This is a genomic window from Halosimplex yunnanense, assembly GCF_054504345.1.
On record NZ_JBTJEL010000034.1, the window covers coordinates 164,623 to 220,028 of the forward strand.

The 55,406-nt window shown below is 69.1% G+C and carries 55 protein-coding genes and 1 pseudogene (2 of these 56 only partly in view); 24 read left to right on the forward strand and 32 right to left on the reverse strand.

Features of this window, described 5'->3' with window-relative positions:
• The 3 genes from AB2U09_RS12170 to AB2U09_RS12180 all read left to right on the forward strand — a co-directional run.
• Positions 1-226 carry the 3' end of an inositol monophosphatase family protein gene (locus AB2U09_RS12170; protein ID WP_459192992.1) on the forward strand. Its footprint begins 593 nt before the window's first position, so the window shows 226 of its 819 coding nt (coding positions 594-819); its start codon lies beyond the left edge, outside the window; it ends in the stop codon at positions 224-226.
• Positions 227-732: 506 nt separating this feature from the next.
• Positions 733-1,395, forward strand: coding sequence for a helix-turn-helix domain-containing protein (locus tag AB2U09_RS12175; RefSeq protein WP_459192993.1), 663 nt, complete (start codon positions 733-735; stop codon positions 1,393-1,395).
• Between the two features lie 61 nt (positions 1,396-1,456).
• Positions 1,457-1,777 carry a DUF7344 domain-containing protein gene (locus AB2U09_RS12180; RefSeq protein ID WP_459192994.1) on the forward strand — a complete coding sequence of 107 codons (321 nt, stop codon included), beginning with the start codon at positions 1,457-1,459 and terminating at the stop codon, positions 1,775-1,777.
• Positions 1,778-1,825: 48 nt separating this feature from the next.
• Here the strand turns inward: AB2U09_RS12180 and AB2U09_RS12185 are convergent, their stop codons facing one another.
• Entirely contained in the window at positions 1,826-2,314 is a 489-nt protein-coding gene (locus AB2U09_RS12185) for a metallophosphoesterase family protein (RefSeq protein ID WP_459192995.1), read from the reverse strand.
• A 142-nt stretch (positions 2,315-2,456) separates the two neighbouring features.
• Here AB2U09_RS12185 and AB2U09_RS12190 point away from each other — a divergent pair, with 142 nt between their 5' ends.
• Positions 2,457-3,824, forward strand: a complete 1,368-nt coding sequence (locus AB2U09_RS12190) for an eIF2B alpha/beta/delta subunit family protein (protein WP_459192996.1) — start codon at positions 2,457-2,459, stop codon at positions 3,822-3,824.
• A 6-nt stretch (positions 3,825-3,830) separates the two neighbouring features.
• Here AB2U09_RS12190 and AB2U09_RS12195 read toward each other — a convergent pair whose 3' ends face one another.
• On the reverse strand, positions 3,831-4,202 hold the full coding sequence (locus AB2U09_RS12195) for a hypothetical protein (protein ID WP_459192997.1): 372 nt from the start codon (positions 4,200-4,202) through the stop codon (positions 3,831-3,833).
• A 107-nt stretch (positions 4,203-4,309) separates the two neighbouring features.
• Here AB2U09_RS12195 and AB2U09_RS12200 point away from each other — a divergent pair, with 107 nt between their 5' ends.
• Positions 4,310-4,606, forward strand: coding sequence for a DUF7968 family protein (locus tag AB2U09_RS12200; RefSeq protein WP_459192998.1), 297 nt, complete (start codon positions 4,310-4,312; stop codon positions 4,604-4,606).
• A gap of 17 nt (positions 4,607-4,623) precedes the next feature.
• Here AB2U09_RS12200 and AB2U09_RS12205 read toward each other — a convergent pair whose 3' ends face one another.
• Together AB2U09_RS12205 and lacZ are read right to left on the reverse strand one after the other, a co-directional pair.
• Positions 4,624-5,370, reverse strand: a complete 747-nt coding sequence (locus AB2U09_RS12205; RefSeq protein WP_459192999.1) for an MBL fold metallo-hydrolase — start codon at positions 5,368-5,370, stop codon at positions 4,624-4,626.
• A 719-nt stretch (positions 5,371-6,089) separates the two neighbouring features.
• On the reverse strand, positions 6,090-9,239 hold the full coding sequence (gene lacZ / locus AB2U09_RS12210) for a beta-galactosidase, LacZ type (RefSeq protein ID WP_459193000.1): 3,150 nt from the start codon (positions 9,237-9,239) through the stop codon (positions 6,090-6,092).
• 713 nt (positions 9,240-9,952) lie between these two features.
• On the opposite strand from lacZ, the gene AB2U09_RS12215 reads away from it, so the two are divergent.
• Positions 9,953-10,822 (forward strand): ATP-binding cassette domain-containing protein, encoded by an 870-nt coding sequence (locus AB2U09_RS12215; RefSeq protein ID WP_459193001.1) that lies wholly within the window; start codon positions 9,953-9,955, stop codon positions 10,820-10,822.
• Between the two features lie 128 nt (positions 10,823-10,950).
• On the opposite strand, the gene AB2U09_RS12220 is transcribed toward AB2U09_RS12215, so the two are convergent.
• On the reverse strand, positions 10,951-12,225 hold the full coding sequence (locus AB2U09_RS12220; RefSeq protein WP_459193002.1) for a substrate-binding domain-containing protein: 1,275 nt from the start codon (positions 12,223-12,225) through the stop codon (positions 10,951-10,953).
• A gap of 167 nt (positions 12,226-12,392) precedes the next feature.
• On the opposite strand from AB2U09_RS12220, the gene AB2U09_RS12225 reads away from it, so the two are divergent.
• Positions 12,393-14,129, forward strand: a complete 1,737-nt coding sequence (locus AB2U09_RS12225) for an ABC transporter permease subunit (RefSeq protein ID WP_459193003.1) — start codon at positions 12,393-12,395, stop codon at positions 14,127-14,129.
• A gap of 158 nt (positions 14,130-14,287) precedes the next feature.
• Here AB2U09_RS12225 and AB2U09_RS12230 read toward each other — a convergent pair whose 3' ends face one another.
• The 7 genes from AB2U09_RS12230 to AB2U09_RS12260 form a co-directional block, all read right to left on the reverse strand.
• The gene (locus tag AB2U09_RS12230) at positions 14,288-15,052 is read right to left on the reverse strand and encodes an IclR family transcriptional regulator (RefSeq protein ID WP_459193004.1); all 765 of its coding nucleotides are present in this window, start codon (positions 15,050-15,052) and stop codon (positions 14,288-14,290) included.
• A gap of 750 nt (positions 15,053-15,802) precedes the next feature.
• Complete coding sequence (locus tag AB2U09_RS12235; protein WP_459193005.1) at positions 15,803-16,165, reverse strand: rhodanese-like domain-containing protein; 363 nt, start codon at positions 16,163-16,165, stop codon at positions 15,803-15,805.
• A 94-nt stretch (positions 16,166-16,259) separates the two neighbouring features.
• On the reverse strand, positions 16,260-16,859 hold the full coding sequence (locus AB2U09_RS12240; protein WP_459193006.1) for an NUDIX hydrolase: 600 nt from the start codon (positions 16,857-16,859) through the stop codon (positions 16,260-16,262).
• Positions 16,856-17,395, reverse strand: coding sequence for an NUDIX hydrolase (locus AB2U09_RS12245; RefSeq protein WP_459193275.1), 540 nt, complete (start codon positions 17,393-17,395; stop codon positions 16,856-16,858). The genes AB2U09_RS12240 and AB2U09_RS12245 overlap by 4 nt, the downstream gene beginning before the upstream one ends.
• 56 nt (positions 17,396-17,451) lie before the next feature.
• The gene (locus tag AB2U09_RS12250; RefSeq protein ID WP_459193007.1) at positions 17,452-17,883 is read right to left on the reverse strand and encodes a hypothetical protein; all 432 of its coding nucleotides are present in this window, start codon (positions 17,881-17,883) and stop codon (positions 17,452-17,454) included.
• Between the two features lie 72 nt (positions 17,884-17,955).
• Positions 17,956-18,411, reverse strand: coding sequence for a DUF5809 family protein (locus AB2U09_RS12255; protein ID WP_459193008.1), 456 nt, complete (start codon positions 18,409-18,411; stop codon positions 17,956-17,958).
• Positions 18,412-18,435: 24 nt separating this feature from the next.
• Complete coding sequence (locus AB2U09_RS12260) at positions 18,436-18,930, reverse strand: DUF5810 domain-containing protein (RefSeq protein ID WP_459193009.1); 495 nt, start codon at positions 18,928-18,930, stop codon at positions 18,436-18,438.
• A gap of 110 nt (positions 18,931-19,040) precedes the next feature.
• Between AB2U09_RS12260 and AB2U09_RS12265 the strand changes: the two genes are divergently transcribed.
• Both AB2U09_RS12265 and AB2U09_RS12270 read left to right on the forward strand, forming a co-directional pair.
• Positions 19,041-19,610, forward strand: coding sequence for a metal-dependent hydrolase (locus AB2U09_RS12265; protein ID WP_459193010.1), 570 nt, complete (start codon positions 19,041-19,043; stop codon positions 19,608-19,610).
• 19 nt (positions 19,611-19,629) lie between these two features.
• The gene (locus AB2U09_RS12270; protein ID WP_459193011.1) at positions 19,630-20,283 is read left to right on the forward strand and encodes a uracil-DNA glycosylase; all 654 of its coding nucleotides are present in this window, start codon (positions 19,630-19,632) and stop codon (positions 20,281-20,283) included.
• A gap of 9 nt (positions 20,284-20,292) precedes the next feature.
• On the opposite strand, the gene AB2U09_RS12275 is transcribed toward AB2U09_RS12270, so the two are convergent.
• The gene (locus AB2U09_RS12275) at positions 20,293-21,942 is read right to left on the reverse strand and encodes a sensor histidine kinase (RefSeq protein ID WP_459193012.1); all 1,650 of its coding nucleotides are present in this window, start codon (positions 21,940-21,942) and stop codon (positions 20,293-20,295) included.
• A 117-nt stretch (positions 21,943-22,059) separates the two neighbouring features.
• Between AB2U09_RS12275 and AB2U09_RS12280 the strand changes: the two genes are divergently transcribed.
• Entirely contained in the window at positions 22,060-22,581 is a 522-nt protein-coding gene (locus AB2U09_RS12280) for a DUF5817 domain-containing protein (protein ID WP_459193013.1), read from the forward strand.
• Positions 22,582-22,642: 61 nt separating this feature from the next.
• Complete coding sequence (locus AB2U09_RS12285) at positions 22,643-23,017, forward strand: hypothetical protein (protein WP_459193014.1); 375 nt, start codon at positions 22,643-22,645, stop codon at positions 23,015-23,017.
• A 3-nt stretch (positions 23,018-23,020) separates the two neighbouring features.
• On the opposite strand, the gene AB2U09_RS12290 is transcribed toward AB2U09_RS12285, so the two are convergent.
• The 4 genes from AB2U09_RS12290 to AB2U09_RS12305 form a co-directional block, all read right to left on the reverse strand.
• Positions 23,021-23,404, reverse strand: a complete 384-nt coding sequence (locus AB2U09_RS12290) for a hypothetical protein (protein ID WP_459193015.1) — start codon at positions 23,402-23,404, stop codon at positions 23,021-23,023.
• Between the two features lie 90 nt (positions 23,405-23,494).
• Positions 23,495-23,668, reverse strand: coding sequence for a hypothetical protein (locus AB2U09_RS12295; RefSeq protein WP_459193016.1), 174 nt, complete (start codon positions 23,666-23,668; stop codon positions 23,495-23,497).
• 153 nt (positions 23,669-23,821) lie between these two features.
• Positions 23,822-25,069 (reverse strand): hydroxymethylglutaryl-CoA reductase (NADPH), encoded by a 1,248-nt coding sequence (gene hmgA, locus AB2U09_RS12300; protein WP_459193017.1) that lies wholly within the window; start codon positions 25,067-25,069, stop codon positions 23,822-23,824.
• 67 nt (positions 25,070-25,136) lie between these two features.
• Complete coding sequence (locus AB2U09_RS12305; protein WP_459193018.1) at positions 25,137-25,679, reverse strand: GbsR/MarR family transcriptional regulator; 543 nt, start codon at positions 25,677-25,679, stop codon at positions 25,137-25,139.
• Between the two features lie 95 nt (positions 25,680-25,774).
• Between AB2U09_RS12305 and AB2U09_RS12310 the strand changes: the two genes are divergently transcribed.
• From AB2U09_RS12310 to AB2U09_RS12330, 5 genes are all read left to right on the forward strand, one after another.
• On the forward strand, positions 25,775-26,518 hold the full coding sequence (locus tag AB2U09_RS12310) for an ABC transporter ATP-binding protein (RefSeq protein WP_459193019.1): 744 nt from the start codon (positions 25,775-25,777) through the stop codon (positions 26,516-26,518).
• Complete coding sequence (locus tag AB2U09_RS12315) at positions 26,515-27,342, forward strand: ABC transporter permease (RefSeq protein WP_459193020.1); 828 nt, start codon at positions 26,515-26,517, stop codon at positions 27,340-27,342. The genes AB2U09_RS12310 and AB2U09_RS12315 overlap by 4 nt, the downstream gene beginning before the upstream one ends.
• On the forward strand, positions 27,339-28,124 hold the full coding sequence (locus AB2U09_RS12320; protein WP_459193021.1) for a hypothetical protein: 786 nt from the start codon (positions 27,339-27,341) through the stop codon (positions 28,122-28,124). Before AB2U09_RS12315 ends, AB2U09_RS12320 begins: the two co-directional genes overlap by 4 nt.
• 59 nt (positions 28,125-28,183) lie before the next feature.
• The gene (locus AB2U09_RS12325) at positions 28,184-29,776 is read left to right on the forward strand and encodes an amidohydrolase (protein WP_459193022.1); all 1,593 of its coding nucleotides are present in this window, start codon (positions 28,184-28,186) and stop codon (positions 29,774-29,776) included.
• Positions 29,777-29,985: 209 nt separating this feature from the next.
• Entirely contained in the window at positions 29,986-33,360 is a 3,375-nt protein-coding gene (locus AB2U09_RS12330) for a hypothetical protein (protein ID WP_459193023.1), read from the forward strand.
• 225 nt (positions 33,361-33,585) lie between these two features.
• Here the strand turns inward: AB2U09_RS12330 and AB2U09_RS12335 are convergent, their stop codons facing one another.
• The 3 genes from AB2U09_RS12335 to AB2U09_RS12345 form a co-directional block, all read right to left on the reverse strand.
• The gene (locus AB2U09_RS12335; protein ID WP_459193024.1) at positions 33,586-35,163 is read right to left on the reverse strand and encodes a hypothetical protein; all 1,578 of its coding nucleotides are present in this window, start codon (positions 35,161-35,163) and stop codon (positions 33,586-33,588) included.
• A 78-nt stretch (positions 35,164-35,241) separates the two neighbouring features.
• Positions 35,242-36,762: a hypothetical protein gene (locus AB2U09_RS12340; RefSeq protein ID WP_459193025.1), complete on the reverse strand. Its 1,521-nt coding sequence runs from the start codon at positions 36,760-36,762 to the stop codon at positions 35,242-35,244.
• Positions 36,763-37,017: 255 nt separating this feature from the next.
• Positions 37,018-38,517, reverse strand: coding sequence for a hypothetical protein (locus AB2U09_RS12345; protein ID WP_459193026.1), 1,500 nt, complete (start codon positions 38,515-38,517; stop codon positions 37,018-37,020).
• Positions 38,518-38,743: 226 nt separating this feature from the next.
• On the opposite strand from AB2U09_RS12345, the gene AB2U09_RS12350 reads away from it, so the two are divergent.
• On the forward strand, positions 38,744-39,529 hold the full coding sequence (locus AB2U09_RS12350) for a DUF7089 family protein (RefSeq protein ID WP_459193027.1): 786 nt from the start codon (positions 38,744-38,746) through the stop codon (positions 39,527-39,529).
• 373 nt (positions 39,530-39,902) lie between these two features.
• Here AB2U09_RS12350 and AB2U09_RS12355 read toward each other — a convergent pair whose 3' ends face one another.
• The 4 genes from AB2U09_RS12355 to AB2U09_RS12370 form a co-directional block, all read right to left on the reverse strand.
• Positions 39,903-40,967, reverse strand: a complete 1,065-nt coding sequence (locus AB2U09_RS12355) for an aldo/keto reductase (protein ID WP_459193028.1) — start codon at positions 40,965-40,967, stop codon at positions 39,903-39,905.
• 54 nt (positions 40,968-41,021) lie between these two features.
• A complete protein-coding gene (locus tag AB2U09_RS12360) occupies positions 41,022-41,276 on the reverse strand; it encodes a hypothetical protein (RefSeq protein WP_459193029.1) in 255 nt (84 codons plus the stop codon).
• 115 nt (positions 41,277-41,391) lie between these two features.
• Positions 41,392-43,686, reverse strand: coding sequence for a CocE/NonD family hydrolase (locus AB2U09_RS12365; protein WP_459193030.1), 2,295 nt, complete (start codon positions 43,684-43,686; stop codon positions 41,392-41,394).
• A gap of 110 nt (positions 43,687-43,796) precedes the next feature.
• Positions 43,797-44,849: a CPBP family intramembrane glutamic endopeptidase gene (locus tag AB2U09_RS12370; protein WP_459193031.1), complete on the reverse strand. Its 1,053-nt coding sequence runs from the start codon at positions 44,847-44,849 to the stop codon at positions 43,797-43,799.
• Positions 44,850-45,029: 180 nt separating this feature from the next.
• On the opposite strand from AB2U09_RS12370, the gene AB2U09_RS12375 reads away from it, so the two are divergent.
• Positions 45,030-45,941 carry an acyltransferase gene (locus AB2U09_RS12375; RefSeq protein WP_459193032.1) on the forward strand — a complete coding sequence of 304 codons (912 nt, stop codon included), beginning with the start codon at positions 45,030-45,032 and terminating at the stop codon, positions 45,939-45,941.
• 23 nt (positions 45,942-45,964) lie between these two features.
• On the opposite strand, the gene AB2U09_RS12380 is transcribed toward AB2U09_RS12375, so the two are convergent.
• Positions 45,965-46,951: a DUF4097 family beta strand repeat-containing protein gene (locus tag AB2U09_RS12380; protein ID WP_459193033.1), complete on the reverse strand. Its 987-nt coding sequence runs from the start codon at positions 46,949-46,951 to the stop codon at positions 45,965-45,967.
• 109 nt (positions 46,952-47,060) lie between these two features.
• On the opposite strand from AB2U09_RS12380, the gene AB2U09_RS12385 reads away from it, so the two are divergent.
• The 6 genes from AB2U09_RS12385 (at position 47,061) to AB2U09_RS12410 (ending at position 50,269) form a co-directional block, all read left to right on the forward strand.
• Positions 47,061-47,369: a DUF7577 domain-containing protein gene (locus AB2U09_RS12385; protein WP_459193034.1), complete on the forward strand. Its 309-nt coding sequence runs from the start codon at positions 47,061-47,063 to the stop codon at positions 47,367-47,369.
• Positions 47,370-47,475: 106 nt separating this feature from the next.
• Entirely contained in the window at positions 47,476-48,162 is a 687-nt protein-coding gene (locus AB2U09_RS12390; RefSeq protein ID WP_459193035.1) for an RAD55 family ATPase, read from the forward strand.
• A 3-nt stretch (positions 48,163-48,165) separates the two neighbouring features.
• On the forward strand, positions 48,166-48,576 hold the full coding sequence (locus AB2U09_RS12395) for a DUF8057 family protein (RefSeq protein ID WP_459193036.1): 411 nt from the start codon (positions 48,166-48,168) through the stop codon (positions 48,574-48,576).
• Positions 48,577-48,650: 74 nt separating this feature from the next.
• Positions 48,651-49,463 carry a PHP domain-containing protein gene (locus AB2U09_RS12400; RefSeq protein ID WP_459193037.1) on the forward strand — a complete coding sequence of 271 codons (813 nt, stop codon included), beginning with the start codon at positions 48,651-48,653 and terminating at the stop codon, positions 49,461-49,463.
• A gap of 109 nt (positions 49,464-49,572) precedes the next feature.
• The gene (locus AB2U09_RS12405; RefSeq protein ID WP_006882760.1) at positions 49,573-49,737 is read left to right on the forward strand and encodes a DUF6757 family protein; all 165 of its coding nucleotides are present in this window, start codon (positions 49,573-49,575) and stop codon (positions 49,735-49,737) included.
• 64 nt (positions 49,738-49,801) lie between these two features.
• Positions 49,802-50,269, forward strand: coding sequence for a cupin domain-containing protein (locus AB2U09_RS12410; RefSeq protein WP_459193038.1), 468 nt, complete (start codon positions 49,802-49,804; stop codon positions 50,267-50,269).
• 58 nt (positions 50,270-50,327) lie between these two features.
• Here AB2U09_RS12410 and AB2U09_RS12415 read toward each other — a convergent pair whose 3' ends face one another.
• The 7 genes and pseudogenes from AB2U09_RS12415 to AB2U09_RS12445 all read right to left on the reverse strand — a co-directional run.
• Positions 50,328-51,317, reverse strand: a complete 990-nt coding sequence (locus AB2U09_RS12415) for a phosphotransferase (protein WP_459193039.1) — start codon at positions 51,315-51,317, stop codon at positions 50,328-50,330.
• Positions 51,318-51,460: 143 nt separating this feature from the next.
• Positions 51,461-51,985, reverse strand: coding sequence for a hypothetical protein (locus tag AB2U09_RS12420; RefSeq protein ID WP_459193040.1), 525 nt, complete (start codon positions 51,983-51,985; stop codon positions 51,461-51,463).
• Between the two features lie 153 nt (positions 51,986-52,138).
• Positions 52,139-53,308 carry an acyl-CoA dehydrogenase family protein gene (locus AB2U09_RS12425; protein WP_459193041.1) on the reverse strand — a complete coding sequence of 390 codons (1,170 nt, stop codon included), beginning with the start codon at positions 53,306-53,308 and terminating at the stop codon, positions 52,139-52,141.
• A 73-nt stretch (positions 53,309-53,381) separates the two neighbouring features.
• Entirely contained in the window at positions 53,382-53,687 is a 306-nt protein-coding gene (locus tag AB2U09_RS12430; RefSeq protein ID WP_459193042.1) for a chorismate mutase, read from the reverse strand.
• Between the two features lie 87 nt (positions 53,688-53,774).
• Positions 53,775-54,518 (reverse strand): type 1 glutamine amidotransferase, encoded by a 744-nt coding sequence (locus AB2U09_RS12435; protein WP_459193043.1) that lies wholly within the window; start codon positions 54,516-54,518, stop codon positions 53,775-53,777.
• A 51-nt stretch (positions 54,519-54,569) separates the two neighbouring features.
• Positions 54,570-54,968: pseudogene (locus AB2U09_RS12440) on the reverse strand (DUF2085 domain-containing protein); the annotation flags it as partial.
• Between the two features lie 118 nt (positions 54,969-55,086).
• Positions 55,087-55,406, reverse strand: the 3' portion of a protein-coding gene (locus tag AB2U09_RS12445; RefSeq protein WP_459193044.1) for a TM2 domain-containing protein. It continues 130 nt past the right edge of the window; only the last 320 of its 450 coding nucleotides appear in the window; its start codon lies off the right edge, out of view; the stop codon is at positions 55,087-55,089.

Genomic DNA, 55,406 nt, shown 5'->3' on the forward strand with positions numbered 1-55,406 from the left:
ACGCGGCATCCAGACGTGGGCGCCCGTGGTCTACTGGGGCCTGCTCGCCCGCGGGCAGCTCGACGGCTTCGTCTGTTACTACCCCGCCGAGCGCGAGCAGGTCGCCGGCGAACTCCTCGCTCGCGAGGCCGGCGCCGTCGAACACGCCGACGGCCCGCTCACCGTTTTCGGCGCCAACGAGGAGACGTGTGACGTGCTCTGGGATGCGGCCACCGACGCGCTCTGAACCGGTTTACTGCCGTGGCGCGCGCTGTCGCGCGCTTTCATGCGCGCGGCGGAAGTCGTGCGAGGGATGAGGAGCGCAGGAGCGCAGCGACGAGTACCGGAATCGGCTGGGGAGGCGTGTGGCCGTCTGTGGTGCCGTGCGGGGCGGATGCTGTTGCGGTGGCAGTGCTGTCCTGGCGGACTGAAAGGGCGAGGCGGGCTCGCGTGCAGTTCAGTCGTCTGAGCAGGCACTATCTGCGCGGGCGGTGCGGAGAGCGCGGATATCCTGCTCAGCGACCGCGAGCGCGCAGAGGGCTTTCATCGCCTGCTGTCCGCTGCGATAGCGGTCACTACAACTCCTAGCGAGCGCGCCGAGGGCTTTCATCGCGTAGCGCATCCTGCGGTACTGTATCCCCTATGGGGCGGCTCGAAGCCGGTAAAATTCACGCACAGCCGACGATCCGGTCCAGTATCACCTCTCTCGATCCGGCCGAAAGACTCATCGCGCAGTTCGGTCTACCGGTTCCAATGAGTGTCGTGGGTGATTTCACTGTTTCCGCCGAGGCGTTCGCACTCGGCGATTCTCTCGAGGCTGCCCCTGCGGTCACCGTGGAGTTCGACCGGCTCGTCGCGCACAGCCGGGACTGGATCATGCCGTTTCTCTGGGCGTCGGCTGACGAGGACAGTTTCGAGGCGTTCGAGGAGGCGATGGCCGACGACCCGTCGGTCGCGTCGTTCGAGGTGACCGACGCGTTCGCGGGGGCGCGGCTGTACGAGATGACCTGGAGTCGCGCGGTCGCGCGGGTGGTCGACCTCGTGCTCGACCACGAGGGGGCGATCATCGACGCGACGGGTCGCTCGGGCGAATGGGAGCTGCGGGTCCGCTTCGGCGACCGCGAGCGGCTGGGCCAGTTCCACGCGCACTTCAAGAACAGCGGCGACGTGACGCTCCACCAGCTGTTCTCGCCGAACGAGCCCCACAGCGGGACGTTCAACCTGACGGCGAAACAACGCGACGCGCTCATCGCGGCCTTCGAGGCGGGCTATTTCGAGTCCCCGCGTGGCGCGACCGCGACGGAGCTGGCATCGTCGTTCGACATCTCCCAGCAGGCGTTCTCCCAGCGGCTGGACCGGGGGATCGCCCGTCTCGTGGAGAACGCGCTGCTCACCGGCGACGTCAGGGATACTTGAACGCCTTCGGTATCTCACCCGTCGGCTTACCCCCGGATATCTCCTACCGTGAGAGAACGAGATGGACTCCCAGCACACTTCTTCTGATCCGGACGCGCTGTTCGAACTCCTCGCGGACCCGCGCCGTCGTCGCCTGCTCGAAGTACTCGAGGAGACCGGGCGCGGCGAGCGGGCGCCGCTGGCCGACCTGAGCGAGCGCGTCGCCGTTGCCGAAGGGACCACTGAGGGCGAAGCACGCCACGGCGTCGCCGTTGCTCTCCACCACGTTCACCTCCCGAAACTCGACGAGGCAGGGCTCGTGGAATACGACCCGGAGACCCGAGTCGTCGAGACGACCGACCGGTCGGCTGCGGCCGCCGGACGGCTCGTCACCGAGGAGTGACGCCCGGGACTCGCTGTTGAATCGACTCGACCGGTCGAAATCCAGTCCTTAGCGCTCGTGGACGGTCACGTCGAGCCGACCGTCCGAGACGTCGGCGGTCATCATCGTCGCCCGGTCGGCGGGCGCAGCGCCGGTCGCGCTGCCGGGGTTCAGGATCCGAACGCCGTCGTGTTCGCGGTCGACGACCTCGTGGGTGTGACCAGCGACGCCGACACGGGGTTCGTCGGCTTCCTCGCGGACCGCTCGCGCGACCCGATCGATCCAGCCGCGCTTCGAACCGCTGCCGTGGGTCACGACGAGGGTGACGTCGCCGACTTCGACTGTCGCGCGCTGGGGGAGGCCGACGCGCGGGTCGGTGTTTCCGGCGACTGCGACGAGGTCGCCGGCCAGGTCCTGCATATCGGCGAGTGCGCTTTCGGAGTCGAAGTCGCCGGCGTGGACCACGCGGTCGGCCGAGCGGATCCGCTCGCGGAACTGGTCGGGGATCCGTCGCGCTCGGGAAGGGATGTGCGTGTCGCTGACGAGGGCGAGTTCCATGCGCGGGGGTTCGACTGGCTCCCCCAAGTCGGTTTGCCCCGCGGCACCGCTCGCGGGCGAACGCACTCGCGGCGCTCCGCCCAGACCCTCGTAGCGCCGGCCCCTGGACTCTTGCCGGCCGGCGACGAACTACCGGCTGACGATGACCGACGAGGCCGACGACCGGGACCCAGCCACCGACGGTCGGGATTCGGCCGCTGATCTCACGGAGACCCACGTCGTCACGGTCTTCCTGCGGAACGGGAGTGACGTACTCCTGCTCCGCCGTAGCGACGCGGTGGGATCCTACAGCGGTCGGTGGGGCGCGGTCGCGGGCCACGCCGAGGGCGACCCCGACGCGGCGGCCCGCCAGGAGATCCGCGAGGAGACGGGGATCGACCCGGAGACGGCGACCACGCTCGTCCGCCGGGGCGACCCGTTTGCAGTGACCGACACGGACCTGGGGACGCGGTGGGTCGTTCACCCCTACCTCTTCGACTGCGAGTCGCGAGCCGTCGATACCAACGAGGAGACGGCCGAGTTCGAGTGGGCACCGCCGACCGACGTCCTCCGTCGCGAGTCGGTCCCGGACCTGTGGACGTCCTACGACCGGGTGCGACCGACACCAGCGTCGATCGCCACGGACGCCGACCACGGCGCCGCCTACCTCTCGCTGCGGGCGCTCGAAGTCCTGCGCGACGAGGCCGCGCTCGCCGCCAGCGGAGGAGCCGAGCGCGGAACGGGCTGGACGGAACTCGCTACGACTGCGGAGGAACTCCTCGACGCTCGCCCGGCGATGGCCGTGGCCACCAACCGCGTGAACCGCGCGGTCTCCCGCGCCAGCGACGACCGTACTCCGGCCGCACTCGAAGCCGCTGCCCACGAAGGTATCGAGCGAGCCGACGCCGCAGACGCCGACGCAGCGGCACTCGCCGCAGATCGGCTTCCAGATCGGATCGCGACCCTCTCGCGGTCGGGGACGGTCGCCGCGGCGCTCGAACGCGCTGACCCGGACGCAGTGCTGGTCGCCGAGTCGCGGCCGGGCCGAGAGGGGGTCGGGACGGCCGAGCGACTGGCGACGGCGACCGACGCGGAAGTGACGCTGACGACGGACGCGGCGCTGGCCGACCGACTGGCCGCGACGGACATCGAAGCGGTGGTCGTCGGCGCCGACACGGTCCTGCCGGACGGCCGGGTTCTCAACAAGGTCGGCACGCGGGCAGCGGCGGTTGCTGCCGCGAGCGAGGGGATCGACTGCTTCGTCGTCGCCGCGAGCGACAAGATCGCACCGGCCGAACGCGACAGTCACGGCGACGGCGCTGTCGATGACGCTCCTGTACAACCCGACCGCGAGGAGCGCGATCCCGCCGAAGTGTACGACGGCGACGCCGACCTGCAAGTCGCGAACCCCACGTTCGACGTGACGCCGGCCGCTCTGGTTGACGTACTCGTGACCGAGCGGGGGATACTCGACACCGACGGAATCGCCGAGGTCACCGCCGAGCACAGCGAACTGGCGAACTGGCAGTAACTGGCGTCAGTTCTCGTCGGACACCGCGTCGGGGAACGCCTCGCGGACGGGTTCGGGCGCGCGATAGTCGCGGTACTCGGCGGCGGCAGTCACGCACAGCAGCCCGGCAAGCAACACGACGCCGGTGGCGTTGGAGTCGCCGACGTCGACCCGGTCGAGGACGTTGTGGAACCAGAAGAGGTTCGCCAACGGGGTGGCGTGGAACTCGTGTGCGTACTCGCCGGCGGTGACGGGGAGGAACCGCCATGCGTCCGGTATCATCGCCCAGATACCGCCGATGACGACGAGCGTCCGCTGGAAGGGGGCGTCCGGGAGGACGGTCAGGACGACTGCCGTACACGCTGCCCCGACGGCGAAGTGCGCGATGGCGAGCGACATTCCGATCTGCGAGGGTGTTCACCGGCCCGACATAATTCTCTGTCGACCCGGACGGGTATCTCTACCCGCCGCACGTCTTTTCACAGAGAACCCCGTTCGAGCGAACAGTGACAGCGAACGCAGACACCGACGCGGTCGCCGCACGGGTCGTCCTCCGCTACGACCCCGTGACCGACCGCGTCTCGGAGGAACTGTCGAAGCCGCGGTACAGCGCCTATCTCCGGACCGAGGAGGCCGGGCCGGTCGCCGCCGGCGATGCCTGGGAGCACTTCGTCAGCCGTGGCTGCGGCGCCACCCGTGACGTCACGCTCACCGTCGAAGCGGTCGAAGGCGGTCAGCGGGTCGGCGAGGAGACCGAGTTCACGTTCGTGCCGGCCGAGGAAAGTACGAGCGTCGACGAGTGAACTCGGGGCGGAAGCCGCTACGATTCGTCGAGAGCTACGGGGACGCCGGCAGCGGCCACGTCGGCGGCGAAGGCCCGCGAATCGGTTTCGAGCGTCGAGAACGTGTTGTAGTGGACGGGAACGACCAGCTCCGGTTCCATCACGGCGGCCAGCGCCGCGGCCTCGTGACGGTTCATCGTGAACCGCGGTCCGATCGGGGGGCAGAACACCGAGACGTCGACGTTCTGGTGCGGGCCGAGCGCGTCCGTGTCGCCGGGGTAGAGGACGCGCTTGCCCTCCACGTCGACGACGAACCCGCAGCCGAACCCCTCGGGGTGGAACGGGGTGCCGTCGGGGCGGGTATGCGGGCCGTTCTCCTCGTTGTAGGCCGGGACCGTCCAGACGGGTACGTCCTCGACGGTCAGGCTGTCCGTGTCGCCGACCGTCTCGACGTCGTAGGGCAGCGACGACAGCGGCGGTAACTCGCGGTCTTCGACGCCCTGCTCGATGCCCTCGAACGCCACGATGGTCGTATCCTCGCCGGCGACCCGCTCGACGCCGTCCGGGTCGTAGTGGTGAACGTGGGTGAGACAGACCACGTCGGCGTCCTCCGGTCGGTAATCTTTCGCGGGCGGGTGGCCGACGCCGTCGGTGTCGGGCTCCCACTCGCCGGTGAGGACGCCGTACCGTCCGGGATCGGTGTAGACGACGGTGTCCTCGCCGGCGAACCGCAGCGTGGCGTAGCCCAGCCACTCGACGGTTATCCCGTCGTGGCGTACGGTCATTGAAAGAGCTACGCTCCCCGGCCCACATAAGTCGGGTGCTTGTCGGTCGGCTACGTGCGTATTCGATCGATCCCAATGTATACGAACACGGGACCGGACGGGACGTCGAGCGACCCAGCCGACCGACTCCCGGCACGATCTGTGCCTATCATCGACCGGCTATCTGAATATAGAAAATCTGATTAAAACACGATCCAGTCATCAGAACAATGTATATCTAGCGTCCGAATTTTGGGCTTCCCGTCGGGTGGTCACTTTTAGTAACCCAGCCAAGAGATCAGTCGCAGTCATGATAAAGGCGGCTTAGAAACCGCTAGCAGGCTGTGAGGTCGTCGATGTATCCGTGGGTCGCTCTTCGAACCGTAGGCTCGTGGAGTGAGTCCGGGTCGGCAGGTCGAACTGCACGGACTGCACGAATCCACAGACTGAGATCCGCCGGAATCCGGATTTCTGACGGATTCCTCGGTACACAGACTGGTATCGATTGAAGCCGTCTCTGATGGCGTCGTGGATCGGCCCGCAGCGTCGCACGTGTTCCGGCCATCGTGTGGGTGTAAAATGATAAGATAAGACTAATACATAGTAGAATTACGTTTGATGGACGATTGCCGTCGAGAAATCGCTAGTGGAGCTTCCGGTGAGGGATTCGACGGTGAGCGCGCTGCGAACGGCGGCGGACCGACCGGGTCAGTCCGGGGTCGCCGACCGGCGGCCAGCGTTTAGTCCGCGACGAACGGGCGGAGTTCGATCGAGAACGACACGGGTTCGGGTTCGACGCGGTACCGTTCGAGCGTCGTCGGGCCGCAGCTGCCGGTCCCGAGGCCGCAGTGGGTGTGGTCGAGCGAGACGGAGATTTCGTCGCGCTCGGGCAGTTCGTGGACGTGATCCGCCGCTTCCAGGTCCGCGGTGGTGTAGCGATGGGCAGTCATGTCGAGCAGCGACTCCCCGGTTACGCGCAACCCGACGCCGCTCCCGTCGGTGAAGGTCGCCCAGCGCACGTCCGTTCGGTTCCCGTTCTCCTGCGGCCGGACGTAGGGCGTGTGCAGGTCGGTCACGTCGCGCTCGTAGCGGCCGACCAGCGACGATCGCTTGCTGTCGGCGTAGGACTCACCCGGACCGCGGCCGTACCACGTGACCGTCTCGAAGTCGCCGGGCAACTGCAGGTCGAGGCCGACCCGGGGCAGTGACGGAATCACGGACATGTCACCCTCCGGTTCGAGCCGGGTGTCGACGGTGACCGACCCGTCGCCAGCGACCGTGTAGGTCTGCTCTGTGGCGAAGCCGTGGTCGTAGATCGGCGGCGCGAGCCGGCCGGAAACGGTGATCTCGACGGCGTCCTCGCCCCGTTCGTGCGTCACTTCGTCGGCCCGGAACTGCAGGCTGTCGAGGCCGTGCTCGCGCCAGATCTGCGCGAACCCGATGGTCCAGAACTGCCCCGGCTGAAGCGTCGCTTCCCGCTCGGAGAGCGCGGTCAACCGCGAGAGGAGCTGTCCGTCAAGAGGGAGCCCGCGGTCGTTGTCCGTCGGCGCCCGCCAGAGGTCGACGCGCGGCCCCTCCGCGAGGAGTTCGCGTCCGCGGTAGGTCAGCGAGTCGACGACCCCGTGGGTGTCGTCGAACAGGAGTTCGAACTCGGAACCGGAGACGACGATGCCGTCGTCGGTCCGCTCGGTGGTGAGCGGCGCGCTGTCCGCATACGGCGTCGCTGGCTCGCCGCTGCCGGGCAGTTCGAACTGCCCGGTCGCGATGGTGTGCCCGGCGTCGGCCCACGCGGCCGCACCCGCGAGCGAGACTTCGATCGTCAGCAGATACTCGGCGTCGCCCCGTTCAGTTCTCTCGGCGTCCGCGAGCGGGACCGCCACGGTCCCGCGCTCGCCGGGTTCGACGGCGGGGAGTTCGAGCGCGCCACTCTCGACGACCTCGCCGTCGGCTTCGACGCGCCACGAGGCACGCAGGTGATCGAGCGAGCGGAAGTCGTAGCGGTTCTCGACGACCACCTCGCCGCTGTCGAGGTCTCCCGCGGCGAGCGTCACGGGCTCGATTACCTTCTTGTACTCGACGAGGCCCGGCGACGGCTCGCGGTCGGGGAAGACGAGGCCGTTGATGTTGAAGTTCGCGTCGTTGGGCTCGTCGCCGAAGTCGCCGCCGTAGGCGAACCACTCCTCGCCGTCGTCGGTCCGCTGGCGCAGCCCCTGGTCGAGCCAGTCCCAGACGAATCCTCCTTGCAAGCGCTCGCACTCGTCGATCAGGTCCCAGTACTCGCCGAGGCTTCCGGGCCCGTTGCCCATCGCGTGGGCGTACTCGCACATGATGACCGGATGGTCGTAGTCGTCCGCGGCGGCCCACGCCTCCAGTTGCTCCCACGGCGGGTACATCGGCCCGACGATGTCCGAGACCTCCTGTTCGGTGTCGGGCTCGTAGTGGATCGGCCGCGTCGGGTCGCGCTCGCGGGTCGACTCGGCCATCGCGACGTGGTTCTCGCCGAAGTCCGACTCGTTGCCGAGCGACCAGACGACGACGCTCGGGTGGTTCTTGTCCCGCTCGACCATCCGGACCATGCGGTCGACGTACGCGTCGCGCCACTCCGGCGCGTCGCTGATATGGGGCGTCTCCGGCGCGTTCTCCATCCCGTGGCACTCGATGTCCGTCTCGTCGAGGACGTACAGCCCGTACTCGTCACAGAGGTCGTAGAACCGGGAGTCGTTGGGGTAGTGAGCCGTCCGGACGGCGTTGACGTTGTGGCGTTTCATCAGCTCGATATCCTCGCGCATCGCGCCGATCGGGACGTGACGGCCGCGGTCGGGGTGGAAGTCGTGGCGGTTCACGCCGCGGATAGTCACCGCCTCGCCGTTGACGAGGAACTGGCCGTCGACGATCCCGACTTCCCGGAAGCCGACCGTCTCTGTCACGACCTCGATCGGATCGTCGGCCTCGCTCGCACTTCGCCTCTCACCCTCCAGCAGCGCGAGTTCGAGCGTGTAGCAAGTCGGCGTCTCCGCCGTCCACTTGTCGGGGTTTTCGACGGTCGTTTCCAGCGTGACGGTCGACGCGTCGTCCGCGGGAACCTCCGCCGTTCCGCCGAGCTCGGCGACGACCGTCCCGTCCTCGTCGCGGAGCGTCGCGGAGACCGTCCGGATGGCCTCGCTCGCTCCGGCGTTCGCGAGTTCCACGTTGGCGCGCAGGGTCGCGTCCTCGTAGTCGCCGTCCAGATCCGTGCGGATGTCCACGTCGGCGACGTGCGTCTCCGGGACGGCGTAGGCGTACACCTCCCGGAAGATGCCGCTGAGCCACCACATGTCCTGGTCCTCGATGTAGCTCCCGTTGGTCCACTTGTAGACGCGGACCGCGATCGTGTTTTCGCCGGGCTCGACGTGCTCGGTCACGTCGAACTCCGCGGGGAGGCGCGCGCCCTCGCTGTAGCCGACGCGCTCGCCGTTCACCCAGAGGTGAAACGCCGAGTCGACGCCCTCGAAGTGGAGCCGGACCCGTCGCCCGTCCCAGTCCTCGTCCACGTGGAACGTGCGGCGGTACGAGCCGGTCGGATTCTCGGTGGGGACCTGCGGCGGGTCGACCGGGAACGGGTAGTCGACGTTCGTGTAGTGGGGCCGCCCGTACCCCGCGGCCTGCCAGTTCAGCGGGACTTCGATGCCGTCCCAGTCGGCGGCGTCGAACTCGGGGTCGGCGAATCCCTCGGGAGCGTCCTCCGGTGTCGGTGCCAGGTCGAACTGCCACTCGCCGTTCAGCAGCGTGATCCACGGCGAGGCCGCACGGGCGCCCTCCCGCGCAGTCACGCCGTCCGCGTAGGGGAGCACGTCCGTGTGCGGTTCGAGCCGGCTCCGTCCGACCGTTTCGGGGTCGATCCAGTCTTCCATGTCGTCCGTGGTGTGCGAGCGGGCGATGATTACTCTTCGGGTGGGATCGGGATCCGGTCACCGTCATCACCGCTAGTGAGAGGACGACGGCACACCCGCCGATTCCCGACGGTTGGCGGTCGTCCGTGTCGTTCCGCCGCCGGTGATCCGGGTAACGCACTTCCGGATGTATGAGTGTAATCTCTGGCGTCCAGTCGGAGACGAGTCCGACACTGTCGGAGCCGAGTGTACGCCCGCTGTCGGTTCAGGATAACTGACTGATGTCCGTGGCAGCCGGCGTTCGGACCCGATCCGTGTGGGTTGATATCACCAAACTCGACCGTGGAACATAGCCAATCGGCAGGCTGCTGGTACGTTTCGGCGAGTCCGGTTCTTGTCTCTCAGAGATCAGTTTCGGTCGGACACGAAACCGAGATCTCGCTCCGGCGTGATCGGAACGGATCGCCGAATCGGTGTCGGACGATCCGGCTCGACGGTCAGGTCGGGGGCGGCCGAGCGGGGCCGATCGATCGTCGGTGCCGGACGCTGTAGACGGCGTGCCCGAAATTTCGGTCGACGGGCTCCCAGCGCGTCGGTTCGATCTCCCGGGACGGTTTGTTCGGAGGGAACTCCGATCACGCCGGAACGGGCCGTCGGTTTCGCTCAGAAGCGGGCCTGTACGGTGAGTCCCATCTGTGGTGAACTTTTATTAGTGAAGCCCCGCCAGACGAGGTATGTCCACGGCAGACGCTGGTGAAACCGGCGAGCCAGGCGACGGTACCGGTGGGAAGGCGGGCGGGGCGGACGCAGTCATCGAGTTCGACGGGCTCTCGAAACGGTACGAGGGGGTGCAGGCGCTCGAAGACGTGTCGTTCCGGATCGAGGAGAGCGAGGTCCTCGCGCTGGTCGGCGACAACGGCGCGGGGAAGTCGACACTGATCAAGTGTCTGGCGGGGGTGATCACCCCGACCAGCGGGGCGATCAGCATCCGTCGCGACGGGCGCCTCACCGAACACGTCCTCGATGACCCGAACGACGCGCGGCAGGCCGGTATCGAGACGGTGTTTCAGGAACTCGGCCTGTCCGGACAGCACGACGTGGCGAGCAACGTCTTCATGGGCCGGGAACCGATCCGCGACGGCCGCCTCTGGCGGCTCCTCGGTCACGTCGACCGCGAGCAGATGGAGCGCGAGGCCGTCTCGGCCCTCGACCGGATCGGGTTCAGCGTCGACCCGAACGCCAGTACCGCGGAACTCTCCGGCGGGCAACGACAGGCTATCGCCGTCGCTCGCGCGCTCATCTCCGATCCGGAGGTCGTGCTGCTTGACGAACCGACGGCGGAAGTGTCGGTCGAGGGCTCGGAGAAGATCCTCGAAGTCATCGAGACGCTGCAGGCGGAGGGCCACACGGTCGTCTTCATCTCGCACAATCTCGAGGAAGTGTTCGAGGTCGCCGACCGCATCGCCGTCCTCCGGGACGGGACGCTCGTCGACGTGCTGGACAACGACGGCTCGTTCGACCGCGAGCACGTCGTGGGGCTGATGACCGGTGCGATCGCCGGTACGAACGGCGACGCGACCGAGACTGAACCGGCCGAAAACTGAGTGCGATCACGCCGCTCGTCGCACTGGTATTTTCCGTCGAGTACCCGCCGGTGTCTTTCACGATGGACTGACGAAAACGGGTCGCCGCTGCGTCCGAAGGCAAGCGCGTCCTCCCCTGCACTGCTCGATCAGTTGTTGCCGTAGTTCTGTTCCTGCCAGTCGCGCAGGTCGGGCCAGTCGCCCGAGCGCTGGGCGGCGAACTCGATGTTGGACTCGTCGATGATCTCCGCACCGGTGACGTAGTCTTTCGGCATCACGCCGCGGTCCATGTAGGCGTAGGCGAGCATGACCGGCATGTACCCCTGTGAGTAGGGGTCCTGCCCGACGGTGAACGAGATGGTACCGTTCCGGACACCGCTGATGACCGACTCGACGAGGTCGAACCCGCCGTTGACGAGTTCGCCTTCGAGGCCCTCGTTCTCGACGAGGCTCGCCGACGCGGTCGGGCCCCAGAAGCCACAGCCACAGAGGACGTTGAACTCGCTGGTGTTGTAGCGGTCCTGGATCCGGCTGGTCGCCTCGGAGATGTCCTGGCCGATGTCGAGGGTCTCCTGGATCGTGACAGACCGGTCCGCGTTCGAGAAGGCGTCGCGGACGCCACGGATGCGGCCCTCGAGCGCCGGGTGGCCGGGAACCGCGAGCGTCGGCAGCATCGTCAGCTCGGTGTCGGAACTGAACGTGTCGTTGGCCTTCTCCAGCGCCGTCACCCCGACCGCGTATCCCGAGCGGTACGACCGCTGGCCCACGTACGGCAGCACGCGCCCGAACTCCCCGCGCATGACCTGTGGCGTCCAGTCGGGGTGGGTCGTGTTCCACTGGAAGAACATGATGTCGTTCTCCAGGGCCTTGTTGACCGGCGCCTTGTACGCCTCCGGTCCCATGATGGTCGATCCGATGACGTCCCGATTCGACTCGAGCGTGTCGATGGTCGTGTTGAGGATCTCGACCTGTTTGGTCTCGTCGTAGCCGTTAGGGGCGAGCATCTGGCCGCGCCAGCCGAGCTTGTTGAGCGCGTCGTTGAGGCCGTTGATACACGGGACCCAGAACTGGTTCTCCCCGTTCTGGTTGACAAGCACCATGCGACGCTCGGGGTCGCTCGGACTGGAGTTGTCTATCGACTCCGCCGAGGGGGGCGGCACCAGTTCGACCCGCTTGAAGTTCGGCGCCTGCCCACCGCCGTCGCTGTCCGTCGGCTGGACGTTCGCCGTACCCCCGTCCGTCCCGCCACCGGTCCCGCCCGGGTCCGTGCCGCTGCTCCTGAGATCGGAACACCCTGCGACCCCGCCCGCACCGCCGATCAGCCCGGCGGTCCCCAGCTGTTTCAGCAGCTTCCGCCGGGACACGCCGAGCTCGATCGAGACGACGTCGTCGTCGTCCTCGTAGTCGACAATTCTATCAGTCATACTGACATCAAACGCATTGCCTATTCAGTATTTATAGGTTTCGATATAACATTATTTTTGATGGTGAATTTGGTGCGATGCGTTCGATCGGGAAGCGGTACCTATTGGCGCGAGGTGCGGTATCGACCCACATTAATTATTTATAGTATGGTAGTGGAGATGCGATCGTGACTGCTACTGCGAGTGAGGTCGAGGACCTCACACGGGAGCGGACGTTGACAGAACGGGTGCTCGGGCAACGGGAGTTCGGGGTCGTCCTCGCCGTCCTCGCCCTCTCGGTAATCGGGGCGTTCGTCAGGGCCGATGTCTTTCTGACGCTCAGCAACGTCACCGGCGTCCTCCGCAACGCCGCGGTCGTGACGATCATCGGCTACGGGATGACGATGCTCATCACCGCGGGCGAGTTCGACCTGTCGGTCGGGTCGATGATGGGCCTGGGGGGCGCCCTCCTGACGGTGATGCGCATCGAGGGCTATTCGGTCGTGTTCATCTTCGTCGTCGTGACCCTGTTCGCGGTCGTCTACGGGATCGCACAGGGACTCCTCGTCACGAAACTGGGCCTGCCCTCGCTGATCGTCACCATCGGGACGCTGACGCTCATGCAGGGCGCGACGCTCATCGTCCTCGACAACGTGACCCAGGCGATCCCGAGCCAGGAGTACACGCCCCTGCTCACCGCCTTCGGCGCGACGCTCAACCTGCCGTTCGACGTGTTGATACCGTTCACGGACGTGACGCTGCTGACGATCCCGGTGATCGAGTACGCGGTCCCGGTCGTCCACAGCGAGACGCAGGCGTTCACCTCCGTCCCCGTCCAGATATTCTGGATGCTCGCGATCGGCGTCGTGTTCCACTACCTCCTCTTTTACACCCGGTTCGGCTACCGAACGAAGGCGACGGGCGGCGACGAGCGCTCCGCCCGGTACACCGGGATCGACACCGACCAGATCAAGATCGCGAACTTCGCCATCGTCGCGGTCCTGGCGGTCTTCGCCGGGATGAGCCAGGTCGCGTTCACCGGGAACGCCTCGCCGACGACGGGGTCGGGGCTGGAGCTGATCGTCATCGCCTCGGTCGTCATCGGCGGCAGCGACCTGTTCGGCGGCGAGGGGACGATGGTCGGGACCGTCCTCGGCGCGCTCGTGTTCTCGCTGACCCAGAACATCCTCGTGCTCGCCGGGATGGGGACGCAACTGTTCTCGGTGCTGACGGGCGCCTTCATCATCTTCGCCGTCGGGATCGACGCGCTCACCCGACACACTGGCGGCGGCGTCCTCGACGAGAAACTGATCGAGCCGTTCCGGTGGATCGTCCGCGACCCGCGCGGGTTCTACCGCCACGTCGGCGAGGAGATCCAGGGGATCACGCCGGCGATCACGTTCGCCTCGCTCGTCGCCGTGGTCTGGAGCATCCCCTTGCTCGCCGCCGTGACCCTGTCGTTCGCGGGGTCGTCGGTGTTCGGGGCGCCGCTGATACCGTTCGAGTTCTCGTTGTTCATCGTCGGGAGCGGCGTCGGGTCCTTCGGTACGGTCCCCGTCCTCGCGTTCGTCTCGGTCGGCGGGGTGTACCTGCTCTCGGTCGTCTTCCTGCACGCCATCACGCGGGCTCTCGGCGGAACCGGGACGCTCGACGAGACCGTCCAGATCGTCGGGTTCGCGCTCGCCCCGACGGCGATCTGCTTCGTTCCGGCGGCGCTGTACGGCTTCCACTTTCTCACCGTGCTCGTCGCCATCACGGCGCTGCCGGTCGTGCTCGGGGTCGGCCTGCTCTGGTACTACGGGACGAGCGAACTCCACGGGCTGTCCCGAGGGCGGAGCGCCGCGGCGGTCCTCGGCGTCGCGCTCCTGTGGCTCGTCACGGCCGCCGCGATGGCGTCACAGCTCGCGGCGGCGTCGGCCGGCTGATCGTCCGCCGGTTCGACCGCTGCAGGATTTTCGACGGGTTCGCCGTCCATCTTCTAATTCCCGTAGCTACTCGGTGCAACTGTGAGAATCGCTGCGGCTGGGGAGTCAGAATTGGCGGTCTCGGCCGTGCGATCGACCGGGGCCGACGCGACGGCAGGTCATCCGTGACGCATGTTCACTTCGATGGTGTTGGCTGTTCGGAGCACCGTCTCCGGGATCGTCTGCTGGAAGTACTCCCCCTGCATCCGGCTCTTGAGCCCGGTGATGCTGACGGCGCCGACGACCGTGTGGTCGTCCGTCCGGATCGGCGCGCCGATGCAGCGGATCCCTTCGAGGCGCTCCTCGTCGTCGGTCGCGTAGCCCCGGTCGCGGATCTCGGCGAGTTCCTCGCGCAGGACGTCTTCGTCGCCGATCGTGTTCTCGGTCACCGTCGGTAACCCGTATTCGTCGATGATCCGGTCGCGGCGCCTCTCGTCCATGAACGCGAGCATCGACTTCCCCAGCGCAGTGGTGTGCATGTACACCCGCTTGCCCTCGTAGGTGTCGAGGTGGACTGCCTCGTCGCCCTTTCGCTTGAGCAGGAACACGCCGAGGCCGTTCTCCGCGGACATCAGGTTCGCGTGATCGCCGGTCTCCAGCGCGAGGTTCTGGATCTCCGATTCCGCGACGTTGTACAGCCGCGACTGCGTCCGGGCGAACCCGCCGAGTTCGAGCAACTTCATGCTGACCTGGTACTCGTCGTCCTCCCGCACCAGGTATCCCAGATCCGTCAGCGTCTGCAGGTGGTCGTGGACGGTACTCGTCGGCATCTCGATGTCGTCGACGATGTCCGAACACGCCGCGCCCTCCCGCTCTTTCACGAGGTTCAGGATCCGGAAGCTGATCGCAGTGGAGTTTATCTTGTGTGTCCCGTGTTTGCTCATACCATTACTACTCATGTCGGTGGTTTATGTATTTACGCCAATATCGGGAGAGTAGCACTACCACCTGTGCCGAGGAGCAGATCTGTGAACGCAACGGACGCTGTAACGATATCTACCACCAATTCAGATGAGATATCAAACCTTTCGGGATTAGTATATGGTATGTTATGGTTAGTAGAGGGTGATCGTCATCGAATCAGACTCGAGTAGCAGTATCGCTGTGGCGACGACCGAATCGTTCCGTATTCCGCCACTCTGGCGGCTCTCGATCCGATCCCTCTCGTACCTTCCTAACGGACGATCTCAGCAGAAGACCCCTCGCCGAAGATGAAAAATCCATTCGTGAAATCGGGTATCGGAACTGAAACACAGCGAAATAACCGATATTGGTGCGAGTGTAGTGGCTGCCTGCGCCGCCACTCACCTCGATCGACGGATCGACGTTCGATGCCAGAATTATAAAAATAGGATAATAAAATAAATACCTACAATATCGTCTCTAGCGCAGATCGAGTTAGATGCGACTCCGGAATCCAGCGGATTTGACTTGTCGCCGTGGTCGTGTTCTCCAGTCGGCCGCACCGACCGATAAACGGGCTTTTCAGGAGGGGGGCGTTACTCACGCTCGGTGGCGATGACGAGCAGTTACCCCCACTGAGCCCCTTGTGACGAGGCCTTTTCCCGAGCCACCGTCTCGACGCCCGTAGCGACGGCTACGCGGTCGGCGGCAAGCGAGACAGCGAACGCGTTTCAGAACGGAGCGGCCGAGCCGTCGCCGGACCCTCCGGACGGGTCGGCCGATTCGAGCGGGCCGTCCCAGGCGTTCAGCCCGTCAGCGAGGCTCTCAACCGGGCCCTCGACGCCTTCGTACGAACCGACGAGTCGGGCGGCCTGCACGCTGGACTTGCCCATCGGGCAGACCGTCACGACGCGGTCGGCGCCGTCGAGTTCCTCGACGCGGTCGGTCAGCTCGTTGGCCGGGATGTTATCGCTCCCGGGGATGTGGCCCCGTTCGAACGCGCCGGGGTTGCGGATGTCCACGATCCGGAGGTCGCCGTCTTCGGTCTCGTCCAGTAGCGACTGCAGTTCCTCGCCGGTGATTTCGCCGTCCATCGTTGGATCCCGATCGGTAGCCGGTCGCTATATGCTCGTCGGAGTCGCGCGTTCGCGGCGCACGAGCGCAGCCGCCGGTCAGTCAAACCGTCCGCTAGTCCAGCAGTCCGTCGTCGAGGGCGACCAGCAGCGGAGCGAGCCCGCCGCCGAAGGGGAACTCCCGGGCGCGAACGGCCGCGACCGCCTCCTCGGCGGGGACGGTGAACGCGTCGATGTCCTCACCGCTTTCGAGATCGGGCGTACCCGGTTCGAGGTCGGTCGCGTGGACGACCGCCTGGGTCATCCGCGTCCAGGCGGTCGGCCGATAGGTCTCCAGCAGTTCGGCCGTGCCAGCACGGAAGCCCGTCTCCTCTTCGAGTTCGCGGACGCCGGCCTCGACGAACGACTCGCCGTTGTCGACCGCACCGCCCGGACAGGTCAACAGCGACCCCTCCAGTCGGGCGCTGTACTGTTCGAGCAGGACGACTTCGTCGTCGGGGGTCTCGGCGACGACCGCGACGAAGTCGCCGGGGTCGATCCAGTAGTAGCGGCCGACCTCGCCGTCGGGCTGGCGGTACTCGTCGTAGCCTGCCGCGAAGTACGGGTTCTCCCAAACGATTTCGGTGTCGAGGTGCGTCCAGCCGGCGCCGGCGTCCGCGGGCGGCTCCGCGAGCGCGTCGGCGCTCGACGGGGTCGGCGAGTCCTCGCCGCTCACAGCAGCCCCTCCTCGCGGGCGAGCAACACCCCTTCGATGGTGGCGTCGTTCGCGGGCTGGCGCCGGGCCACGTCCAGCGCGTCCTCGACGGGGACGGTCGTCACCGAGAGGAACTCGTTGCCGTCGAGGTCGCGCTCGACCGGTTCGAGCCCCTCGGCGAAGACGATGCCCCGCCGGTGGCGCAGCACGCCGGTCGAACACCAGAACGATTCGATCAGGGAGACGCCGGCGGGGTCGAAGCCGGTCTCCTCGCGCAGTTCGCGGGCGCCGGCGGTCGTGAAGGACTCGCCGTCCTCGACGATTCCGGCGGGGAGTTCGAGACACTGCTCGGCGATCACGGGGCGGTACTGGTCGACCAGCAAGAGTTCGTCGCCGGTGCGCGCGACGACGACAACCGCGTCGGGCAGTTCGGCCCAGTAGTAGTCTTTCTCGGTGCCGTCGGGCTGTTCGACGCGGTCGTAGCCGCCGTCGTACCAGCCGGTCTCGTACTCGGTCTCGCGGTCGACGACGCGCCACTCGTGGGCCGGTTCGCGCATGGGACCGCCGCCGTCGACTGTCGATGCCTCGTCGGCGCGCTCGTCCTCGCCGTCGCTCATACGCGCTGTCCGACCGCGACCCGGTAAAGCGTGCCGTTGTGCGAGACGAGGATCCCGTCCTCGGAGACGGCCGTCGCGTTGCGCGCCGCCAGCGCCTCGCGCTCGTCGAACGGCGAGTGGGTGAACGTCTCCTTGAGCCCCCACGGCCCCTTCTGGTACGGCGCGGACGTGCCGTTGCGGAGCGCCTCCGTCGTGTAGGGGAACCGGCGCTCCGAGAGCGCCGAGCCGTTGACCGCGGCGCTCCCGTTGAGAGCCGCCGATCCGTTCGCTGCTGTCGAGCCGTTCGTCGACGCGTTCCCGTCGACTGGCGTCGCGGTCAGGTAATAGGGGTCGCCGCTCCCGAGGAGCGCGGGGAGCGCGCCCAGCGCGAGGAGCGCGACCAGCACGGCCAGAATGAGGAGGATCGCGTTGCGGGTGACCGGTCGCATACCGGCGCTACGGTACAGCCGGTGAAAACGCCACGGATACGCGCCCGCGACCGTCTGAGGAGTCCGAGCCGTTTACTCGCCGTCGGCTTCGGACTCGGCACCGCCGTCGCTCGCAACCAGATCCCGGTAGATCCGGCCGAACGCTTGCCGGCGGAGCGTCCCCATAGCGGCCTGACGTTCGTCCTGGAAGGTCGCGGCGACCACTTTGTCCGCCGCGGGCGCGACGTGCCAGACGGCGTTGTCGACGTGTTCGCTCCCGGCCTCGACGACCTCGTACTCGTCGTGCTCGGCGGTCCACTCGTCGAACTCCGAGCGCGTTCCGACGTGGACTTCGAGCATGGACGCGAACAGCGCGTCGCGGGCGGTCTCGACCACGTCGCTGGTAACTCGCTCGCGGTACTCGTCGGCGTCCATCTCCATGGCCTTCGCGACTTCCTTGACGACCACCTGCGCCGTCGGCCCGAGCGCCTCGTAGCGCTCGCGCGCCTCGTCGGCGGTCACCGGCGCGATCGTCCCCTCGGTGTCCATGCCCACCGCTTCGCCTGCAGGGACTTAGGAACTCCCGGTTTCCTCGTCGTCGGAATCGTCGGTGGCATCGGTCCCGTCTCCCGCTTCGTCCCCCTCGCTGTCGCCGTCCTCGTCCCCCGAGTTCGTCCGGCGCTGGCGCGTCAACTCGCGCGCCTCGGCGAGCACGTCCTCCTGTTCGCCCTCGAAGTCGTCGAGGTCGGCGACGCCGCCCGGCGCCGCGTCGGCGATCGAGTTCCCGGCGCTGCCGGGCTGACCGCCGTGGTCGCCGTGCCCGTGACCGTGGTCGTGATCGTGCCCGCCGGTCGTGTCCTCGAAGACCTGCGGGAACTCCTCTTCGTCGGCGTGCTCGGTGACGCGCTCGGCGAGTTCCTCCGGGGCGAGGTCGGCCCAGTCGTCGACGTGTTCGTCGAGCCACGCCTCGTGGTCGGCCCCCCGGAGCATCGCCGTGAACGCGAGGTGGTTGGCGAGGTGCTCGGCGTCGGCCTGTGGGTCGCCGCAGACGGGACACGCGTAGCCCATACCGGCGTCTCGGCCGCGAGGCGCATATGCCTTTCAGAAACGGCCGAGGTCGTCGCCCGGATCCCGGCCAGCCGACACACGTAAGGAGGCCACGGCCGTCCACTCCGGTGATGTGGCCCTGGGGACACCTCGCGCTGGCTTACCTGCTGTACTCGCTGTACGCCCGCCTCCATCGCGGTCACCGGTCGACCGCCGCGCCCGCGCTCGTCGTCGCCGTCGGCTCGCAGGCGCCCGACCTGATCGACAAGCCGCTCGCGTGGACGCTGTCGATCCTGCCGACCGGCCGGTCGCTGTCGCACTCTTTGCTCGTCGTCGTTCCGATCGTCGCGCTCGTCTACGCGCTCGCCCGCGTCAGAGCCGAGGGCGAGGAACCGCTCGCGGTCGCGTTCGCCTTCGGCACGCTCTCGCACCTGTTCGGCGACGCCCTGTACTCGCTGGTCAAACTGGAGTTCCGCCACGCCGGCTTCCTGCTCTGGCCGGCGGTCCCGCCGGTCGAGTACGAGGTCGAACAGAGCTTCGCCGCCCACTTCGCGCTGGTCGAGGCGTCACCGGAGTTCTACTTCGAACTGGCGCTCGTCGCGGTCGCGGTGGTCGTCTGGCGCGCCGACGGTTACCCCGGCCTCGCGACCGTCGCGTCGTGGCCGGCCCGCGCCTGGCGGGGCGTCACCGGGGCCGACTAATCGAGTCCTTCGATCGACCGTGCCGACGTTTCCCGACCCCGACGACCGAACCGTCCTCGCCCCGGACTGCCAGCGGTGTCCGGCGCTCGCCGAGCACCGTCAGTGTATCTCGTGGGGGAACGGTCCCGACGACGCCGCGCTGGTGGTCGTCGGCGAGGCGCCGGCCGCGGGCGATCCGGACGCCGAGCGATGGCAGGGCGGCAACCTGACGGGCATGGCCTACACCTCGCGGCGATCCGGTCGGAAGATCCGCGACCTCGTCGCCGACCTCGGTTACGCCGGCGACGCCTACTACACGAACGCGGTGAAGTGCTTCCCCGCCGACCCGGCGGACCCGACGGACAACCGCGAGCCGACCCCTGAAGAGCGGGCGAACTGCCGCCCGTACCTCGCTGCGGAGATCAGCCATGTCGACCCCGTCGCGGTGCTCTCGACCGGGAAGCACGCGACGAAATCCGTGCTGGCCGTCGAGGGTCGCGAACTCGACGGGTTCCTCGACGCGGTGCTGGACCCCGTGGCGTGCGAGGCGCTCGGGGTGACGCTCGTGCCGCTCGTTCACCCGTCCTATCAGGAGGTGTGGATCGGCCGGCTCGGCTACTCGCGATCGGAGTACGTCAAGGCGGTCCGCGATCAGATAGCCGCGGCCGAATCCGAACCGGACGCGGCCGAGTAATCCGGGTTCTCAGGCGCAGTCGGCGACTCGGGGGTCCGCCTGGACATCGGTGAACTCGAAGCGAGCGCCGGTGGGACGCTCGGTCTCCAGGTCGCCGGACTCGCCGTGCTCGTCCGCGGTGCCGCCGTCGGCGTTCTCGCCGACGGTCACCTCCCAGCCGTGGGCCTGGGCGATCCGCTCGACGATGTTGAGGCCGAAGCCGGTGCCGTCGTGGTTCGTCGAGAAGCCGGCCTCGAAGATCGCTTCGCGCTCGGCCGGCGGGATACCGGGGCCGTCGTCGGCGACGGAGAAGCCGTCGTCCGTCCGGGAGACGGTGACGGTCACGTCCGGGCCGCCGTGCTCCACCGCGTTGCGGAAGAGGTTCTCCAGTAGCTCGCGGACCCGGCTCGGGTCGCACGTGAGCGACCCGAGGTCGCCGTCGGTCCGGAGCGTCGCGGCCGGGGCGTCGACCGTCGACCACGCCTGTTCGACCAGGGTGCCGAGCTGCACGCGTTCGCAGTCGTCGACTGTCTCGCCCTGCCGGGCGAGCGTCAGGACGTCGGAGATGATCTCTTCCATCCGGTCGAGGGCATCGGCCGCAACCGCAAGGTGCTCGCTGTCTCGCTCGCGGCGGGTGATCTCGATGCGGCCCGCCGCGACGTTCAGCGGGTTCCGCAGATCGTGGGAGACGACGCCGGCGAACTCCTCGAGGCGCTCGTTCTGGCGGGCGAGTTCCCGCTCGCGCTCGGCGAGGCGCTCGTGGGCCTCGATCGCGGCGATGGCGTGACCGATCGTCTCGCCGAGTTCCGAGAGCACCGCCCGCTCGCGCTCGTCGAAGACGTCGTCCCGGTTGGTGTAGATGCTGAAGAAGCCGTAGACCGTCTCGTCGTGGTAGATAGGGACGACCGCCAGCGAGACGATCCCGTGGCTCTCCAGCAGGTCCCACCACGGCTCCATCGAGCGGTCCTCGAACACGTCGGGGACGCACTGGATCTCGCGGGTCCGGATCGCGCGGCCGCCGGGGCCCCTGCCGGTCGGGCTGTCGTCGACGGTGATCTCGATCGACTCGACGTACTCGTCGTCGAACCCGGCCCACGTGGTCGGGTGGACGCGCTCGCCGGAGGCGTCGTAGCGGCCGATCCACACGGCGTCGTACGGGTCGGAGTCGGTCAGCCTGTCGCAGACGGTCTGTTCGAGGCTGTCGCGATCGCTCTCGTGCACCAGTTCCTGGGTGGCGATCCGGAGCGTGTCGTTGATCCGGTTGAGCCGTTCGAGGAACCGCTTTCGCGCCAGCCGCCTGCTGTCGTAGAGGCCGACGAGCGCGCCGCAGACCGCGCCGAACGTCGCGAACGCGAACACCGGAGCGAGCGGCTTCGGGGGAAGCTTGCCGGAAGCGAGCGCACCGGCCACCGCCCAGGTGTCGAAGGCAGCGAACGCCGCCGATCCGCCGGCGGTCCAGGCGAACAGCCGGCCCGCATCGCGGTCGTCGACCAGTCGCCCCCGCCCGAGCTGGACGCCGAGGACGACCAGCCCGATGGAGAGGACGGGCGGCAGGAGGTGGTGGACTACCTGCCCGGGGAGGGTGGTCGGCCCGTCGAGCATCGAGAGGTGATACCCGGTGAGCGCGAGACCGACGACTGCGACCACCGCGCCGACCACCTCGTTCGAGACGCGATTCATTGCAAGAGTACAGGGGAAACACGACCAAAACCTTCTCGCCTGAAGATCCATGACTGATACTGGTACGTCCGGCCGCTGCCCGAGGGTTCATTGCCGGGCGGGGCGAACCCACCGTCGATGTACGCCGTTGTCGGGTGCAGCGAGTGTTCGATGCTCTGGATCGTCGAGGGGCGGCCGGAGACCAGCCAGTGTCCCCGCTGCGGGAAGACTCGCCAGCACGCAAAGCGCAAGAAGTTCGTCTCGACGGACGAGGAGGACCACGCCCGGGAGGTCCGGGCGTCGATGCTCGCCAATCGGCAGGGCCACGGTGAGGCCTTCGCCGAACTCGACTCGTTCGCCGAGATGGAAACCCAGCTCGACGAGGTCGGCCCCTCCGACGCCGAGTACCTCGAAGGGTCCGGACTGGACGCCGAAGCAGTCACCGAGGCGGGCGAGCGCGTCACGGAGACGTCCTCGAGCAAGAGCCGGAAGGAGATCGTCCGCGAAGCGCTGCGCGAACTCGACGAGGCGACCGAGGACGGGGTCGTCGAGTACGCTCGCGAGCGTGGCGTCGACGCCGACTACACGCGGACGGCGCTCGAGAAACTCGTCCGGGCCGGCGAGGCGACCGAGAACCGCGGCGTCTTTCGCCCGCTGTGAGCGCGTCGCCGGCCACACACCGGGAAAAAGCACTTGCGGGGACCGAGCGAACGGGATTCGCATGGACCCGGAGGCGATCCGAGCGCTCGGCCGGCGGTTCTGGTACGCCTGGCTCACGGGGATGGTCGCCAGCGTCGGAGCCGTCGCGGCGGGCATCGGGATCGTCGGCCCGGACGACGCGTGGCTCGTCGCGGTCTACGCGCTACTCTCGGTCCTGTTCGTCGGCTTTGGCGTCGTCTCGCTGGCGCTCGACGAACGGCTGAACGCGGTGGGGCAGGTGATCGCCGCGGCGGGGCTCGCCGTCGTCGCGGTCGGCGTCGCCAGCGGCTACTCGGACGCGCTCTTCTGGGGCGGGATGGGGCTGGCGGTCGTCGGATCGACGATCGGGATGTGGGTCGACCACGGCGAACGCCTGCGGTCGGCGCTCGGGAGTTAAGCGCTAGAGAATGAACACGAGCGTGAATATCGGTACGCCGATGCAGTAGACGATCCCGTAGACGAAGAGGTTCGTCGGGATCTTCCCCTCCGTTTTGGGTTCGTCGAGCGCCTCGTGGTCCATCGCGTCGTGGAACTGCGCGGGGATGTCCTCGCGGACGGTGGCCCGAGAACGGAACCGGTCCAGCGGGTCCCAGCCGGTCAGCCCGAGCGACCACGCGATCGAGACGAGCCAGAGGATGCCCATCACCGGGACGAGAAACAGCCCGACGAGCCCGACGATCGGGTGCAAGACGTCGGCGTCGATCGCCATCCCGACGAGGCGGACGGTCACGACCGGTGCGACGACGCCCGCGACCGCCGCGTAGAGTGGCGCTCTGTCGTCCATCGTCGGGAGTGACGAAAGCGACCGGTAAAGGGTTTGCTCCGCCGCGACTCGCTGGCTCGCCGGCTCCTCCCTGTCCCCGTCAGGACCCCCTTACAGCAGGCCGAGCGTCTTCGCGACGCCGACGATCGCGGCCAGCGTCGTCACCGCTAGCTTGAGGAGCCGCATGACCCGCGTCGCCCGGCGGACGGGCCGGTCGCACTCGCCGTCCTCGCTTCCACTGTCTGCCGTGCGGACGCTCGCGTCCGCGGTCGTACTGGGTGACATGGGTGTGGGTGCGCCCGCCGGGGCTCCCGGACGGACGCACTCTGAGTACCGGCGCCCGAAAGGTAAACGCCAGCCAGCACCGGAGTGAAAGTGAAAGTGGAATCGACACTCTCGATCGAAAGGATAAACGACAAATGAGAACCGCGTTCGACGCTATCGGCCGAGTTCTTCGTGAGCGCTGGAGAGGTGGCGGGAGGCGAGCGCCGAGAGCAGGGAGAGTTCGCCGGCGAGGGCGCCAGCGGCGATGACCTCCGCGAGCGCGTCGGAGTTGGACCCGACGGGGTCGCCGCCGCCCGCGAGTCCCATCACGTCGAGCAGCTCCGACTGGGTCGCCAGGTCGGTGCCGCCGCCGACGGTGCCGACCTGCAGGCTGGCGAGGTTGACGCTGGCGTAGAGTTCGTCCTCGCGGGCGTCGGCGGTCGTGATGCAGTTGCTCCCCTCGACGACGTGGGCCTCGTCCTGTCCGGTGGCGATGAAGACGCCGGCGACGACGTTGGCGGCCTGAGCGTTGAAGCCGAGACTTCCCGCCTTGGCGCTGCCGATCAGGTTCTTGCGGGTGTTGGCCTCCTCGATGGCTTCGGGCGTCGTCCCGAAGCGCTCCTCGACGGTCTCCCGGGGGATGGTCACGTCCGCCGTGACGGTGTGGCCGCGCCCCTCGACGGCGTTGATGGCCGCGGGCTTCTTGTCGCTACAGAGGTTGCCCGACACGGCGACGAGCGAGGCCGGGGTCTCCTCCTCGACGACCTCGGCGGCGGCGCGGGTGGCGATGGTCGCCATGTTCATCCCGTTGGCGTCGCCGGTGTCGTAGGAGAATCGCAGGAACACGGAGTCGCCGACGACGTAGGGGGTCACCGACTGGAGGCGGCCGTGGCTGGTGGTCTCCTCGGCGGCTTCGGCGAGGCGGTCCTCGTTGTCCTCGACCCACTCGGCGACCTCCGCGCCCTCGGCGACGCCGTCGACGCGGAAGACCGGCGCGCGCGTCATCCCGCGCTTGGTGATCCGGGTCGTCGCGCCTCCCGCTGCCGAGATGGCGGAACAGCCGCGGTTGACGCTCGCCACGAGTGCGCCCTCGGTCGTGGCGATGGGCAGGTAGAACTCGCCGTCGGCCGCCTCGCCGCTGACGGTGACGGGGCCGGCGACGCCGACCGGTAGCTGGGCGCCGCCGATCAGGTTCTCGATGTTGGAGTCGGCCGATTCGGCGGCGAACGTGTAGTCGCCGGTCGCCGAGAGGTCGACGCCGGTGTCGCGCTCGACGACCAGCCGGCGGGCTGTCGCGGCCGTCTCGGCGTCGGCGTGCTCGTCGAGTTCGTAGAGGCGCAGGTCGCCGTCGGCGACGCGGTCGGCGAGGGACTCGGCGTCGGCCTCGCCGGCGGGGTCCGCAACGTCGGAGTCGTCTGTCATGCCCGGATGCTCGGGGTGGACGCCCCTAACAGTTGCTGTCCCGTGCGCGCTCGGCGAGGACGGCCGCTCACCGCTCGTCGCCGCCCGTGACGCGCCCGAGCAGGTCCGTCAGCCGGTCGAGCGGCTGGCTCGTCAGCAGCGAGACGAGGCGCTCGCTGCGGTCGTAGACCCGCTGGAGCTCCCGGACCTGTTCGAGGTGGCGCTCGGCGCGCTCGCCCTCGGCGTCCTCCAGCGTCTCGGCGGCCTCGTCGAGCGCGCGAGTCATGATCTGGATCTCGCGGGTGACCTCCTGGCGGAGGAACTGCTGGAAGACGTACCACAGGTCGGTCTCAGCCTCGAAGTAGGCCTTCTTGCCCTCGCCGGGGATCGAGCGGCGGTGGACGAGGTGGAACCGCTCCAGCGTCGTCATCGCGGTGCTGACCGTCGACTTGGCGTAGCCGCTCTCCGCGGCGAGTTCGTCCAGCGAGAGCGGCTCCTCCGCGAACAGGAGCTCCCCGAACAGCCGCCCGTAGCTCCGTTTGGCCCCGTAGACCTCCGCGCTGCGTTCCAGTGAGTCGATGACCTCCGCGCGCGCCGATTCGACCGGGTCGTCCGCTGGTGTGTCGCTCATGGTATCGTGGCTGCGCCGATACCGATCCTTGCGCGCCGCAGCGTTTAAATCGTACCATACAGAATATTTTGTATATGCCGAATATTCCGATCGGTGTGGGCGTATCCGACGGCGACGAGTCGGACGAACCGGTGGTCCTGAGCGGGACCGGCATCGAGAAGTCCTACGGCTCGCGGCTTCCCTTCCGCCGCGGCGTCGACGTGCTGGACGGCGTCGACGTCGAGATCCGCGCGGGGGAGATCGTCGGTATCGTCGGTGCGAACGGCAGCGGCAAGTCGACGCTGATGCGGGTCCTCGTCGGCGCGCTCGACGCCGACGCGGGCGCCATCGAGGTCGCCGGTCGCGTGGGCTGGTGCCCGCAGGAGCCGCTGCTGTACGACCGGCTGACCGTCGACGAGACGTTCGACCTGTTCGGCGCCGCGTACGGCCTCTCCGAGGAGGCGATCGCCGAGGCGCGCGACCGGCTGGCCGACCGCCTCGACTTCGAGCGCTTCCGCGACTACCAGGTGCGCCACCTCAGCGGCGGCAACCGCCAGAAAGTCAACCTCGCGGTCTCGCTGCTGCACGACCCCGACGTGCTCCTGCTGGACGAGCCGTACACGGGCTTCGACTGGGAGACCTACCTCGCGTTCTGGGAGCTGACCGAGGAGCTGACCGACCGGGGGACGGCCATCGCCGTCATCTCCCACTTCGTCAGCGAGCGCGAGCGCTTCGACCGGATCTACGAACTCCGAGACGGCGACCTCGTCGAGGCCGACGCGGCCGACGACCCTGCGACCGACGGCGCCGCGGACGCGGGGGACGACGCAGTCACGGACCCGACGGAGGCGGCCCAATGAGCGCCGGTGCGAACGCCGACGCCGACGGTGCCGTCCCGGGGAACGACGGCCCAGTCCCTGAGAGGGGTGACACCGGCCCGTCCGCGGAGCGCTCGCGCTGGGACAGGCTAGCGGCGGGCGTCCTCGCGCACGTCCGGGAGTTCCTCCGGGAGCCGGTTCACGTGGTCCTGCTGGTAGCGCTCCCGCCGCTGGTGGTCGAGGGGTACGGCCGCGCGATGGCCTCGCTCCCCGAGTTCCCGTACATGACGACCGTCCCGGCGACGCTCGGACGGGTCAACGGCGCGGTCTTCGCCGCGGCCTTCCTCGCGGGCCTGATCGGCCTGTTTCAGGTCGTCAGCGCCGTCCAGGCCGACGGCCGCCTCGCCGTCTGCGGCTTCTCCCGCGCCGAACTGTTCGCCTCCCGGCTCGGCACGGTGCTGGCGGTGAGCGTCGGCTCGGCCGCCGTCACGTTTGCCGCGCTCTGGTGGCGCGTCTCCGTCGCCGCCCCCGCGGCCGCCTTCGGCGCGCTCGTCCTCACCGCGCTGACCTACGGCCTCCTCGGCGTCCTCGTCGGGACCGTCCTCCCGCGGGAGCTGGAGGGGTCGCTCGTCCTCGTCTTCGTCGCCGACTTCGACGACTTCCTCGCCAGCGGCGTCGTCGACGTGGACTCACCCGTCGTGAATCTCCTCCCCCTGCACTACCCCCACGCCGTCTTCCGGGCGGCTGTCCTCGACGGTTCGGTCCCGACCGGGGACGCGCTCGCGGGACTGGCGTATCTCGCCGTCCTGTTCGTCCTCGTCCTCGGTGCCTACGTCCGCTTCGCCGGCGGAGGTGAGGGCGCGTGAGCGCCGACGACGCGGCTGCCGCGGACGCCGTCCGCACCGCGAGCAGCGGCCGGTCCACCGCTCTCGCGGCGTTCGTCGGCGGTCTCCGCGAGTACGCCCGCACCCCGGTCCTCCTGGCGCTGTTCGTCTTCCTCCCCGCGTACCTGATCGGCGCGTTCACCCGGCTGGTCCCCTCGACCACCGTCCCGCTCGACGTGCCCGGCGCCGGCACGCAGACAGTCGCGATGACTGACGTCTACGCCGTGTTCATGGTCCCGCTGGTCGGCGCGCTGGTCGGCGCGCTCGCGGGCGTGTTCCTGATGCAGACCGCCCGCGAGGCCGACGCCCGCCTCGTCGTCGCCGGCGCGCGCCCCGCTTCGGTCGTCCTCGCTCGCTTCGGCCTCCTCGCCGTCGTCGGTGCGCTCGTCGCTGCGGTCTCGGTCGCCACCGCCGCGACGGTCTTCGTCCCCGAGCGCCCGCTGCTGGTCGCCCTCGCGACGCTGCAGGCCGCGCTGGTCTACGGCCTGCTCGGCGTGCTGGCCGGGCTGGTCGTCGACAGGCTGGCCGGCGTCTACCTCGCGCTGTTCGGGACGATGCTCGACGTCTTCCTCGTCCAGAACCCGCTGGCGGACCCGCCCGGCTACGCCCGCCTGCTCCCCGGTCACGCGCCCGTCGAACTCGCCGTCGACGCCGGTTTCTCGACCGAGATCGCGCTCTCGACGGTCGGCGACGGCTTCGCGTGGGTCCTCGTCATCGGCGGCGTGACGGCGCTGGCGCTGTACCGCTCGATGCGCGTCTCCTGACCGGGTCGGCCACTCTCCTTGCCCGAACGCTTACCACCGACAGCGCCGCACCTCTACCCATGACAGCGGCGGCGGATCTGGTACTCACGAACGCCGAGGTACACACGCTGACCGACCCGGACGAGACGAGCGAGGCGCTCGCGGTCAGGGGCGGCCGGATCGTCGCGGTCGGGAAGGCACGGGACGTGGCCCACCTCGCGGGCGTCGAGAGCACCGTCCGGGACTGCGGAGGCCGCGTCGTCCTCCCCGGGTTCGTCGACGCGCACACGCACCTGCCGATGGTCGGGCGCCGGCTAGTCAACGCGGACCTCGCCGACGCCGAGTCGCCGACCGACGCGGTGGGACTGCTGGTGACCCACGCCGCCGAGACCGACGCCGAGACGGCCGGTCACGACCGCGAGTGGGTCCTCGGCTTCGGCTACGACGAGAGCGAGTGGGACGACGCCCGCTATCTGACCGCCGAAGACCTCGACGAAGTGAGCGGGGAGCGGCCGGTCGCGGCCATCCGGGAGGACATGCACCTCGCCTCGCTGAACGCGGTCGCGCTCGACCGCCTGCGCGAGGAGATGCCCGACGCGGACGTTCACACCCGCGGCGGCGAACCGACCGGTGTCGTCGTGGAGGACGCCCTCGACGCGCTGTGGGACGCGATCGAGCCGGACCGCGCCGCGATGGAGCGGGCGGTCCGCGCCGCACAGGAGCGGGCCAACGAACTCGGCGTCGTCGGCGTCCACGACATGGTGCGTCGGTCCGAAGCGCCCGCGGTCTACCGCGACCTCGACCGCGTGGGCGACCTCTCCCTGCGCGTCCGGATCAACTACTGGGCCGACCACCTCGACGCGGTCCGCGAACTCGGCCTCCGGACGAACCACGGGAGCGAGCGCGTTCGGGCGGGCGCGATCAAGACCTACACCGACGGCTCGCTCGGCGGCCGCACCGCGAAGCTCTCCGAACCGTACGCCGACGCGGGAGCGGGCCAAGACGGCGAAAAAGTGGGGGCCGGGGACGAGGACAACCGCGGCCAGTGGGTCGTCGACCCCGCGGAACTCCGCGACATCGTCGCCAGGGCGGACGAGGCGGACCTGCAGGTCGCCGCCCACGCCATCGGTGACGAGGCGGTCCGGGAGGCCCTCGACGCCTTCGAGTCGGCCGACGGCGAGCGTCACCGGATCGAACACGCCGAGGTGCTGACCGACGACCTCGTCGCCCGCATCGCCGGGAGCGACGTCGTCGCCTCGATGCAGCCGAACTTCCTGAAGTGGGCGCGCGAAGACGGGCTGTACGCCGAGCGCCTCGGCGACGAGCGCCGACTCGCCTCGAACCGCTTCGCGGACCTGCTGGAGTCGGGCGCCGCCCTCGCGTTCGGGAGCGATTGCATGCCGATCGACCCGCTCTACGGCGTCCAGCAGGCCGTCACCGCCCCCGACGACCGCCAGCGGCTCTCGGTGACCGACGCGCTGCGGGCCTACACGAGCGGCGCGGCCTACGCCGGCTTCGACGAGGACCGGCTCGGCACCGTCGAGCCCGGGAAACTCGCGGATCTGGTCGTTCTCGACCGGTCGCCCTGGGAGGTTGATCCCGGAGAAATCGCTGACATCGACGTGCGGGCAACGCTTGTCGGCGGCGAAGTCGTCTTCGACCGAGGCGCGTAGCGTCGTCGCTGTCCGCCCGCGTCCAGTCTTTCTGTCGTCTACTACTCACGAGCGCGCAACGCCCTTACCGATCGACGACGGGTGATCCGCCGCTCTCCGGACGAGTCAAACGGAAAGTATTTTCTGAGGAGGGTGAATCCGGGCGAACGAGGTGCGGTTGGGTTACGATGATCGGGAACGCAACAGGGGGGCGCACAGCGCTCCGCACAGTGGGTGTCGTACTGGTCCTCCTCGGCCTGACGGTCCAGGCCGGGGCAGCACAGGTGCCGATGTCACAGGGGGTGACGGCCGACGGGACGGCCGACGCCGCGGACGCGGTGGCGGTCGAGACGACGTGGGCGGACACGGGCGCCGACTCGTCGTACTACGTCGGCGGGAACGTCACGTATCTCGCCGCCGACGCGAACGCCACGGTCTGGTTCGAGTACCGGGTCGCGGGCGCGAACTCGTGGGAGACCACGCGGCGGCAGTCGCTCGCCGCCGCCGACAGATTCGACGCGTATCTCACCGGGCTCACCGCCGGGGAGACCTACGAGTATCGGGCTCGCGCGGAGGCGGGCAACGATACGGTGAGCGGTGCGGTCCTTACCTTCACTTCCGGGGACGAATCGCCCGCGGCCGCCACGCGACCGCCGGAGCGGATCACCGAACACGGGGCGACGCTGAACGGTTACGTCGAGTGGCTGGCGGGCGCCGACTCGGCGGAGGTGTTCTTCGTCGTCAGCCCGGTCGGCTCCGACGAGCAGATCCGGACCGCGACGGAGACGGTCACCGAGATCGGGCCGGTCAACAGGACCTTCGGCCAGCTGGAACCGGACACGACCTACGAGTACGCGTTGCACGTCCGGGCCGCCGACGGCCACAACACCACCGGTTCGTCCGTGCAGTTCACGACCGACAGCGAGTTCGCCGTGTCGACCGGCTCGGCGGACGTCGTCAACGAGACCGCGCTGTCGGTGACCGGGAACGTCACCGACCTGGGCGGCGCCGCGGGGGCGACGGCAACCGTCGAGTACCGCCGCGCCGACGCGACCGAGTGGTCGGTCGCCGAGCGGACGAAACTCGCCGCGCCGAGTGGGGTGGCGGCGACGGTCACCGGACTCGAACCGGGCACGACGTACGACGTTCGTGTCACGGGCGAAGCCGCCGACGGCGACGCTGCCGCCGGGAACCCGATGACCGTCTCGACTGACGCCGACGCGCGGCCGGAAGCGGCGGTCACGGGCGCGACCGATGTGACGGAGTCGTCGGCGAACCTGACCGCCACGGTCACCGACCTCGGCGGCGCCGAGAGCGCTCGGGTGATTCTCTACCTTCGCTCGGCGGACGCCGAACAGGGTGAACGCGTCGCGACGCGGAACGTCTCGGCGCCCGCGGACGTCTCTGCGTCCGTCGACGGCCTCGCCGCCGACTCGGCCTACGAGTACGACGTGGTCGTGGAGGCGAGCGACGGTGACGTCGTGAAGACCGACGCCGCGACCTTCACGACCGACGGCGAATTCGACGTCGGTACCGAGTCGGTGCTCGTACACAACGGGACGGCGGTGACCCTGACCGGCAACGTCACGGACTTCGGTGGCGCCGACGCGGCGACGCTCGGCTTCGAGTACCGCCGGAACGGCTCGACCGAGTGGATCCGGGCCGGCGAGACCCGTCTCGACGCGGTCGGCTCCGCGAGCGAGACGATCCACGGGCTAGAACCCGGGACGGTGTACGAACTCCGCGTGACCGGAGCGGCCGTCGACGGGGATCAGGCCGTCGGCGGGACCGCGGTCGTCTCGACCGACGCCGTTGACTCCGCTCCCGAGGCGGCGACGACCGGCGCGACGAACGTGACCCAGCACGCGGCCACGCTGACGGCGACGGTCGCCGATCTGGGCGGGGCCGACCGCGCCGCGGTCGACTTCCAGCTCCGCCGAGTCGGTGCGGACGAGTGGTGGACCTTCGAGACGCGGAACGTCTCCGCGCCAGGCGCGGTCGACGCCACGTTCCTCGACTTCCGGGCGAACGCGACTTACGAGTACCGCGTCCTCGTGGCCGCGAGCGACGGCGACACCGCGACCGCTTCGCCGACGCAGTTCACGACGGAAGAACGGTTCACGGCCCGTACGGAGGCCGTGTCGAGCGTCAACTCGAGTGCGGTGTTCGTCAACGGCACCGTGACCGATTTCGCCGGCGCCGACGCCGCCGAGGTCGCTGTCGACTACCGCGAGGCCGACTCGGTCTCGTGGACGACCGCGACGCGGACCGGCGTCTCCCCGTCCGGACACTTCGGGGCGTTCGTCACCGACCTCGACGAGAACACGCAGTACGAGGTCCGGATCCGCGCGACCGCGAGCGACGGGGACGTCTACTACGGCGAGCCACGCGAGGTCACGACCCGCGACGATCCCTCGCCGCTCGTCGCGACGACTGGCGCGGCAGACGTGACCGACGAATCGGCGCAGTTGACGGCGACCGTCACGGATCTGGGCGCCGCCGACAGCGCCGCCGTCAGGTTCGAGATACGGCAGGCGGCCGCGAACGAGTGGCGCGCCGTCGAGACGCGCAACGTCACGGTCCCGGCGGATCTGCGTGCCGCAGTCGGCGACCTGCAGGCGAACATGACCTACGAGTACCGCGCTGTCCTCACCGCGAGCGACGGCGACACCGCGACCGGCGGCGTCGAGACGCTGACGACCGACGCCGCGTTCGCCGTCGAGACCGTCTCGGCCCGCGCCGCCAACGACACGGCCGCGACCGTCACTGGCAGCGTCACCGACCTCGGCGACGCGGAAGCGGCTACGGTCACCGCCGAGTACCGACGGAACGGATCGACCGAGTGGACGGTCGCCGAGCGGGCGGAACTCGACGCCGCAGGCGAGGTGACTGCGATAGTCACCGGACTCGAAGCCGGCACGGACTACGAGGTCCGCGTCACGGGCCAAGCCGCCGACGGTGACGCCGACGCCGGTCGGGCGCTGCCCGTGCGAACGGCCAGTCCACTGGCGGTCGCGACGACCGACGCCGTCGCGGTGAACGACTCCGTCGCGACGCTCGAGGGCGACCTGACCGATCTCGGGGGCGCCGAGAACGCACAGGTCTCCTTCGAGTACCGCGTCGCGGGTGCCGACGAGTGGGAGCGTACCGCGACCGAGTCCCTCGACGCGGCCGGCTCGTTCGACCGCGCCGTCTCCGGGCTCGACGCGTCGACCACCTACGAGTACCGCGCCGTCGTCGAGACGAGCGATGGCGAGCGCGCTACCGGCGACGTTCGCACGCTGACCACCGAGAGCGACGGCGCGGCCCCCGAGATCGGCTGGACGTCGATCGGGCAGGAGGACTCGCCGAACCCCCACCTGACGTTCACGACCTACTGGTGGGTGACCGACGAGGACCGCGACCTCGCGAGCGTCCACGTCGAAGTGATCGACGACGACGGGAGCGTCGTCGACAGCGCCACGACCGACGCCCACGGCGACTGGGAGTTCGGGTCGAACGACTTCACGCTGAAACACGTCGACGACGAACAGTTCACCGTCCGGATCACCGTCACCGACGAGAGCGGCCGGACGGACACTACCACCCGGACGGTCTCCGAGTGACGGCCCCGGTTTGATCGACGAGTACAGGGACGCACCGTCCGGACGAGAACCGTCCGGTTCGCCGTCCTCGTTCGCTCGTCGTTCGCGGGACGAACTCCCGACCGACCGCGGAGCGCACCGATTGAGACTCGTTCTGTCGCAACCGTCGAAGAACGATTCGGGCCGCGCCCGGCCGCGTGAGCGTGGACCGGTCGCGTCAGCGGCGCCCGGCAGCGTGGTCCGCGCTCAGTTCTCGTCGGCGTCTGCACCGGACTGAGCGCCGCGCTTGTGGATCAACGCGCCGCCGCCGAGTGCGGCCAGCGTGGCACCGATCCCGAATCCGGCACCGTCGTCCGCAGTGGCCTCGTCTCCGCCGTCCCCATCGCCTGCCGTGGTCGAGACGACCGTCTCGGTCGCCGTCGGCGTGGGAGTCGGCGTCTCCGTCGGTTCGGGGGTCGGTGATGGGGTGGGTGAGGCGGTCGGCGTGGGAGTCGGCGTCTCCGTCGACGCGGACTCGTCGATGGGGGCCGCGGTGGTCGCTGACTCCGGCGCGGGGTCGCCGCCGAGTTTGACGAGCCACGCTTCGGCCGGCGTGTTGGCGGTCTCGCTGGTGGTCTGGGTGGACCCCGCGACCGCGATCCCACCGTCACTGGTCGCGACGACGTCCTGGAAGGCGTCGGCCTCTTTGCGTGAGGGAGCCACCGACCACTCCAGTTGCGTGTCCGTGCCGAGCGCGGCCAGCCAGGCGCTGGACTCCTGGGCCGTCCGGTCGGTGAGCGCTCCGGTCACGTAGGCCGTGTCGCCGTCGCCGGCGACGGCGCTCAGCCCGACCCGGCTCGCCGAATCGTCTGATTCGAGCGTCCGAGACGTCTGGACCGATCCCGAGTCGTCGGTGGCGACGACCCACGGCGAGACGACCCGTGTCATCCCGGTCGCCCCGACGAGGAGGTAGCCGTCCTCGGTCGCGGCGTGGTCGACGATCTGGCTCGACTGGTTCGTCTCCCCGTCGGTCGTCTCGAACAGTTCCGTCTGCCAGTCGATCGACCCGCTCCCGTCGAAGCGGAAGAAGACGGTCTTCGCCGGCGGCTGCTCGCCCTCGCTCTCGGGCGGCGCCTGCAAGATCCCGCTCGCGACGTAGCCGTCGCCGTCGGCGCTGATCGACTGGAGCCCGGTGATGTCGTCCTCGAAGAAGCGGTGGCGCCACTGTTCGGTGCCTTCGGCGTCGATCTTGAACGCGACGGCAGTCGCCGCGTCCGGGCTTGCCGACGCCGACTGCCGCAGGACGTAGCCGGCAGCGACGAATCCGTCCTCGACCGCCACCAGATCGAAAGCGACGAGGTTGACGTTCTCGCCGTCGGCCGACGGTTCGTAGGTCTCCTGCCAGGACTGCTCGCCGCCGGCCGTGACCTTCCGGATCCCGATCCCCTCGCTTTGCACCCCTCCGGTCAGCACGACGACGCCGTCGTCGGCCGCGGCGACCGCGCTGACCTGGCTCGCCCGCTGGCCGTCGCGGAGGTGGCTCCACTGGCCCGAACCGCTCGTGCCGTCGACGGAGAACAGCCAGTCGGTCCCGCCGCTCGTCCGGTCGCTCTGGACGGTTCCGAGCCCGACGAGGGCCCCCTCGCTCTCCACGAGGGAGCTCGCGGTGTTGTACGTGCGCGGCCCGTACGTCTGATTCCACCGGACTTCGGGCCGGTCGAGCGCGCGGCTGGAGGGCTGTTCGGCGGGGGCCGCGTCGGTCGCTCCCGCGACGGAGGCGGCGCCGGCCGAGACGGCGAGTCCGGCCGACGCCAGCAGGCGGCGTCTCGTCAGATCGCTGTCCATATGACCCGGTGTTGGCATACCCGACGGATAAATGGCGCTATCTCCCGCTGGACGCAGGGGTCGAAGTGCCAACGTTCGCTACGTCTCGTCCGGCTGTTCGTCCGACCGCCGGGTCCGTCGCAGGAGCGCGCCGCCCCCGATCGCTGCCAGCGCGGTCCCCATTCCGAATCCGGCGCCGTCGTCCGCGGTGGTCTCCTCGCCCGCGTCCGTCGATGCGGGATCGGTCTCCGTCGTCGGGTCGGTGGCGGTCGCCGTCGGGGTCGGGGTCGGCGAGGCAGTCGGCGTCGGCGTGGCGGTCGGCGATGGCGTCGCCGTCCCACCGTCGGTCCCCGCGGTCGTCGTTCCAGTCGCCGTCGGTACCGGATCGCCGCCGAGTTTCAGGGCGAGAGCGTCGGTGGTCGTCCGTTCACCCTCGACGTTGGCGTTGCCGAACACCACTAGCCCGCCGTCGTCGGTTTCGAGCGCCGTGATCGCCTGACTCCCGCTGGCGAACTGCTGGGTGGCGGACCACTGACGCGAGAGGTCGCCGTCGATGCCGGCCGCCCACACGCTGGCGGGGTCGGTCGAGGTGGCTTGTCCGACGCCGACCAGCGCGTAGCCGCCCTCGAACGGACGGATCCGCTGGAACTGCCCGACTTGCATGTCCGCCGGTCGCGTCAGCAGTCGGCGCTGGCGCTCGCCGCTCTGATCGACCGAGAGGACCCACCCCTGCTGGCCCCCGAACAGTTCCTGGGAGCTCCCACCGGCGGCGAGGTACCCCGATTCGGTCGCGTACACGTCGTAGAAGAAGTTCAGTCGGTGGTCGGTTTCCTCGGTCGTCTCCCGGTACACCTCGGACCACTGCTGGCTCCCCTCGCCGTCGACTTCGAACAGCCAGCCGACGTACGGCGGCTGCTCGCCCTCGACCGCCTCCGCTCGCGTCCCGCCGCCGACGACGTAGCCCCCGTCGCTCGTCGCCGCGAGGCTCGCCACGTAGTTGGAGTGGCGCGGGCCGTACGTCTCGCTCCACTGGCGCTCGGCCTCGCCGTCGACCCCGAAGACCCACCCAGAGACGTCGGGGAGCGTTCCGCCGCGAGCGAGTCCGATGGCGACGTACTCGCCGTCACCGGCCGAACGGAGCGACGCGACGTTGCCACCGTTCCGTGGCAACTCGACGGTCCGGCGCCACTGGAGTTCGCCGCTCGCGTCCAGCTTGAGGAACAGCGGCGTCTGCCCCTCCGTCGGCTGACCGCTGTACCCCGCGAGGAGGAGAGAGCCGTCGTCGGTCTCGGCGACGGCGTTGACGCCGGCGACGTCGTCCGCGTCGTACCGGCGTTCCCACTGCGGCCGACCGCGGTCGTCGACGGCGAACGCCCACGGGCGGACACGTTCCGGGTCGGCACCGGACTGGCCGACCACGACGAAGGTCCCTTCGGCAGTCCGGAGGGCGTCCTGGACGGTGTCCGTCGTCGCGCCGTCGTAGGTCTCGGACCAGCGCAGCGCCGGCGGGCCGTCCCGCTCCTGGGTGTCGGCGGCGACGACCGCCGATCCGACGGCGCCGCCCGCGACCAGCGAACCGCCGGCCGCGAGCAGACTGCGTCGCGTCAGCTCTCGTGTCATATGCCCGCAGTTGTGCCGGGCGAAAGATAAGCACCGTTCTTCGCCGCCGGACGGCCCTTCGCACGGGAGTACCGGTCCGATCCCGCGTCCGGCAGAGAACGGGGGCTTTAGGTCGACCGCCGCTGAATCGACGGCCATGAGTTACGCCACGAAGTTCACCCTCGGCACGATCGGCATCGCTGCGGTCCTGGCTATCGCGCTCGTCCTCGTCTTCCTCTCGTAGGCCGGGAAGCCGGCGTTCGGTCCGGGATCGCTTCACTCCCCGTCGGTCGATCGGGTGTGCCGGGCGAGCAGCGCGCGTCCACCCAGCGCCGCGAGTGCAGCGCCGACGCCGAAGCCCGACCCGTCGTCGGCCGTCGAATCGGGGTCGGTCTCCGTCGCAGCCACTGCGTCCGTCTGCGTCGCCGTCGGCGACGGCGTGGCCGTCTCGGTCGGCGTGGGAGAGTCGGTCTCGGATGGAGTCGGCGACGCCGTCGGCGTGGCTGTCGGCGTCTCGACGGGGTTGCCGCCGATCTTCGCGACGAACGGGGACGTCCATCCGTCCTCGGTGTCGTGGTTGCCCGTGAACGCGACGCCCCCGTCGCTCGTCGCGACCGCGTCGCGAACGACCGCTGCGGTGTCGAGCGGATCGAGTTCTTTCCAGTTCGTCGACAGCGACGTGTCGACACAGTGAATCCAGGGCACTTCGACCAGCCGGTCCTCACTCCGATAGGCCGACCCGACGAGCACGTAGCCGTCGCCGGACGGGGCCGCGGCGACGAACTGGCCGCCGCCGTCCGTTCCGGGCCGGTCGAGGGTGGTGTACAGTCGTTCGCCCTCCGAATCGACGGTGACCGCCCAGCCGCGAGCGGCCGCGTCGTCCGCGCTTGGTGAGAGGTGGCCGACGAGCAGGTATCCCGAATCTGTTTCGACCACGTCCACGAGTTTGTGGAACTCGGTCTGTCCGCCCGCTGACCGCTGTCGATACCGCTGGGACCATTGCGGTTCACCCTCGGCGTCGATCTTGGTCGTCCACCCGTCCTGCCGATCGATGTCCCACTGCTCACCTCGCCTCGCGCCGCCGTAGACGAGGAACCCTTCCTCTCCGAGCGGTTCGATGCCGGAGGCGAAGTTGGCGAAGAACTCGTCGAGTTCCTGCTCCCATCGGATCTCCCCCTCCGCGTCGACGGCCGTGACCCAGGTGTTCGGGTTGTCGATGTCGAACGAATACCCGACGAAGACGGCACCTCCGGCCGGGTCGGCCCCGAGGTCCGTTACCGAGAAATTCTCTAGCGGTACCTCGTACGTCCGTCGCCACGCTACTTCTCCGCCCTCGTCGCTCGCGACGAGCATCAGTTCGGTTGCCGCGTTCTCGGCGTTCGGTTCGAGCGTGCGGCCGCCGAGAAAGATGCGGCCACCGCCCGCGAGCGGCGCGGACGCCTGCGTCAGGAACTGCCCGTCGATGTCGAGCGTCACGGACGAGTCGAACGACCCGTCGGCGGCATCGACCGAAACCGACCACGGATCGACCGCTTCGTACGCGCGCCCGCTGAATCCACCGACGGTGACCTGACCGTCGGCGGCCTCGATCCCGACCGGCTTGTCGACGGCGTCGACCGAGACGTCCTCGTGCCAGCGGACGGGCGGGACGTCGTCCTGTTCTCGTCCGCCGGTCCCAGCCCTCGTCGTTCCCGACCCGATGCTCGTCGCGATTCCCCCCGACAGCGCGGCGCCCGCCGACAGCAGGACGCCGCGCCGCGAAACGTCGTCCACCATACAGTACGGCGTGGTCCCGTCATCTGTTATAAACGTTCGCGCCGCCATCGCCCGACGGGGGAGCGGTGGGACCCGGCGTCCGTTCGCAGCCAAATTCCCCGTCGCCCCGGACCGGTGGGGTTTACTCCGGACGCCCCCTCCCGACGTACATGACTACGTCGCCGAGCAGCGACCTCGACGCCGCACGCCCCGCGTCCGAACAGACCGCGTTCGCGGGCGGCGATTGATGTTCAGCGAACGCGACCTGTCGACGGATCTGGACGCCGTCCGCGACGAGCACGCGCCGGGGGCGGTCGTCCTCGACTGTGCGCGGGACTTCGAGACGCTTCCGGCCGCACAGGCCGAGGATCTGGCGCTGTTGACCGACTCATTCGACCCCCAGTCGTACCCGAGCGAGTGGCTCCCGTCGGACGCGCCCGAGATCCTCCAGCAGTACGCGAGCGAGGAACTGACGATCGGGGCGCCCGGCGACGGCGGCGTCGCGTGGACCCACCAGACCGAGCCGCCAGTGGTACTCGTCAAGCCGCGGCTGGAGGGGTCGCCCGAGGCGTTCGTCGACTTCCTGCTCGCCGAGTCGCTCGTTCAGGTCGGGCTGGACCGGCCCGAACACTTCCTCGGGTTCTTCGAGGACCGCTACCGCGACCTCGCGGCGGCCGCGGACGACCGGCTCGACCCGACCGGCACGTACCAGCTCGCCGCCGCGCTCTACGACGCCTACCTCGGCCTGCACACCCGCGAGATCTTCGCCGACTGGGGAGACGACCACCCCGCGCTCTTCGACGCGTGGGTCGACGCCGGCGAGCGTCTCGAACCCCGGCTGGCCGACCTCTCGGCGGACCTCGCGGCCGGTCGAACCGAGTTCGGGGCTGCTGCCGAACTGGCGTGTGCGGCCGTCAAGCACGGGACAGAGCCCCCGACCCCCTTCGCCCCGCTCGACACCGAGGCCTACCGCGAGTACGGGGCCGAATACGCCGTCGAGTGGACGCGGAAAACCTTCGACCGCATGGAGTGAGTCGCGGCCGACCGGTCTCCCAGTTCTCTCCGTCGGCCCCCTCGATCGCACACCTCTGTTTCGGGTGGACCGATCGCCTCGCACCCGGCGCGGCAAGATCGCGAGACGGCAGCCGTGCGACGGGCGTCTGACGGCGCGTGGTGAAAGTGAAGCTATCGCCGCTCGACCGCACTACGTGGGGCGGGTTCGACCGGAAACCGGGGGGTCAGTCGACAGATCCGCCGGGAGCGGCGATTTGAGGTGAAACGAGGGGGTTCGGCCGGTAGTGTGGAAACGAGGGTTCGAACGGCCGAACGAGAACGAGCGTCTCGGGACTGAAGACGGCGTCGGGAGGCGGAACGAACCGGGTCAGTAGCGAGTCCGCGACGGCCGCTCAGTCGCCGGCGGCCCGTTTGTCGACGCCGTCCAGATCGTCGCCGCCGACCGACGAGCGCAGCGAGTCCATCCCGTCGTCGCGGTCGACGCCGAAGTTGTTCTGGTACATTTCCTCGACGCGCTCCATCTCCGCGTCGGACAGTGCGGGCGTGTCAGGCGCGGCGGCCCACTCGTCGATGTCGTCGGTCGTGCGGAACGTGGGCGTGACCGACGCAACCTCGTCGTGACCGAGCAGCCACTGGATCGACGCCTGGCCCATCGTGCGGGTCCCCTCGGCGTGGTCGGGGTCTTCGAGGAACCGCAGCGCGTCGACCTTCTCCCAGCCGGTCTCGTACCACTCGTCGGGGCGGTAGGCGCGGTGGTCGTCCTCGCCGAGTTCGGTGTCGGGCGTGACCTGTTCGTTCAGCAGTCCCGAGGAGTGAGGGACGCGCGGGATGACGCTCGTGTCGGCGTCGAGTTCGCGGATCGCTTCGATGGCGTGGCGACCGGGCGTCTGCTCGAAGACGTTGAAGACGAGCTGGACGGCGTCGAAGCCTTCCTCGACGGCCGTCTCGGCCTCGGCGAGCCAGCCGATCGAGGGGCCGAGCGCCCAGCCGACCGAGTCGACGCGGCCCGATTCCTGCAGTTCGTCGAGCGCTTCGAGCACCTCGGCGTCGACCTCGCCGACGTTGGCGTTGTGTAGCATCAGGTGGTCGACGTACTCCATGTCGAGCCGGTCGAGCGAGCGGTCGAGCGCCGTCTCGATCCACTCGGCGTCGACCCGCTTGGGGAGTTCGCCGTGGCCGGCCTGGGGGTTGTTGTAGAAGTCGTAGCCGACCTTCGTCGACACCGTGACTTCGTCGCGGTACTCGCCGAGGGCTTCGCCGACGAGTTCCTCGCTGTCGCCGTGGCCGTACACGTCGCCCGTGTCGAAGAAGGTGATCCCCTGATCGATCGCGTGATGCAGCATGTCGACGGCCTGCTCGCGAGGGCGCTCGCCCCACCAGTCGGTACCGACGACCCACGCACCGAAACCGACCTCGCTGACCTCGACGCCCGAAGAACCGAGTTGGCGCTGATTCATGTCCGCGGATTGGTGGCCGTGGCACTTAGCCGCCGCGGTTGCGACGCGTGGCGCTCAGTCGCTCGCCGTCCGGGGCTGGGCCGGCGCGGCCTCGCCGCGGGAGTAGTACGTCGTGCCGGCGGCGTCCACGCTGCCGGACTCGATGTGTCCCTGCTCTTCGAGGCGCTGCAGGTGCGGCTCCAGCGCGTCGTACGTGACGGTCACGTCCGCCGTGTACGCGAGCCGTCGACGGATCGCGGTCGTGTCCGCCGTCGACTGCTCGTCGAGGAACTCGAGTATCTCGCGCTGGATCGCGTACAGCTGTGTCATTACCGGAACGGTGGAAGCACGGGCATATAAGCACCCGCTGAGTCGGGTCTGAGTAAAGAATTGATCGCGGCCGCTCGGGTCGCGCTCTCCGGTCGTTCGCCTGTCGGCTCGCCGGTCAGTCCTCGCCGTCGGAATCTGCCCGGAGCAGCCCGGCGAGGCTCGCCAGTCCGGCCAGCGCGCCGCCGACGCCAAAGCCCGGCCCGTCGCCGCTCGTCGTCCCGCCCGCCGCCGCGTCGGTCTCGTCGGTCGCCGCCTCCATCGCGGTCGACTTGGGCGTCGATGTGGGCTGGTCGGCCTCCTCGGTCGCGGTCGCTCCGCCGTCCGACGAGTCGCCGTTCGACGCCGCGGTGGCCGGCTCGTCGGTCTCCGGCCGCTCGGTCGTCTGTTCGTCCGTCGGCTCGTCGGTCGCGGTCCCCTCGTCGGGCTCGTCCGTCCCCGTACTGTCACCTACCGCCTGTGCGAGCGCCGACTCGCCGCCGACGACCGGGACGTCGACCGAACTCTCGGCCAGCGACAGTTCGACCGCCCGGTTCCCGGGCGGGTGGAGCGTGAACTCGCGGTCGCTGGCGTAGACGACCACACCGAGCCGCGAGCCCGCCTCGAAGACGTGGTCGGTCGCCTGCAGCGGGAACTCGACCCGGACCGTCCCGTCGTCGGGGAGCGGTGCCGAGTCGCGCAGCGACTCCCGGTAGGCCAGCGGGGTGTCGTACTCGCCGTAGCGCGGGCGATTGAGCGGGTCCGCCCAGCCCCGCGTAACGACTTCGGGGCCACCGTCGGTGTACTCGACGAGGGCGGCGCTGACGACCGTCGGTTCGTCGACCGTCACCGTCAGCGACGGGACGACCCGCCCGCTGACGTGGACCGATTCCGCAAGCGGCGGGGTCTCGTAGCGCAGGCGGTGGTCGGCCTCGGACTCCCGGACCAGCCATCGGAGGAGCGTCGAGGGGTCATCAGTGAACGACTCCGTCGTCTCGCCGGCGTCGTCCAGCGTCAGATCGCCGGCGGTCGACCCGCCACCGCCGAACCGAACGGTCGCCGCTTCGGTGCCGGGGACGGGCCAGGCGTCGTAGGTCTCGGCCGATCCGCCCTGAACCGACTGGCCCTCGTGGATGACCGTCACCGGGTCCTCGTCCATGATCCCGTTGTCATCGCCCTTGAGCCAGTGGGCGAACCACCGGTCGAGGAAGTTCACCCACGCCCGTCCGCCGGGGGAGGTGTGCCCCCCCTCGTGGAGCCACAGGCGCACCGGCACGTCGTGTGCCCGGAGCGTCTCGTACCAGTCGGCGACGTTGTTCGGCTTGACGATTGGGTCGTCGACCGCGTGGGTCAGCAGGACCGCCGCGTCGACGGAGTCGGCCTCCGTGAGGAACGTCCGCTCGTGCCAGAAGTCGTTGTAGTCGCCGGTCTCGCGGTCCTGGCCGTCCTCGACGGCGTCGGTCCAGTGGCCGCAGTCCTCGCGCCGGGCGTTGCTGGCTTGGATCCACGTGCCGAGGTCGGCGATCCCCTCGCCCGCGTCGGGCGTCACGGAGATCGGCGTCCCGTTCGACCGGAAGAGGCCGTACTGGCCGACGTTCGCGGCCTGCGGCACCACGGTTTCGAGCCCGTCGACGCCGGTCGAGGCGACGCCGTTGGCGAGTTCGCCAAGCGCCGAGGCGCCGATGAGCCCCGTCTTCCCGTCGGTCCAGTCGGCCGTGACCTCCGAGCCGCCCTCGGCGGCGTCGTAGGCCGTCGCGCGGCCGTTGAACCAGTCGACGACCGCTTCGAGCGCCGCGACCGTCGGCGGCCCCGCGGCGGTGTAACACCCCGTCGAGCGGTGGGTCCCCAGCGACGAAATGTGAACGACCGCGTACCCCTTCGGGACGTAGCGGCGTTCGAGGTGGCCGGGCGTCGCGAGGCTCCCGGCGGACGGTCGGTGCACCGGGCCGGTGTCTCCGCGCTCTCCTCTGACGACGGCCGCGGTCCCGTCGTCGTCATCCGCGCCGGTGCCGCCGTCGCCGTTCGCCTCGTCTTCGCCGCCGCTCGCGCTGGGCGCGATGGCCCGGTCGTAGTACATCTCCTCGGTCGTGTCGCTGTGGGTCTGTTCACCGTAGTAGGGACTGGCAGCGCCGACGATCGGCACTTGATCGCCGTCTTCGGTCGAGTCGGGACGGGCGACTCGGACGAGGACCCGGTCGGGCGTGTCGTCCTCGTCGGTGTCGACGGGCGTCTCCACCCAGACCTCGTCGCGGACGACCGCGACCCCATCGTACTCCTCGGGCGCGTCGACCCACCACGCACCCGGCAACGCGCCCGCGCTCCCCGCGAGTGCGCCCCCGCCCACGGCCGCGGTGGTCACCCCCGCGAGCAGTCGCCGCCGCGTCGGTGTCGCTACGGTGCGATCGTCGTCTCCCCCGGTCGACGGAGTCGCCATACCGCCGGGGTAGCATCGGGCGACCTATCGTGATTTCGGAATGTAAAATCGAGTGGAACGTACCGATCGATCGTGGGGAAGCGGCGAACGTGACCCGGGCCCGGACGACCCTACTCCCCCGCGGGGTCGTCACCGTCTCCGCTGTCCTCGTTCCCTCCGGTGCCACGGCGGAGGGTCGGCCGCGTGACGGCGGCTGACCACCGGAGCGCGCCCTCACGAAGTCGTACCCACCACGCCAGCGCGGCGACGCCGGCGACGAACGCGACGAGCGCGACGAGACCGCCCTCGGGGCCGAACCCCCCGCCGGTCACGAGCGACGGGCCGGACTGCTCGACGACGAGGACGGTCACGGGCGTCGTGAACCCGCTGACGGGGAAGCCGAACACGGAGGCGATCGAGAAGTTCCACGTGACGTGGAAGCCGAGGGCGACGGCGATCCGATCGGTCAGGAGGACGCTCGCGGCGAGCAGGCCGCCGAACAGTGCGATATTCGGGATCGCTAACGGGGTCACGCCGGGGTTGCTCCCGTGACCGGCCGCGAACGCGAGGCTGGAGAGGACCACTGCGCCCGCGAGCGCACCCCTGCGACCGATCCCGAACCAGCCGTCGAGGCCCTCGGCGGCGTTCGCCAGCAGGTAGCCGCGGAAGAGCAACTCCTCGAAGAGGGCGACGCCGACGAAGAAGACGAAGGTGAGCGCCAGCGCGACCGCGACCGGGACGCTTGAGCCGATGGCGAAAGGGGACTCGGGCCGGATGGCAGTGGTGTCGGTCACCCGCAGGAAGCCGGCCCCCAGCTCGATCGCGAACACCAGCGCCGCGAGCGCGACGCCGAGCGCGAGACCGAACGACAGGTCCGCCCACCACGCGCGGGAGCGATCGAGTCCGAAATCCACGAGCCGGCGGCGGTCGATCAGCCACGCGGCGACGACGATCCCGCCGACGAACCCCACGGTCTGGAGCGTGCGGGCGATGACTGACACGAACGCGGTGACGAGCGGTGGCGCCGTGCCCGGCGCCAGCGCCGCCAGCACGGCTCCGGCGACGGCCCCCCCGATCCCGCCGACGAGCAGGAGTAGCGTCGCGAGCCCGAGCCGCCAGAGCGCGCGCAGTCGGTCCTCGTCGTCGTTCCAGAAGAGGTCGCGCAGTGCGCGAGACTCGGCCATCGTCTATCGGTCGACCGTACGGGGCTTAAGCCTCGTGGACGCCGTCGAGCGATGCCGGGGTTCCCGCCGGTGGGCGTCGCGGTCGCGGCCGACCGGTGCCGCAGGCGCGACCGATCGGCGCCGCGGACGGCGGATGGCCGGTACAGAAACCCCTATTGTCGGCGGGGCCGATCGACGGGTATGACAAAACGCCACGTCTCGCTCCCTCCGGGCGGCGAGGAAGGCATCCACGCGTTCATCGAGGAGGTCGACGAGCGCCTCCGCGGCGACGAGGACACCTGCGACGTGGTCGAGGACGTGCTCGTCGACCTGTTCGGCGACCGCGAGGCCTACGAGCGCTGGCAGTCCGGCGAGTCGGTATCGGCAGCCGAACGGGTGCGGCTTCAGGGCTACGACCCCTGCAACGTCACGCTGGAGAGCGAGTACTACGCCGAAGTCGAAGCCATGGACGACGGCGAGTTCGAGCACACGAAGTACCTCCAGTGGCTCTGGCGCCAGTTCGACGCCACGCCGATGGCCGACAACGTCGAGTTCGCGCTCCGCTTTCGCCGGATGCTCGCCGACCACCTCTTCGCCGAGGTCGGGGAGAACTGCCGTTTCTTCAAGGGCATCACGTTCACCTACGGCCACAACATCTCCGTCGGCGACAACGTCGTCATCCACGACGACGTCCACCTCGACGACCGCGGCATGCTGACCATCGGCGACCGCGTCTCCATCTCCGACGACGCCCACGTCTACAGCCACGACCACGACGTCAACGACCAGACCGCCGTCGACAACTACCACACGATCATCGAGGACGACGTGCGGGTCACCTACGATTCGATGGTCCGCGCGGGCGTCCGTCTGGGCGAGAACTCCGTCCTCGCCGCCAAGTCCATCGCCGGGACGGACGTCCCCGCCCACCACATCGCCGCGGGGACGCCAGCCAGGTCCATCGCCATCAAGGACGGCTGGGAGCCCGTCGCCGACGACCTGGAGGACGCCAACGTCGACCGCCGCGAGGAGCGCAAACTCGACTACGAGCTGCCCAAGTCGCTCAACGTCTTCGACGAGTTCGGCCGCGACCGCCAGCCCCCGGGGCAGTGAGCGCCCGTCGGCGGGTTCCCGTTCTACTCGCCTAACCTGAGCAGCGTCACGTCCCCGTTTGTCGAGCGGAGTTCGAGCGTGTGTTCTGCGGTTTCGCCGTCACTCCCGCTTCCACCCTCTGTGGCGTCCCCTTCGTCGGTTCCGTGCGAGCCACTGTCTGTTTCGTGGGAGTCGCTCTCTGTTCCGTGAGAGTCGCTTTCGGTCCCGTGGGATCCGCTGTCCGTCGCGGTTCCGTGGCCGTCGCCGCTGCTTCCGTCGAGACGGCCTTCGATCCGGCGTTCGGTCGACTCCGAGACCGTCAGCGGGACGCCCGACGTCTCGGCGTCGCCGTTGCTCGTCTGCAGGAGGACGGCCGCCCGCAGGTCGCCGGAGACGGCGGCGGTCACGTCGCCGTTCTGGGACCGGCAAGTCGTGTCGCCGCGGAGCGCGGGCACGTCGACGGTCACGTCACCGTTGGACGTCCGCGCCCCGTCGAGGCCGCCGATCGCGCTCGCGGACAGGTCGCCGTTCGTCGACTCGACGGTGACGAACCCGTCGACGTCGTCGACGTTCACGTCGCCGTTTTTCGACCGGTAGGTCCCGTCGCCGGCGACGCCGTCGGCGCTCACGTCGCCGTTCTCCGAGACGGCTTCGACCACGGGCAGGTCCCCGGGGACGGCGAGGTCGAGTGAGACCGTGACGCTCCCCTGTCGATTCTCGCGCTGCGGGGAGACGACCAGGGTGCCGTCCTCGACGCGGCCCTCGACGGTCACGTTCGCGAGGGCGTCCTCGCCGGCACGGGACTCCTTGTGGATCGTCCCCGTGACGGCGTCGCCGTCGCCGGCCGTGAGAGTCACGTCGCCGGAGTCGGTCCGGACGGCCAGCGCTTCGGCGTCGTCAGGGTCGAACGTCTGCTCGACAGTTTCCGTGTACGGTTCCGTCGAGACGATGCAGCCGGCGACCCCGACTGAGGCGGCGAGGCCGCCGCCTGCGCGGAGGAAGCGTCGGCGCGACGTGTGCGGGGATCCCATTATGCCGGAGTGATACGATCGCCGCGCAAAAACGTGGCGGTCGGACGTGCGCCGGCGGCCGGACCCCGCCGGCCAAACACCCAAGTGCCGTGGCAACGTATAACACGGTATGGAACCCTGGGGTTGGATACTCGTCTACCTCGTCGGGTTCACCCTCTTCCAGCTACTGCTGGTGCGGTACTTCTCGGACGACCAGACGCTGGGGGGCGTTTCCCTGGAGTCGAACGAGGCCTCGCCGCCGCAGGCGGGTGACCGCGGTCGCTCGGTCGGCGATCCGACCCGTCCGGTCGGGGAGGACGGAGACGGGGACGGGAGCGACGAGGAAGCTGACGGCGTCCACTGCCCGCGCTGCGGGACGACCAACGCCGACGAGCAATCCTTTACGTACTGCCGGGAGTGCCTCGCACAACTGCGCTGAGCTCCCGTCCCGCGACCCCGATTCCGGTGGACCGGAATAATGGAACGATTATCAGCCGTGAAAAATAGGGGGTAAAGGTCTATAGCCGGAACGGGCATTCGACTGTATGCGCGTCTCAAGCGGCGTCCCTGGGTTCGACGAGATCGTCCAGGGCGGCCTCCTGAAAGACAGACTCTACGTGGTGAGTGGTCCGCCGGGCAGTGGGAAGACGACCTTCTCCTCGCAGTTCATCACGCAGGGCGCCAAGGCGGGGGAGAACTGCCTCTACGTGACGATGCACGAGACCAAAGAGGAACTCATGCAGGACATGTCGGGCTACGAGTTCGGCTTCGACCAGGTGATGGCCTCCGGGAAGATCCAGTTTCTCAACCTGATGACCGAAAGCGGCAAGCGGACCATCACCCAGTTCGGCACCGAGGGTGGGCTGACGAACCGCATCGTGGCCTTCCTCGAACAGCAGGACATCGACCGCGCCGTGATCGACTCGACGATGCTCCTCCAGCACTTCTTCAACGACGTCTCCGACGAGATCACGGGCTTTCTCTCGGCGCTGAAACAGACCGAGACGACGGTCGTCCTCATCTCCGAGATGACCGACCCCTCCTCGTACGCCGACGAGCACTACCTCGCTCACGGGGTCATCTTCTTCCACAACTACCTCGAATCCGGCGGGATGACCCGCGGGGTGCAGGTGATCAAGATGCGCGGCACCGCCATCGACTGCGACATCCGCGCCATCGACTTCTCCGATAAGGGACTGCGGGTGATGCCGGACAGGAAAGTCGAGGCCTGACCCATGGGACTGTACGACGAGAAGTACGGGACGTCGTGGTCGGCCCTCGACCAGGACGAGGCGACCGAGCGCGCCTACGCGCTGGGGGTCGCCGAATCCCTCGGGGAGTACAACCGCGAGGAGTTCGAGGCCGTCCACGCCGAGCTGGACACGGCCTACGCCAAGAGCATGGTCGAGCTGGCCTTCCGCGAGGGGAAAAACGAGGGCCGCGAGGCCGCGCCCGCCGGCGACGCCGACGAGGAGGCCGTGTGGGACGAACTCGTCGAGGGCGAGGTCGTCACCGTCGACGAGGATGAGGTCCCGACCGGCGGCCGCGACGGCCTCCCGGAGGCGGTCGACAAGTTCGGCGGCATCGAGAAGCCGAACCCCGACGAGATCGACGCGACCGAGCGCCCCGACTTCCTCGACAAGTAGTCGGTTCTCGACGACTCCGCGGCAACGGCTGCGCGGATCGCAACCGGCTTGCCGCCTCGGTGACATGCGGGCGTATGGTCGCCGCGGATCTCCACGTTCACACGACGAACTCAGACGGAACGTTTCGGTGCGACGAAGTCGTGCCCGCGGCGCGAGACGCCGGTCTCGACGCCGTCGCGATCACCGACCACGACCGCCTCCACCCCGACCTCGACGCCCCGGTCGTCGACCGCGACGGCGTCACGCTGATCCACGGGATCGAACTCCGCGTCGACGCCGGCGACCAGCGTGTCGACCTGCTCGGCTACGGCGCCCAGGCCACGGACGCGCTCATCGACGAGATCGACCGCCTCCAGCGCGACCGCGTCGAGCGCGGCCGCGCCATCGTCGAGTGCGTCGAGGACCGCCTCGGCGTCGATCTGGGGATCGACCCCGGACCGGGGCTGGGCCGCCCCGACATCGCCCGGGCCGTCGTCGACAGCGACGCCGACTACGACGCGGTCGAGGCCGTCTTCGACGGGCTCATCGGCGACGACGACCCCTGCTACGTCGCCCGGGACGTCCCCTCGTTCGAGCGCGGCCGGGACCTGCTGAGCGAGGCCTGCGAGTTCGTCGGCCTCGCCCATCCCCTGCGCTACCCTGCCCCCGAAGCGGCGCTCGAACTGGCGTCGGAACTCGACGCTCTCGAAGTCGTCTACCCGTACGGGAGCCGCGGCCACACGGGATCGACCGGCGCCCTCGACGAGGCCGACGTCCGGGAGGTCGCCGAACGCCACGACTGTCTGGTCACCGGCGGGAGCGACGCTCACGACCGCTCGGTCGGCGAAGCCGGGCTCTCCACGGCGGAGTACGAGCGGGTCGCGTCGGCGTTCGGCATCGCCGATTAATTCCCGGCATCCATCTTTTCCCTCGTAGGCACGACACTCTGCGTCGCGGCGTCTGACGCGCGGCATCCGGTGTCGCAGGGTTCAATGCCCCTCGGGTCCAAGCCCGGGTATGCAGTGTCACTACTGCGACCGCGAGGCCGAGATCGCGGTCGAGAAAGACGGCGTCAAGGTCGGGGTCTGCAAGACGCACTTCCGCGAGCAGATGGAAGAGATCGCGGACTCGGACTGGCTCGACGGGATCGAGGAAGACCTGGACATCGACCGCGCCGAGTGACCTCCCGGTCGGTCCGCCCGCTGTCCCCGCGAGACTTTACCGACTCGCGACGCTACCTCCACGCATGAAACGCGTCTCCCGCGACGACTGCGAGCGGCGGATGGGACCGGCCGCCGACAAGCGCGCGCTCTCGACCGCCCTCGGGACCGAGGAACTGGCCCTCAACTACTACGAACTGGAACCCGGCGACAGCTTCGCGTTCGGCTATCACCGCCACCCCGAACAGGAGGAGGTGTTCTACGTCGTCGACGGGACCGCCACGTTCGAGACCGAAGACGGCGAGGTAGCGGTCTCGGCCGGCGAGGCCGTCAGCTTCGCCCCCGGCGAGTGGCAGCGCGGCCGCAACGACGGTGGCGACCGCTGCGTCGCCCTGGCGATGGGTGCGCCCCGCGAGGCGAGCCGAACCGAGATGCTCCGGGAGTGCCCCGACTGCGGCGGCCGCACCGAGAACACGGTGGAGATGGCCGACGACCGCGAGGCGCTCGTCACGCGCTGTACCGACTGCGGCGCCGAGACCGGGCGGTTCACCTGAGTCGAGAAGCGAGCGACAATTTCCGTCGGCCGCCGCGCGATCGGCGCTGACCGTCGCACTACGGGCGCCGGCCACGTATCGAATCGACCGTCTCGGAGATCGCCGCCGCCATCCCGTTCGCCCGGGGACGCTCGTCGGGACCGATCCCCTCGTTCTGCACGTCGAGCGCGACGAAGTACGACGCGAGGTTCAGGAGCCGATAGCCCGCGCGCCGCCGCTTGAACCCGTCGGGGAGCGGCCGGACCGATTCGTAGCCGGCGCGGAACGCCGAAAAGTGCGGCCGCGGCGCGGCGGCGTCCGGCCGCCCGAAGACCGGTATCGCCGTCCGCCAGACATCGTACTCGCCGGGCGCAACGAGCGCGTGCTCGAAGTCGATCAGCGCCGCGAGATCGACGGGGTCGCCGTCCTCGTCGGTCACGAATCCGACGTGGTCGGGAAGGACGTTCCCGTGACAGAGGACGGGCGCGCCGGCGCCGGCGAACAGGTCGGGCCGGTCTTCGACCAGCGCTTGCACTTCGTGGACGGGATCGGCCCACTCGGTTCCGTCGAGGTGGGCTGCGACGGCATCGAGATGGTCTCTGACGACCTCGACCCAGCGGTCGCGGGCGTCGACTGCCAGCCAGCCGCCATCGTCGCCGCCGTCGGCATCGTCGGCGCGAGGGAATCCGGGCCGAACGAACGTTCCACCCGTCGCCTCGTGCAGACTAGCGAGTGCGCTTCCCAGTGCCCCGGCGTAGGCGGCGTCGATCCCCGCTGGTTCGGGGACTGCATCTTCGGCCGGGAGCCCGTCGAGCCACGAGGCGACGAAGTAGCCGTCGCCGGAGGCGAGCACGCTCGGGACCGGCAGGTCGGTGCGGCGGTCGACGTGGTCGACGACACCTGCTTCAGTCTCGGGGTCGGCCGTCGGCCCGCGGGCGACTTTGCAGACGGCCCGGCGGCCGTCGACGCGGACCTCGTAGACGGCGTGGGGAGGCACGTCGTGGATCTGTTCGCGGATCTCGTGGCGCTCGAAGTGAGCGGCGAGCGCGCGGTGGACGTCCTGTGTCATGGATCTCGCCGCGTGACGGGCGGCGACCGGCCGGAGAGTGCCACGGCTCCGGCCGGGGAGAAGACGATCACTGATGGCCGCGGCTCCGGCAAAAGCGTTCTGCCGACTGGTCGCGGTCGATTATCGAGCCAATCGCCGCTCCATCAGGCGTACCGTTCGACGACGTGGTAGAAGCCGAGTCCCGCGACCGCGGGGCCGAGGGTGACGACGAGCGCGAGCGTCAGCCACGCGAGGGCCGCGGCGGCTCCCGAGAGGAAGAGGACGTTGTAGCGGGCGAACCCGCCCGGGGCGACGAAGAGCACGGCGCTGAGGACCATCGCCACGGGCCACCCCAGCGTCGCGTACTCCAGCGTCTCGTCGGCGTCGAGCACCGTCCACCGGTCGAGCAGTTGCCGTCCGATGAGCAGCGGGAACGCCGCCAGCACGAGCGCCGCCGCGGCGGCCACAAGCGCGAACACGAGGCCAGCACTGACGTCGACGAACAGCGCGAGAGCGGTCGCGATGGCCGCGAGGAGCCCGACCGATGCGGCCGCGACGGTGCCGACGGCCATCCCGAACGACTCGCGACGCTTCGAAAGTACCCACGCGACGAACGCGACGACCGGGGACGCGAGCGCGAACCCGAAGTAGACCAGCACCGCCATCGCCCCGACGAACCCGTTTGCCATCGCCGAGTGGTCGCGGGGTTCCCCCATAAGTTCAGGGGGAAGAGCGGGGCAAGGACCGCCACTGACCGTCATCCCACCGACTCCTGCAAACCGATCACTCGAAGGCTGGGATGCCGGTCACTGACCGTCATCCCACCGACTCCTGCCAGCCGATCACTCGAAGGCTGCGATGCCGGTCAGGTCCTCCCCGAGGATCAGCGTGTGGATGTCGTCGGTCCCCTCGTAGGTGTAGACCGTCTCCATGTTCGCGAGGTGGCGCATCGGCGGGTAGTCGGTCGTGATGCCGTTGCCGCCGAGCATCTCGCGGGCGGTCCGGGCGACCTCGCGAGCGGTCCGGACGTTGTTGCGCTTGGCCATCGACACCTGCTGGGGCCGCAGGTCGCCCCGTTCCTTCAGGTCGGCGAGCCGGTGGGCCAGCAACTGCGCGGTCGTGATCTTCGTCGCCATCTCGGCGAGCTTCTCCTGCTGGAGCTGGAACTGTGCGATGGGCCCGCCGAACTGGTCGCGGTCGAGCGCGTACTCGCGAGCCGCCTCGAAGCAGTCCCGCGCGGCGCCGACCGCACCCCACGCGATGCCGTAGCGGGCCTGCGTGAGACACGACAGCGGCCCCTTCATCCCCGAGACATCCGGGAGGACGTTCTCCTCCGGAACCACACAATCCGAGAGGGAGATACCGCCGGTGACCGACGCGCGCATCGAGAGTTTCCCGTCGATGTGGTTCGTCTCGATCCCGTCGCGGTCCGTCTCGACGAGGAACCCGCGGACCGGATTTCCGTCCGCAGAGCAGTCCTTCGCCCACACGAGCGCCACGTCGGCGATGGGAGCGTTCGTGATCCACGTCTTCGACCCGTTCAGGACGTAGCCCTCGCCGTCGTCGGTCCGCTCGGCGCGGGTATCCATCGCGCTCGGGTTCGACCCGTGGTCGGGTTCCGTGAGGCCGAAACAGCCGACCGCGGACCCGTCGGCGAGGTCGGGGAGCCAGCGTTCCTTCTGGGCCTCCGACCCGAACGCGTGGATGGGGTACATGACCAGCGCGCCCTGGACCGAGGCCATCGACCGGACGCCCGAGTCGCCGGCCTCGAGTTCCTGCAACAGCAGGCCGTAGGCGCGCTCGCCGACGTTCGCGGTCGACTCGTGGTCGAGGTTGGGTGCGTAGAATCCCAGATCGCCCATCTCCGGGATCAACTCTTCGGGGAACGTGCCGGCCTCGAAGTGGTCGCCGATGCCCGGGCGGACTTCCTCGTCGACGAACTCCCGCGCCGTGTCCCGGATGAGCCGCTCCTCGTCGGTCAGGTCCGCCCCCAGGTCCACGTAGTCGAGCATGCCGGATCTTGGGGGCCAGCCGTGAAAAACCTCGTCGGCGCTGCGGAAGCGGGCGCCGCCCCTGACGACCAGGTTACTCGCGACCGCCCGACTCGGCGGCCACAGTGGACCGCTCGTGTTCGAGCGACGTCTCGATCAGCAACTCGGCGAGGTCACGGCCCGCCGTCCCGTCGAGGCCGCGCTCCTCGAACAGCGACTCGTGGTGGGATTTGACCGTCTCCTCGCGGCCCTCGTCGACGAGGTCGCGGCCCGCGTCGGCTTTCACCTCCGCCACCGCCTCGGCGGTCTCGACGCGCTCGGCGACCAGGTCGGCGATGGCACCGTCGAGTCTGTCTATCTCTCCCCGCAACTCCGCCAGTTCGTCCGTGTCGTCAGTCATCGGTTCGGAGCCCGCCGGATCGGTCGTCCGGTCGCGTGAAAAATGTCGGTGGTTATACTGGTCGGGCCCGACCGAACAGCTGGTCGGTCAGTCGTCGGCCGCGACGGCGTCGTCGCCGGCGGCGTCGTCGATGCTCGCGGCGTTGGCGCCGTGGACGTCGACCTCGCCGACGAAGTCGACGAAGTTGTCGAAGACCTGCTTGGCCTCGCAGGCGGCGTCGAAGTTCTCGGGGGTGATCCCGTCGAGGACTGACCGGATGCGTTCCTCGGGGAGGTCCTTGCCTTTCGTGACCTCTTCGGCGGTCTGCACGTCGTACTCGGGATGGAACTGGACGCCGAAGACGCGGTCCTTGCGGAAGCCGTGGACGCCGTACTCGTTGGTCGCGAGCCGCTCGGCACCCGGCGGCAGTTCGACGACGGCGTCCGAGTGCGTCGTGAAGACGGTGAACTCCTCGTCGAGGCCCGCGAGCAGTCGGGAGTCGCCGGCCCGCTCGACTGTGCGGTAGCCGATCTCGTACTCGCCCATCGACTCGACGGTACCGCCGAGCACGTCCGCGAGCAACTGGTGGCCGTAACACACGCCCAGACAGGGGAGTCCGCGGTCGATCGCCGCTTCGACCCATTCCTTCGTTGGGTCGATCCACTCCTCGTCCCAGTACACGGAGGCGCGAGAGCCGGTGACGACGACGCCGTCGAAGTCGTACGTCTCCGGGATGTCGCCGGCCGGGAGGTGAAACTCCGTCAGGTCGGCGGCCAGCTCCCGGCGGAAGTTCCGCCGGTTGCCCTCGGCCTCGTGGGCTGCGTTCAACAGGGCGATGCGCGGCCGTGTCATCGTCAGGTACCTGTGCGCTCGGCGAGTAAAAGGCTGTCCACCGTGGCAGTACTACGGGCCGTGTGAACTGTGTGCTTGACCGTTACCGTCGGTGTCGTCACTGTCCTCTTCGCGACGCCGTGTGCGTGCGAGCAGCGTTGCGGCGGCCCCCCCGTAGACCGCGGCGACGCCGAAGAGCCACAGCGGCCGCTCGGTCAGCAGCCACGGGACAGCGATCCCGTAGCCGAGTCCGAGCAGCGCGCCGGTCGCCGTCCGGACCGCGTTCGAACCCGGGCGATCCGTGAACGTCGTCGCCGCCCAGTCGACCAGCGCGGGCGCCGGTCCGACGGCGACCAACCAGGGCCACGCAGCCCGACCTGTCACGGTCAGGACGAGCACGACCCCCACGAGGATGCCCGGGTAGACGCCGCTACAGCGTGCGCAGAGGTGGACCGTCCGTTCCCCCGGCGAGAGCGAGTGACAGCGGTGGTACTCGTCGGGCTCGTGATGCGATAGGAGGTACCGTCTGGTGCGCGCGAGCCCGGCGCGGAGTTCGGACCGGCGGCGAGCGCGTCGACGACTCGCCGGCTCAGTCGTCGAGGTACTGGCGGCGAAACTCCTCGTCGCTCTTCGAGAGGTAGATCAGCCCCTCGACGACCCCGATGAGGCCGGGGATCATCGTCCAGAAGAAACAGAGGTAGATGATCCCGGTTCTGGTGTCGCCGAGGTAGAACTTGTGCGCACCGAACCCGCCGAGGAAGATGGCGAGCAGCGCGGCGATGAGCCGCTGATCCTCGTCGGACCCCGTGCCCGGCTGACGGACGCCGCACTCCGGACAGATCTCCGCCTTCTCGTTGATGATCGCGCCGCACTCGGCGCAGAACTTCTCGTCGGGCCCCTTCTTCCCAG

What these genes read in the sequence shown, in the direction of transcription:
- AB2U09_RS12275 (WP_459193012.1), bottom strand. Translation starts at nt 21,942, where the DNA reads ATGAATCGCGTCTCGAACGAGGTGGTCGGCGCGGTGGTCGCAGTCGTC.
- AB2U09_RS12290 (WP_459193015.1), bottom strand. Translation starts at nt 23,404, where the DNA reads ATGGACGACAGAGCGCCACTCTACGCGGCGGTCGCGGGCGTCGTCGCA.
- AB2U09_RS12390 (WP_459193035.1), top strand. Translation starts at nt 47,476, where the DNA reads ATGCGCGTCTCAAGCGGCGTCCCTGGGTTCGACGAGATCGTCCAGGGC.
- AB2U09_RS12255 (WP_459193008.1), bottom strand. Translation starts at nt 18,411, where the DNA reads ATGGACACCGAGGGGACGATCGCGCCGGTGACCGCCGACGAGGCGCGC.
- AB2U09_RS12370 (WP_459193031.1), bottom strand. Translation starts at nt 44,849, where the DNA reads ATGGCCGAGTCTCGCGCACTGCGCGACCTCTTCTGGAACGACGACGAG.
- AB2U09_RS12375 (WP_459193032.1), top strand. Translation starts at nt 45,030, where the DNA reads ATGACAAAACGCCACGTCTCGCTCCCTCCGGGCGGCGAGGAAGGCATC.
- AB2U09_RS12425 (WP_459193041.1), bottom strand. Translation starts at nt 53,308, where the DNA reads ATGCTCGACTACGTGGACCTGGGGGCGGACCTGACCGACGAGGAGCGG.
- AB2U09_RS12285 (WP_459193014.1), top strand. Translation starts at nt 22,643, where the DNA reads ATGGACCCGGAGGCGATCCGAGCGCTCGGCCGGCGGTTCTGGTACGCC.
- AB2U09_RS12365 (WP_459193030.1), bottom strand. Translation starts at nt 43,686, where the DNA reads ATGGCGACTCCGTCGACCGGGGGAGACGACGATCGCACCGTAGCGACA.
- AB2U09_RS12355 (WP_459193028.1), bottom strand. Translation starts at nt 40,967, where the DNA reads ATGAATCAGCGCCAACTCGGTTCTTCGGGCGTCGAGGTCAGCGAGGTC.
- AB2U09_RS12215 (WP_459193001.1), top strand. Translation starts at nt 9,953, where the DNA reads ATGTCCACGGCAGACGCTGGTGAAACCGGCGAGCCAGGCGACGGTACC.
- AB2U09_RS12205 (WP_459192999.1), bottom strand. Translation starts at nt 5,370, where the DNA reads ATGACCGTACGCCACGACGGGATAACCGTCGAGTGGCTGGGCTACGCC.
- AB2U09_RS12405 (WP_006882760.1), top strand. Translation starts at nt 49,573, where the DNA reads ATGCAGTGTCACTACTGCGACCGCGAGGCCGAGATCGCGGTCGAGAAA.
- AB2U09_RS12180 (WP_459192994.1), top strand. Translation starts at nt 1,457, where the DNA reads ATGGACTCCCAGCACACTTCTTCTGATCCGGACGCGCTGTTCGAACTC.
- AB2U09_RS12345 (WP_459193026.1), bottom strand. Translation starts at nt 38,517, where the DNA reads ATGGTGGACGACGTTTCGCGGCGCGGCGTCCTGCTGTCGGCGGGCGCC.
- AB2U09_RS12410 (WP_459193038.1), top strand. Translation starts at nt 49,802, where the DNA reads ATGAAACGCGTCTCCCGCGACGACTGCGAGCGGCGGATGGGACCGGCC.
- AB2U09_RS12190 (WP_459192996.1), top strand. Translation starts at nt 2,457, where the DNA reads ATGACCGACGAGGCCGACGACCGGGACCCAGCCACCGACGGTCGGGAT.
- AB2U09_RS12325 (WP_459193022.1), top strand. Translation starts at nt 28,184, where the DNA reads ATGACAGCGGCGGCGGATCTGGTACTCACGAACGCCGAGGTACACACG.
- AB2U09_RS12385 (WP_459193034.1), top strand. Translation starts at nt 47,061, where the DNA reads ATGGAACCCTGGGGTTGGATACTCGTCTACCTCGTCGGGTTCACCCTC.
- AB2U09_RS12340 (WP_459193025.1), bottom strand. Translation starts at nt 36,762, where the DNA reads ATGACACGAGAGCTGACGCGACGCAGTCTGCTCGCGGCCGGCGGTTCG.
- AB2U09_RS12335 (WP_459193024.1), bottom strand. Translation starts at nt 35,163, where the DNA reads ATGGACAGCGATCTGACGAGACGCCGCCTGCTGGCGTCGGCCGGACTC.
- AB2U09_RS12235 (WP_459193005.1), bottom strand. Translation starts at nt 16,165, where the DNA reads ATGGACGGCGAAATCACCGGCGAGGAACTGCAGTCGCTACTGGACGAG.
- AB2U09_RS12245 (WP_459193275.1), bottom strand. Translation starts at nt 17,395, where the DNA reads ATGCGCGAACCGGCCCACGAGTGGCGCGTCGTCGACCGCGAGACCGAG.
- AB2U09_RS12185 (WP_459192995.1), bottom strand. Translation starts at nt 2,314, where the DNA reads ATGGAACTCGCCCTCGTCAGCGACACGCACATCCCTTCCCGAGCGCGA.
- AB2U09_RS12415 (WP_459193039.1), bottom strand. Translation starts at nt 51,317, where the DNA reads ATGACACAGGACGTCCACCGCGCGCTCGCCGCTCACTTCGAGCGCCAC.
- AB2U09_RS12220 (WP_459193002.1), bottom strand. Translation starts at nt 12,225, where the DNA reads ATGACTGATAGAATTGTCGACTACGAGGACGACGACGACGTCGTCTCG.
- AB2U09_RS12260 (WP_459193009.1), bottom strand. Translation starts at nt 18,930, where the DNA reads ATGGGCTACGCGTGTCCCGTCTGCGGCGACCCACAGGCCGACGCCGAG.
- AB2U09_RS12295 (WP_459193016.1), bottom strand. Translation starts at nt 23,668, where the DNA reads ATGTCACCCAGTACGACCGCGGACGCGAGCGTCCGCACGGCAGACAGT.
- AB2U09_RS12435 (WP_459193043.1), bottom strand. Translation starts at nt 54,518, where the DNA reads ATGACACGGCCGCGCATCGCCCTGTTGAACGCAGCCCACGAGGCCGAG.
- AB2U09_RS12230 (WP_459193004.1), bottom strand. Translation starts at nt 15,052, where the DNA reads ATGAGCAAACACGGGACACACAAGATAAACTCCACTGCGATCAGCTTC.
- AB2U09_RS12305 (WP_459193018.1), bottom strand. Translation starts at nt 25,679, where the DNA reads ATGAGCGACACACCAGCGGACGACCCGGTCGAATCGGCGCGCGCGGAG.
- AB2U09_RS12265 (WP_459193010.1), top strand. Translation starts at nt 19,041, where the DNA reads ATGTGGCCCTGGGGACACCTCGCGCTGGCTTACCTGCTGTACTCGCTG.
- AB2U09_RS12420 (WP_459193040.1), bottom strand. Translation starts at nt 51,985, where the DNA reads ATGGCAAACGGGTTCGTCGGGGCGATGGCGGTGCTGGTCTACTTCGGG.
- AB2U09_RS12360 (WP_459193029.1), bottom strand. Translation starts at nt 41,276, where the DNA reads ATGACACAGCTGTACGCGATCCAGCGCGAGATACTCGAGTTCCTCGAC.
- AB2U09_RS12175 (WP_459192993.1), top strand. Translation starts at nt 733, where the DNA reads ATGAGTGTCGTGGGTGATTTCACTGTTTCCGCCGAGGCGTTCGCACTC.
- AB2U09_RS12315 (WP_459193020.1), top strand. Translation starts at nt 26,515, where the DNA reads ATGAGCGCCGGTGCGAACGCCGACGCCGACGGTGCCGTCCCGGGGAAC.
- AB2U09_RS12380 (WP_459193033.1), bottom strand. Translation starts at nt 46,951, where the DNA reads ATGGGATCCCCGCACACGTCGCGCCGACGCTTCCTCCGCGCAGGCGGC.
- AB2U09_RS12250 (WP_459193007.1), bottom strand. Translation starts at nt 17,883, where the DNA reads ATGCGACCGGTCACCCGCAACGCGATCCTCCTCATTCTGGCCGTGCTG.
- AB2U09_RS12280 (WP_459193013.1), top strand. Translation starts at nt 22,060, where the DNA reads ATGTACGCCGTTGTCGGGTGCAGCGAGTGTTCGATGCTCTGGATCGTC.
- AB2U09_RS12430 (WP_459193042.1), bottom strand. Translation starts at nt 53,687, where the DNA reads ATGACTGACGACACGGACGAACTGGCGGAGTTGCGGGGAGAGATAGAC.
- AB2U09_RS12400 (WP_459193037.1), top strand. Translation starts at nt 48,651, where the DNA reads ATGGTCGCCGCGGATCTCCACGTTCACACGACGAACTCAGACGGAACG.
- hmgA (WP_459193017.1), bottom strand. Translation starts at nt 25,069, where the DNA reads ATGACAGACGACTCCGACGTTGCGGACCCCGCCGGCGAGGCCGACGCC.
- AB2U09_RS12395 (WP_459193036.1), top strand. Translation starts at nt 48,166, where the DNA reads ATGGGACTGTACGACGAGAAGTACGGGACGTCGTGGTCGGCCCTCGAC.
- AB2U09_RS12195 (WP_459192997.1), bottom strand. Translation starts at nt 4,202, where the DNA reads ATGTCGCTCGCCATCGCGCACTTCGCCGTCGGGGCAGCGTGTACGGCA.
- lacZ (WP_459193000.1), bottom strand. Translation starts at nt 9,239, where the DNA reads ATGGAAGACTGGATCGACCCCGAAACGGTCGGACGGAGCCGGCTCGAA.
- AB2U09_RS12350 (WP_459193027.1), top strand. Translation starts at nt 38,744, where the DNA reads ATGTTCAGCGAACGCGACCTGTCGACGGATCTGGACGCCGTCCGCGAC.